At 54.3% G+C, this 57671-nt stretch carries 45 protein-coding genes and 2 riboswitches (2 of these 47 running past the window's edge); of the genes, 33 read left to right on the forward strand and 12 right to left on the reverse strand.

The annotated features are described in order from the left end of the window. The 15 genes from MKX51_RS03230 to MKX51_RS03300 form a co-directional block, all read left to right on the forward strand. On the forward strand, positions 1 to 2122 hold the 3' portion of the coding sequence (locus MKX51_RS03230; protein ID WP_036731349.1) for a tubulin-like doman-containing protein. Its footprint begins 1268 nt before the window's first position; the window shows 2122 of its 3390 coding nt (coding positions 1269-3390); its start codon lies beyond the left edge, outside the window; the stop codon is at positions 2120 to 2122. A gap of 4 nt (positions 2123 to 2126) precedes the next feature. Continuing rightward, positions 2127 to 4553: a transcription initiation factor TFIID gene (locus MKX51_RS03235; protein WP_340991185.1), complete on the forward strand. Its 2427-nt coding sequence runs from the start codon at positions 2127 to 2129 to the stop codon at positions 4551 to 4553. Positions 4554 to 4855: 302 nt separating this feature from the next. After that, a complete protein-coding gene (locus MKX51_RS03240; RefSeq protein ID WP_340991186.1) occupies positions 4856 to 5116 on the forward strand; it encodes a hypothetical protein in 261 nt (86 codons plus the stop codon). Positions 5117 to 5219: 103 nt separating this feature from the next. After that, positions 5220 to 5426 (forward strand): hypothetical protein, encoded by a 207-nt coding sequence (locus MKX51_RS03245; protein WP_340991187.1) that lies wholly within the window; start codon positions 5220 to 5222, stop codon positions 5424 to 5426. Positions 5427 to 5909: 483 nt separating this feature from the next. Then, positions 5910 to 7181, forward strand: coding sequence for a vWA domain-containing protein (locus tag MKX51_RS03250; RefSeq protein ID WP_340991188.1), 1272 nt, complete (start codon positions 5910 to 5912; stop codon positions 7179 to 7181). Positions 7182 to 7208: 27 nt separating this feature from the next. Then, complete coding sequence (locus MKX51_RS03255; protein ID WP_340991189.1) at positions 7209 to 7844, forward strand: beta-mannanase; 636 nt, start codon at positions 7209 to 7211, stop codon at positions 7842 to 7844. A gap of 47 nt (positions 7845 to 7891) precedes the next feature. After that, a complete protein-coding gene (locus MKX51_RS03260) occupies positions 7892 to 9154 on the forward strand; it encodes a hypothetical protein (protein WP_036731360.1) in 1263 nt (420 codons plus the stop codon). Continuing rightward, positions 9151 to 12225 (forward strand): GAP1-N2 domain-containing protein, encoded by a 3075-nt coding sequence (locus MKX51_RS03265; protein ID WP_340991190.1) that lies wholly within the window; start codon positions 9151 to 9153, stop codon positions 12223 to 12225. The genes MKX51_RS03260 and MKX51_RS03265 overlap by 4 nt, the downstream gene beginning before the upstream one ends. 912 nt (positions 12226 to 13137) lie before the next feature. Beyond that, positions 13138 to 13330: riboswitch (cobalamin riboswitch) on the forward strand. Positions 13331 to 13544: 214 nt separating this feature from the next. Beyond that, a complete protein-coding gene (locus MKX51_RS03270) occupies positions 13545 to 15716 on the forward strand; it encodes an S-layer homology domain-containing protein (RefSeq protein ID WP_340991191.1) in 2172 nt (723 codons plus the stop codon). Positions 15717 to 16169: 453 nt separating this feature from the next. Then, positions 16170 to 17039, forward strand: a complete 870-nt coding sequence (locus MKX51_RS03275; RefSeq protein WP_340991192.1) for a DUF4430 domain-containing protein — start codon at positions 16170 to 16172, stop codon at positions 17037 to 17039. Continuing rightward, entirely contained in the window at positions 17036 to 17980 is a 945-nt protein-coding gene (locus tag MKX51_RS03280; protein ID WP_340991193.1) for an energy-coupling factor transporter transmembrane component T, read from the forward strand. Before MKX51_RS03275 ends, MKX51_RS03280 begins: the two co-directional genes overlap by 4 nt. Next, positions 17896 to 19668: an ABC transporter ATP-binding protein gene (locus MKX51_RS03285; RefSeq protein ID WP_340991194.1), complete on the forward strand. Its 1773-nt coding sequence runs from the start codon at positions 17896 to 17898 to the stop codon at positions 19666 to 19668. Before MKX51_RS03280 ends, MKX51_RS03285 begins: the two co-directional genes overlap by 85 nt. Then, complete coding sequence (locus MKX51_RS03290) at positions 19641 to 20327, forward strand: ECF transporter S component (protein ID WP_340943926.1); 687 nt, start codon at positions 19641 to 19643, stop codon at positions 20325 to 20327. The genes MKX51_RS03285 and MKX51_RS03290 overlap by 28 nt, the downstream gene beginning before the upstream one ends. A 149-nt stretch (positions 20328 to 20476) precedes the next feature. Beyond that, positions 20477 to 22186 carry a methyl-accepting chemotaxis protein gene (locus tag MKX51_RS03295; protein WP_340991195.1) on the forward strand — a complete coding sequence of 570 codons (1710 nt, stop codon included), beginning with the start codon at positions 20477 to 20479 and terminating at the stop codon, positions 22184 to 22186. A 121-nt stretch (positions 22187 to 22307) separates the two neighbouring features. Continuing rightward, positions 22308 to 23441: a TolB family protein gene (locus tag MKX51_RS03300; protein ID WP_340991196.1), complete on the forward strand. Its 1134-nt coding sequence runs from the start codon at positions 22308 to 22310 to the stop codon at positions 23439 to 23441. A gap of 97 nt (positions 23442 to 23538) precedes the next feature. Here the strand turns inward: MKX51_RS03300 and qoxD are convergent, their stop codons facing one another. Genes qoxD through qoxA form a run of 4 tightly spaced genes read right to left on the reverse strand, consistent with a single transcriptional unit; the run spans position 23539 to position 27437 of the window. Then, positions 23539 to 23832 (reverse strand): cytochrome aa3 quinol oxidase subunit IV, encoded by a 294-nt coding sequence (qoxD, locus tag MKX51_RS03305; RefSeq protein ID WP_036731442.1) that lies wholly within the window; start codon positions 23830 to 23832, stop codon positions 23539 to 23541. A gap of 1 nt (position 23833) precedes the next feature. Then, the gene (qoxC, locus tag MKX51_RS03310; protein ID WP_036693560.1) at positions 23834 to 24430 is read right to left on the reverse strand and encodes a cytochrome aa3 quinol oxidase subunit III; all 597 of its coding nucleotides are present in this window, start codon (positions 24428 to 24430) and stop codon (positions 23834 to 23836) included. After that, positions 24427 to 26376 carry a cytochrome aa3 quinol oxidase subunit I gene (gene qoxB / locus MKX51_RS03315; protein WP_340943919.1) on the reverse strand — a complete coding sequence of 650 codons (1950 nt, stop codon included), beginning with the start codon at positions 26374 to 26376 and terminating at the stop codon, positions 24427 to 24429. The genes qoxC and qoxB overlap by 4 nt, the downstream gene beginning before the upstream one ends. Positions 26377 to 26420: 44 nt before the next feature. Next, positions 26421 to 27437 (reverse strand): cytochrome aa3 quinol oxidase subunit II, encoded by a 1017-nt coding sequence (qoxA, locus tag MKX51_RS03320; RefSeq protein WP_340943917.1) that lies wholly within the window; start codon positions 27435 to 27437, stop codon positions 26421 to 26423. A 499-nt stretch (positions 27438 to 27936) separates the two neighbouring features. Between qoxA and MKX51_RS03325 the strand changes: the two genes are divergently transcribed. From MKX51_RS03325 to MKX51_RS03345, 5 genes are all read left to right on the forward strand, one after another. Beyond that, a complete protein-coding gene (locus tag MKX51_RS03325; protein ID WP_340991197.1) occupies positions 27937 to 29091 on the forward strand; it encodes a polysaccharide deacetylase family protein in 1155 nt (384 codons plus the stop codon). A 193-nt stretch (positions 29092 to 29284) separates the two neighbouring features. After that, positions 29285 to 29674 (forward strand): GntR family transcriptional regulator, encoded by a 390-nt coding sequence (locus MKX51_RS03330; protein WP_340991198.1) that lies wholly within the window; start codon positions 29285 to 29287, stop codon positions 29672 to 29674. Further along, complete coding sequence (locus tag MKX51_RS03335) at positions 29667 to 30569, forward strand: ABC transporter ATP-binding protein (protein WP_340991199.1); 903 nt, start codon at positions 29667 to 29669, stop codon at positions 30567 to 30569. The genes MKX51_RS03330 and MKX51_RS03335 overlap by 8 nt, the downstream gene beginning before the upstream one ends. Next, positions 30523 to 32550, forward strand: coding sequence for a hypothetical protein (locus tag MKX51_RS03340; RefSeq protein WP_340991200.1), 2028 nt, complete (start codon positions 30523 to 30525; stop codon positions 32548 to 32550). The genes MKX51_RS03335 and MKX51_RS03340 overlap by 47 nt, the downstream gene beginning before the upstream one ends. 136 nt (positions 32551 to 32686) lie before the next feature. Further along, the gene (locus MKX51_RS03345) at positions 32687 to 33208 is read left to right on the forward strand and encodes a mismatch-specific DNA-glycosylase (RefSeq protein WP_340943908.1); all 522 of its coding nucleotides are present in this window, start codon (positions 32687 to 32689) and stop codon (positions 33206 to 33208) included. Positions 33209 to 33880: 672 nt separating this feature from the next. On the opposite strand, the gene MKX51_RS03350 is transcribed toward MKX51_RS03345, so the two are convergent. Continuing rightward, on the reverse strand, positions 33881 to 34840 hold the full coding sequence (locus tag MKX51_RS03350; RefSeq protein WP_445322055.1) for an MraY family glycosyltransferase: 960 nt from the start codon (positions 34838 to 34840) through the stop codon (positions 33881 to 33883). A 94-nt stretch (positions 34841 to 34934) separates the two neighbouring features. Here MKX51_RS03350 and MKX51_RS03355 point away from each other — a divergent pair, with 94 nt between their 5' ends. Together MKX51_RS03355 and MKX51_RS03360 are read left to right on the forward strand one after the other, a co-directional pair. Then, positions 34935 to 35624: a YjjG family noncanonical pyrimidine nucleotidase gene (locus tag MKX51_RS03355; RefSeq protein ID WP_340995484.1), complete on the forward strand. Its 690-nt coding sequence runs from the start codon at positions 34935 to 34937 to the stop codon at positions 35622 to 35624. A 105-nt stretch (positions 35625 to 35729) separates the two neighbouring features. Then, entirely contained in the window at positions 35730 to 36422 is a 693-nt protein-coding gene (locus tag MKX51_RS03360; RefSeq protein WP_340943903.1) for a hypothetical protein, read from the forward strand. A gap of 123 nt (positions 36423 to 36545) precedes the next feature. Here the strand turns inward: MKX51_RS03360 and MKX51_RS03365 are convergent, their stop codons facing one another. Then, positions 36546 to 37529 carry a ring-cleaving dioxygenase gene (locus MKX51_RS03365; RefSeq protein ID WP_340991201.1) on the reverse strand — a complete coding sequence of 328 codons (984 nt, stop codon included), beginning with the start codon at positions 37527 to 37529 and terminating at the stop codon, positions 36546 to 36548. Positions 37530 to 37925: 396 nt separating this feature from the next. Between MKX51_RS03365 and MKX51_RS03370 the strand changes: the two genes are divergently transcribed. The 7 genes from MKX51_RS03370 (at position 37926) to MKX51_RS03400 (ending at position 43377) form a co-directional block, all read left to right on the forward strand. Beyond that, positions 37926 to 38762 carry an AAC(3) family N-acetyltransferase gene (locus MKX51_RS03370; RefSeq protein WP_340991202.1) on the forward strand — a complete coding sequence of 279 codons (837 nt, stop codon included), beginning with the start codon at positions 37926 to 37928 and terminating at the stop codon, positions 38760 to 38762. Positions 38763 to 38849: 87 nt separating this feature from the next. Beyond that, positions 38850 to 39782 carry a manganese-dependent inorganic pyrophosphatase gene (locus MKX51_RS03375; protein WP_340991203.1) on the forward strand — a complete coding sequence of 311 codons (933 nt, stop codon included), beginning with the start codon at positions 38850 to 38852 and terminating at the stop codon, positions 39780 to 39782. 163 nt (positions 39783 to 39945) lie between these two features. Beyond that, positions 39946 to 40521 (forward strand): hypothetical protein, encoded by a 576-nt coding sequence (locus tag MKX51_RS03380; protein ID WP_340991204.1) that lies wholly within the window; start codon positions 39946 to 39948, stop codon positions 40519 to 40521. Between the two features lie 21 nt (positions 40522 to 40542). Further along, positions 40543 to 41244 carry a pirin family protein gene (locus tag MKX51_RS03385; RefSeq protein ID WP_340991205.1) on the forward strand — a complete coding sequence of 234 codons (702 nt, stop codon included), beginning with the start codon at positions 40543 to 40545 and terminating at the stop codon, positions 41242 to 41244. Positions 41245 to 41280: 36 nt separating this feature from the next. After that, positions 41281 to 41610, forward strand: coding sequence for a hypothetical protein (locus tag MKX51_RS03390; protein ID WP_036693580.1), 330 nt, complete (start codon positions 41281 to 41283; stop codon positions 41608 to 41610). A gap of 182 nt (positions 41611 to 41792) precedes the next feature. Continuing rightward, entirely contained in the window at positions 41793 to 42887 is a 1095-nt protein-coding gene (locus MKX51_RS03395) for a Glu/Leu/Phe/Val family dehydrogenase (protein ID WP_340991206.1), read from the forward strand. Positions 42888 to 43032: 145 nt separating this feature from the next. Then, positions 43033 to 43377: a DUF898 family protein gene (locus MKX51_RS03400; RefSeq protein WP_340991207.1), complete on the forward strand. Its 345-nt coding sequence runs from the start codon at positions 43033 to 43035 to the stop codon at positions 43375 to 43377. 400 nt (positions 43378 to 43777) lie between these two features. Here the strand turns inward: MKX51_RS03400 and MKX51_RS03405 are convergent, their stop codons facing one another. The 3 genes from MKX51_RS03405 to MKX51_RS03415 form a co-directional block, all read right to left on the reverse strand. After that, positions 43778 to 44461, reverse strand: a complete 684-nt coding sequence (locus MKX51_RS03405; protein WP_340995487.1) for a peptidylprolyl isomerase — start codon at positions 44459 to 44461, stop codon at positions 43778 to 43780. A gap of 142 nt (positions 44462 to 44603) precedes the next feature. Beyond that, the gene (locus MKX51_RS03410; protein ID WP_340991208.1) at positions 44604 to 45917 is read right to left on the reverse strand and encodes a voltage-gated chloride channel family protein; all 1314 of its coding nucleotides are present in this window, start codon (positions 45915 to 45917) and stop codon (positions 44604 to 44606) included. A gap of 72 nt (positions 45918 to 45989) precedes the next feature. Continuing rightward, positions 45990 to 46051, reverse strand: a riboswitch (Fluoride riboswitch). A gap of 86 nt (positions 46052 to 46137) precedes the next feature. Beyond that, positions 46138 to 46746 (reverse strand): hypothetical protein, encoded by a 609-nt coding sequence (locus MKX51_RS03415; protein ID WP_340991209.1) that lies wholly within the window; start codon positions 46744 to 46746, stop codon positions 46138 to 46140. Between the two features lie 269 nt (positions 46747 to 47015). On the opposite strand from MKX51_RS03415, the gene MKX51_RS03420 reads away from it, so the two are divergent. Further along, positions 47016 to 48911, forward strand: coding sequence for an ATP-binding protein (locus tag MKX51_RS03420; RefSeq protein ID WP_340991210.1), 1896 nt, complete (start codon positions 47016 to 47018; stop codon positions 48909 to 48911). Positions 48912 to 49027: 116 nt separating this feature from the next. Beyond that, positions 49028 to 50938 (forward strand): ATP-binding protein, encoded by a 1911-nt coding sequence (locus MKX51_RS03425; RefSeq protein WP_340995488.1) that lies wholly within the window; start codon positions 49028 to 49030, stop codon positions 50936 to 50938. An 18-nt stretch (positions 50939 to 50956) separates the two neighbouring features. Here the strand turns inward: MKX51_RS03425 and MKX51_RS03430 are convergent, their stop codons facing one another. Next, on the reverse strand, positions 50957 to 51205 hold the full coding sequence (locus MKX51_RS03430) for an NHLP leader peptide family RiPP precursor (protein WP_445321980.1): 249 nt from the start codon (positions 51203 to 51205) through the stop codon (positions 50957 to 50959). Between the two features lie 74 nt (positions 51206 to 51279). Further along, positions 51280 to 52221, reverse strand: coding sequence for a hypothetical protein (locus tag MKX51_RS03435; RefSeq protein ID WP_340991211.1), 942 nt, complete (start codon positions 52219 to 52221; stop codon positions 51280 to 51282). Between the two features lie 388 nt (positions 52222 to 52609). Here MKX51_RS03435 and MKX51_RS03440 point away from each other — a divergent pair, with 388 nt between their 5' ends. Continuing rightward, entirely contained in the window at positions 52610 to 54859 is a 2250-nt protein-coding gene (locus MKX51_RS03440; protein ID WP_340991212.1) for a glycoside hydrolase family 9 protein, read from the forward strand. A 119-nt stretch (positions 54860 to 54978) separates the two neighbouring features. On the opposite strand, the gene MKX51_RS03445 is transcribed toward MKX51_RS03440, so the two are convergent. Then, positions 54979 to 57258, reverse strand: a complete 2280-nt coding sequence (locus tag MKX51_RS03445) for a helix-turn-helix transcriptional regulator (protein ID WP_340991213.1) — start codon at positions 57256 to 57258, stop codon at positions 54979 to 54981. A 312-nt stretch (positions 57259 to 57570) separates the two neighbouring features. Here MKX51_RS03445 and MKX51_RS03450 point away from each other — a divergent pair, with 312 nt between their 5' ends. After that, positions 57571 to 57671 carry the 5' portion of an ABC transporter permease gene (locus tag MKX51_RS03450; protein WP_340944750.1) on the forward strand. It continues 793 nt past the right edge of the window, so the window shows 101 of its 894 coding nt (coding positions 1-101); the start codon lies at positions 57571 to 57573; the stop codon falls past the right edge of the window.

Here is a 57671-nt window from a genome sequence, read left to right on the forward strand (position 1 = left end):
GCTGCCGGGCTATCAGAACAGCGAGCGCCTCAGCCATGCGAATGTCGTCAAGAATCAGGTCGTCAGCATGGATACGGAGCTGGAGCAGAACTTCCTGGCCCGTGCGCGTGAGGAATATATCAAATCCAAGAAGCAGCTTCCGGGTGAGATTGCCGGACGGTTCGGCGAAGAGCTGGAGCGCATTTTCCTGCATCCTGAGCAGGGGCCGTTCTATGTGTCACGGCTGCTCTACACCGAGAAGGGCTTCTGCATCCTGAAGCTGATCCAGTCTTATATTGAAGCGCTGCGCGAGAGTCTCTTGCGCCTGCCGCGTGATATTGAGACCGCACAGGAGAGTGCAGAGGATAAGCTGGGCGATGCGCGGAGCGCTTTTGTGTCCAAGGAGAAGAAGAAGAACGCCTATATTGAAGCCAAAATCAATGAATACTGGCTGCATGCCGATGTGGAGCGCACCGAGCAGATGATCCAGTTCTATGAGGATCTGTATGAGCTGCTGAATGAAGAGAACAGCCGGATCTACGGGGTGTTCACCGAGATACTGACCGCGCTCAGCTCGATCTTCGAGAAGAACGGCGACATTCTGATTAACGGCGAAGAGCAGGCAGACCACAAGGGCAACAAAACCTACTATTGGAACATCGTCAACGTGCCGGATATCTCGGCGACCATCTCCAAAATCATGGACCAGAAGGACGGCGATGATCTGATCCGTGACTTCACACGCGAGATGCTGAAGCATTCCGGGCGCTGGGTAAGGGAGCAGGAGATTGATATTGTCCGCTCCATCTCCGAGTTTCTCAGCGACAAGTTCGGGGATCTGATTACCCGTTCGATGGAGGACTTCCTGGTGATGAAATACGGGCGTGAGGAGCCGCTGGATAAATTCGTGGAGCGGATTATTGCCGGACGTCTGGATGAGGATGCGGTGCCGATTTTCCACCTCAGCAACAGCTCCGGCAGTCTGCACTTTCCGTCCTGGGGCTTCGTCTCTGTGCCGGTGAAGGCGCCGGGGATTCTGAAGGGTGTGCGGAATTATCAGAATAATGCACTCGGCAAATCGCAGTTTACGATCAAGGAGAGCGAGGTCAAGAACCGGATTTTCTGGCTGAATACACGCAACGGGGTGCCGCTGTTCGTATATACGCCGCTGCGGGTGTACGAGGAGAACTACGAGCGGACCATTCTCGACAAGGAAGGCATCGGCCGCCATCTGGTGATGACCGACAAGGACAACTGGACCTATCTGCCTTCGCCGATCCCGGAGAAATCCTGGGGCGATACGTATGCGAATCCGCGGGTCCGTGAGTACAATGCCAGAGTGCGTGCGGATTTCGGCCGGGCGCTGGAGTCCGGTGTGATCATAGAGAAGGGTGTGGACGAGAACACCAGCAGCCGCTTCTCCGTGATCTTCACGAAGCCGCTGGATCTGGGCAAGCTGCTGGGCGCTTATGATCTGCAGCTGGATGCGCCGCGTCCGAATCTGGGTGAAGTGCGCAAGGCCGCTGAGGAGCTCAAAGCACTCCGCACAGGAGGTATTGAACGCGAAGCCGTGAAGGATATCTTCGGCAGCATTAATCTGGAGCTGGCCCAGGAGAACCTGATCCGTTCCCCGCAGCTCATTGCCCGTGTCCGTGAGGAGCTGGCGAAATACGATGCGCTGGCGGCCAAATCTGCGGAGCTGGAAGCGCTGGTGCATCAGCATCTGGATGAGGACAAATGGCTGGACCAGTTCATCGAAGCGCTATACACCGATACGATTACCAAAAAAGGCGCGCTCTATGTCTATGACCGTGACGAGGACGAGGATGCCTGGGAGCCGTTCGCGAATCTGATGAAGGAACGCAGCTATGTGGAGTATGCCGTCTACCGCCATTTCCGTGAGCTGGATGAGAAAAGCCGCAGTCTCCTGCTCCGCAAGGCAGCGCGCCGGGCCGGAGAAATGACCGCCGCTGAAGATGTAACTCCGCTGCTGTATAAGCTGGAAGGGATGTATGTCTCGTTCCTGGAGGCGCGTGATGCACTGGAATATGAGCGGGTAGAGCATGCCAACGGAGATGAAATGTACGGCTTCTACAAGAGCCTGACCGGCAAGCTTGGCAGCATCCGCAGAAAGCTGAAGTAGGCCTATGATCAGAGATCAGGCCTTACAATATGCCGAGCAATACGCTGCCCAGGAGGAAGCACAGCATAATAAGGGGGATGGGCGCAGCAGTATCCATTACCCTGCGCTGTTCCTGTTCCTGGGCGATAAGGTGACCCCGGCCATCGGTCCGGTGCTGGAACGCTGCCAGCGTAAATGGGACAATGCAGGCGGCGTGATGGCACTGCATGCCGGTTCGCATAACGGCAGCGGCAGTACGCAGGAGAAGGAGGGGGTCAAGGGGCGGATCGGCAGCGGAAACAGCAGCGTCCATGAACGCGTGATGCACATGACCCTGCCGGATACGGCAGGGCGAGATCCGCGTACGGTCCGCCGTGAGCTATACCGTGAATTTCATGAGGATAGCCAGTATTTGGCCGGAATGAACCGGACGCTGCGCAGCTTAAGCAACAGCATAGCGGATTACGGACGGCTGTATTCTTCTTTTGACGTCATCCATTTGTCTGTCATTACACGGGTCGATGACCCGCAGAATGTGCTGTTGCCGGAGATCGTGCTGCTGGCCCGCGCAATTCTCAGCCAGTCATTCAAATCGGTACAGATGGATCTGTATGCGCTGATTAACGAACGGGAGCAGGGGGATAACTTCGGCTATTCCAGCTCGGTCGGACTGGCTTGTCTGCGTGAGCTGGACGGGATGCAGGCGGCGGATTATGCCTTAAGCGCTCCGCTGCTGGTGACGGAGGAAGGGCTGTCCATTCCGGTGACGCATGGCCCTGCTCCGCTGTTCGACCTGGTCTATCTGCTCTCCGACAAGAACGAGCGCGGACTGATGTCCGTCCATGGCATGGACGACAATTACGAGATTATCGCCCACATCAGTCTGCTGAAGAACCGGGTCCGGCCTGCGGCCGATCAGGCCTCCGGGCACGGCGGCTACAATAATATGACGTTCAAAAGCGGCATCCGCGGCAGCACAGGCAGACAAGGCTACGCGTCTGCCGGCTTCTCGGCGGTGCGGCGGCCGAACCGCCAGATTGCGCTGGCGGTGCTGTACCATGCGCTGCATTATCTGTCCGGGCGGCTGCGTGCAGGCCATACCCGGAGTCTGAAGGAGCGGCAGGCGATGCTTGGCCTTGGAGCGGATACCCTGCGGGACCGCGCGGCGGAATTGCTGCCGGAGGCATCTGCTCTTGCCGAGATGACCGGGCTGATGAGCCATGGACGCCCGTCCTATTCGCAGCTGCGGATGCTCTCGCTGCGCGAGGCTGAGGAGCTGCTCTTCGGGGAAGGGGCGCAGGCTTACTTCCGCAGTAATTTTGCGGAGGTGTCTGCTCGTAGGGCTGCCGGGATTGATCCGGCCCGGGAGTGGGCCGGAGTGCTGGCTGCCGGGGAAGCAGGAGCCTCCCCGGTCACCTTCTACCAGCTGGCGGAATGGACCAGTGAGAAGACAGGTGAGGGAGGCAGCGTCCTGCAGGCCTTGCGCCAGCATATGGGCGGACTACGTTCCGCCCTGCTCTCCGGTCAGGAGGAGCTGGAGCGGCTCTATGCGGAGAGCGTGGAGCGCCAGCCGTTCCAGCGGGTGCCGCTGCTGGACAAACGGACGGTGCGCAATTTCATTCATTACCTGTTCGAGTCCGTCTACGGCAAGAAGTATGAGCTTCTGCTGCTGGAGAGCGAGCTGGCCCTCTGTCTCCGCTATGACGCTGCACTGGAGCAGCTGCATACAGACAGCAAGACCAAGGTTGCGAAGATGGAAGCGCTGGAGGAGGAGCTGCACAGTGTCGCTCTGGCCAGCATCGGCCGCAGCAAGGAGACGGTAGATCAGAATATTATGGAGTACTACCGCACGGTGACGGATGAGGTCATGAAGGACATCGAGAACCGGCGCGGGGCGGGAATCTTCTTCAGCGAGCGGTTCCTGGGCAGCCTCTCCGGGCTGCTGGTGAACGGAGGCGGTGGGGCTGTGGCCGAGCGGCTGATCGAGCTGTGCCGCCGGGAGCTGCTGACGGCGGGGCCGTTCACGCTCCCGTTCGAGGAGGAGCTGCTGCGGCGCGCCAATGTTGCAGCCGCTTACGAGAACCGGGACATCGTCTCCAAGGAGGAGCTGTTCAAGCAGCTCTACCGCAGTCTGGAGGAGGAGGCGGCAATGAATGTCCGGCTGTTCGAGTATACGCAGGAGCACCGGCATGAGGAGAAGTACTTCTTCGGCGACAGCTCCTCCGAATTCTTGCGTTATGCCTTCAGTGCAGACGAGACCACACGCATCTACCGGCTCGGCTTCGTGCATGAGCAGCGCCGCAGCGGCGTGGAGAAGCTGAACCTGATGGGCGGCTTCCACCTGGAGGACCTGCTCTACTACCGCAACGGTAAGGTCTATTACGAGACTTATGCCGGCAACGGATACCAGCTCCACGGTCTGGAAGAAGAGCAGCTGCCGGAGATGAGATGAGTGGTGATCAGATGTGATTAGTGCTGATGAGCGGAAATGAGATTAGATGAGCGGAGTAGAGATTAGTGGAGTGTTATGACAAACTATTATTTATGGTCAGGCTGCTATAGCCGTTGGATCTATAGTCCACATGAGTTCGGCGGCTGACCATGTGCTGCTGAAAGTAGGCCGGATGGTGGAAAGAGAGGGATAAATCCCTTTAATGCTGCTGAAAGTAGGCTGGATGGCGGAAAGAGAGGGATAAATCCCTTTAATGCTGCTGAAAGTAGGCCGGATGGCGGGAAAGAGAGGGATAAATCCCTTTGGTGCTGCTGAAAGTAGGCCGGATGGAGGAAAGAGAGGGATTAATCCCTTTAATGCTGCTGAAAGTGGACCGGATGGCGGGAAAGAGAGGGATTAATCCCTTTAATGCTGCTGAAAGTGGGCCGGATGGAGGAAAGAGAGGGATAAATCCCTTTAATGCTGCTGAAAGTAGGCCGGATGGAGGAAAGAGAGGGATAAATCCCTTTAATGCTGCTGAAAGTGGACCGGATGGCGGGAAAGAGAGGGATAAATCCCTTTAATGCTGCTGAAAGTGGGCCGGATGGCGGGAAAGAGAGGGATAAATCCCTTTGGTGCTGCTGAAAGTGGACCGGATGGCGGGAAAGAGAGGGATAAATCCCTCTGATGCTGCTGAAAGTGGGCCGGATGGCTGGAAAAAGAGGGATAAATCCCTTTAATGCTGCTGAAAGCGGGCCGGATGGAGGAAAGAGAGGGATAAATCCCTTTGGTGCTGCTGAAAGTGGGCCAGATGGCGGAAAGAGAGGGATAAATCCCTTTAATGCTGCTGAAAGTGGGCCGGATGGCGGGAATGAGAGGGATAAATCCCTTTGATGCTGACGAGTGTCAGTAATAGTGCACCTGATTTCAGCGAACGTGTGCCGAACCACCAAATGAGGAGCATTAGTGCACCTGATTTCACCGAACGTGTGCAAAACCACCAAATGAGGAGCATTAGTGCACCTGATTTCTCACGAACGTGTGCCGAACCACCAAATGAGGAGCATTAGTGCACCTGATTTCACCGAAAGTATGCCGAACTACCAAATGAAGAGCACTAGTGCACCTGATTTCAGCGAACGTGTGCCGAACCACCAAATGAGGAGCACTAATGCACCTGATTACTGGGGGCGGCCGAAAATCCGAGGGTACACCATAATAATGCCCAGGCTCCGGGTCCCGGTCCCGGACCTGGGTGCGGGCCTAACCAAACAGGCTTCGTAGGACAATTCTCATTCATTCCACTGCCGGATGTGCAATAGAATGGAATGGGGAAGCGTGTGATGATCAAGCTTTTCCCGGAAAGGATGAAATGCAATGCAGCGAAAAATCAATCTGCTCCTGCTGCTGTTCAGTCTGCTCGGCGCGGGTGTAGCGTTTGTGCTCGGTGAGCTGCTGCTGGACCGCAGGCCGTATGATTTACCTCAGATGGTGTTGGTCGGCATTTATTTTGCCATTGTGGCCTTATGTGTTGGAATAGGCGCTCTGGTCGCAGAGACGATCTCACCGAGGCTGAACGGACAGTCCTGGAAGCTGCGTTATCTGGGCACCTCGTGGAAAATGTTCCCGCTCATGGTCGTGCTGCTGCTTGGTGTGGGCACGCTGACTGAGTTCGTGTACGAGTTGAACTTCGGCGGCAGCAAGCCGGTGAAGAATGTCGTCATGGTGATCGATGATTCCGGCAGCATGATGCAGAGCGATCCGTCAGACCGGCGTTACGCGGCGGCCAAGAATCTGGTGCAGCAGCTCAAAAAAGACAACAAAGTCGCCGTAGTCACCTTCAGCAATGAGGCTTCCGTCGTCCAGCCGCTGCTCCCGCTCTCCAAAGCGGCGAACCGCGAGAAGGTCATGGAGGTCATCAGCAGCCTGAAGACCACTGAAGGCGGAACGAATATCAGCGGCGCGCTGGCCGAAGCGATGAAGGTGATTCATGAAGACGGCGCGGACCGCGGGGCGATGGTTATTCTGTTATCCGACGGCGTCAGCCAGTTCAATACCGCAACGGAGCTGACAGACTATGTGGCGCGGGGAATTAAAGTAAATACAATCGGGCTGGCTCTGGATGATCCGTCCGGCGCAAGTCTGCTCCAGAATATCGCCAGCGGCACCGGCGGACAGTATTATGATGTGGCCGATGCGAACCGGCTGGGCGATGTATTCCAGCAGATTTATGACCGTCTGGGCGACCGGACACTGCTGACCGAGCGCAGCGACCAGACGGCGGACAGCCCTTATTATGCTGTGGTGCGTGTGCTGGCCTTGATGCTGCTCGGCACGGCGCTGGGTCTGGGCCTTGGCATTGTGTTCGATAACCGCCATCTGGCCCGGAGCTTCAGTATCGGGGGTGCGGTATCGGGACTTGTGGCGGGGCTGATTCTGGAATCCGGCCTGAACGGCGACACGCTCTGGGACCCTATGACCCGGCTGCTGGCGCTGCTCGTTCTGGCGGCTATTCTCACCTTGTTCACATATATCGTGCCTGTAGGGGAAGGGCGCCTGTCGCGCCGGGGAAGAGCTGCCGGAGCTGGTAATGCGCCTGCGGACAGTATTCATTCACCCCGCCGTAACCGCGGCAGTAAAGGGTTCTAAAGCATGCAGGGAAAGGGGCAGGTTGCCATGAAGTACGCCGAGGCAGACGCTGGAGCACCGGTAATTACCGAAGTTGTATCCAGAGTGGAGGACCGGTTCTGTACGCTGCGCTGGCGCTGGCCGGACGGTGTACAGGCGGTATATATTCATAAGGCCTCTGCGGAGGCACCGGACAGTCATGAGCATCCGCCTCCGGGCATGAAGCTCTATACGCGTGAAGAGTACAAAGCGAATAACGGGTACCGGGACCGGCTGGACGAGATCGGGATGGTGGCTTATACCATTTACGTGCGGCTTAGCGGGAATGGGGAGACGCTGCTGGTCCGCCAGCAGGATGGCGGTAACCGGGTGCTTGTCAGCGCGGGCAAAGCGAGGATCTACTACGCGGTCCAGCACAAAAAAGGGTTATTCAGCAAGCTGAAAACCGTGCAGATGACGATTACTGCCGAGGTGCCGGTGCCGAAGGAAGTGCTCTGCTACGTCAAAAAGCGGGATGCGCATCCATCCTCCAAGGAGGACGGTGCAAGGTTCCCGTTCGTCCAGGACTTCGCTCCCGGGCGCAACCAGCTCCCGCCGATTGAGGTCGGCAAGGACGACTTTATCCGTATTTTTTTCACCGATGGGCCTAAATACGGGGCGTATTATGAGCTGGTACCCGAGTGAGCGGGAGCAGCATACCGGGTGCTGACACACCCTGAGGAGGATGAGAGATGTCTTTTTTTAGCCGTTTCATGAAGAAGAATCAGCCTGCAGCGAGGCCGCTGTATTACGATATTGTCTGCCCGTTCTGCTTCACGCGCTTTGAGCCGGAGGAAGTGGTGTTCCGGGCCATGCACAGCCGTGAGGATGATGAGAATTATGCGCTCGGTGAGGATGATCTGCTGAATAAATACCGGGAGCGCTTCGGCCTCGATACGGTGGATGATATGGAGGCGGTTCTGCATCCGGCGGATATCCCGGAGGAGTACCATCATTATACAGACAACGTGTTGACCGGGCTCACCGACCGCTATGGGGTGATGACCCGCAGACGGCTCTGTCCGTCCTGCCATAACGAGCTGCCTGTAACGGCCGGCAAGGTGCCTAGCAATATTATCTCGATTATCGGGGCTTCCCAGGTCGGGAAGTCTGTCTATATGACCTCGCTGATCCATACGCTCCAGCATACAACGGCAGGGCATTTCGACGCAGCCTGTATGCCGCTGAATGCCGAGATCAGCCGCAAATTCCGCACCCTGTATGAGGAGCCGCTGTTCGAGCGGGGGGATCTGCTGGCGTCTACCCAGAAGGAGAAGATGCAGGAGCCGTTTATTTTCCAGTTCGTGTTCAAGGATGAGTCCAAGCCCCCGCTGACGCTGGTGTTCTTCGATGTGGCCGGTGAAGGAATGGTCGATCAGGATTATCTGGGCCTGCACGGCCAGCATATCAAGAACTCCGCAGGGATTCTGTTCATGGTCGATCCGCTGCAGATCCGTTCGGTCCGGGAGAAGATCCGCATTAACTTCGGTGACCGTCCGGGGGAGTGGGTATCGCAGTATGATGAGCCGCGTGATGTGGTGCTGACCATGTTCGGTGATTTCATCGCCTATCAGGAGAAGAGCAAGACCGAGATTCCGACCGCAGTCGTCCTGGCCAAAAGCGATATGCTCCACTCCCTCAAGGATGAGGATGGCGACTATATCAAGTCGAACAGCAATGTGTTCAACAACTATGTGCACCGCAAAACGCTGAACCTGGACGAGTTCCACAACATCGACGGTGAAATCCGGCGCTTCATTGAGAAGGTGGACCGTCCGTTCAAGGATACGATGGATGTGTATTTTGCGAATACCGGGTACTTCGCCGTGTCTGCGCTGGGCAGCAATCCGGTCAATCAGAAGGTGGAAGGCGTAGTCAGCCCGATCCGGGTGGATGAGCCGTTCATCTGGCTGCTGCACAAGCTGAATTATATTGAGGGGAGCGACGGGCCGTGAACAGATTGTCAGGGTCCATGATCACCCAGCAGATGTATACCCGCGAGCGCCGTGGCGTATACCGGTCTACAGAGGGCTTCGATACGGTAGCGAAATCGGAGAGTCTCGACAATAATTTTGTCAAAAAAATTCTGCATCCCTTCTGCCTCTACGATGCCCCGGCTGAGCTTACGGCACGCGGCGAGAAGGATGAGGAGCTGTATCCTGCTGCGCTGCATCTGTTCCATACGGAGAGCAACGAGACAGTGATTGGAGAGAGCCGGTATCTGGCGGCGGATTTCACGGGGCAGCGGAGCGCTTTTTTTGCCCATAATTTCGTGGTGCCGCCTATCCGCTCCGAAGAGATTGTCGAGGGGTACGGGGACTGGCTGCATGCGGGGTTTGCCCGGAGCTATGAAGGGGAGCCTGGCGGGACACTGCCTGAACTGGATTCGATTCCCGTGGCAACCCGTCCGCTGGACGAGCCGTCAGACCCGCGCAGCGTGCTGTCCGGTCTAGGCTTCACAGAAGATCTGTTCAAAGCCCTGCTGCAGGCGGTGATGCTGTCCGTAGCCGGGAAGAAGAAAATCTATGTAGCGCTGGATGTGCCGATCAGTGAGTTGTCGCAGCGTGCGGCCCGGCTGACGGAGGTCATCTTCGCTGCGCTGCCGTATGACTTCCGCCGCAGGCTGGGAGTGATCACGTATGCCAAGGAGCCGCAGAGCCGCAAATATATTCACCTGACCTTCGTGGAGAAGGGCTCTCTGCGTCCGGGTGACCGGAATATCGAGAAGGATTATATCTTCGATCTGGCAGGCGCAAGGTTCCTGAATACCGACTTCGGCGAGTCGCGGCAGATCTATGCCGATTTGGCCTGGAAGACGCTGGTGGAGAAGGGCGCAAGCCTCCGTGATTTCGCTAAATTTGCCGACAGCCTGCTGCTCGGGGAGAGTGCGGACCGCAAGCTGTCGCTGGCGCTCTACAATGAGCTGGCGGTCTTTTATGAAATTGAGCAAGGCAACGAAGCCTTATATACAGATAACAAGAACGCTATACTTGGCGGCCTGCTGTCTTATCTGAAGCCGGAGGGGAAGCTGGACTCGCGGGTACGGCTGAATGATATGTTCCTGGAGCGGTTCGACCGCGAATATGATCTGATCCGCAAGAAGGGGATTCCGTCAACGGAGATCCTGGAACAGTTCAAGGCGTATTACGCGCTGCCGGGCCATAATTACCGGGTGAAGATCGTCGATTACTTCATCAACGGGATGCTGAACTGCCAGTCCGGGGGCCGGGAGGATGTGCTGGCGGCGGCTTACGGGATTATTGAGAGCGATGCGGAGCTTAGTGAGGCGTTCTTCAAAAAAGTGCTGTCCCAATCTCTCTTCCGCAGAGCGCTGTTCGAGCCTTATCTGGAATCCCGGCTGGCGGCCGCTGCCGGAACGGCGGATATCCTCCGCCTCGTGGGCCACTTTGGCCGGAGTCTTCCGGAGGTGCTTCAGCAGGCAGCGGTACGGGATACCTTCAAGGAATATCTGCTGGAGAAGCTGCAGCGGGAATCTGATCCGGTAGCGGCGGTAACGGCTGTTCATGAAGCGGTCCAGCAGGCGGAGAAGCAGCGCCGCAGAGGCGGCGTATACCCGGAGGCCTTGTCCGTTATGGAGGAGCTCGGCACGGTTGCCGACCGCTTCCTGCTGAACCGGCTCTCGCTGGACGAGCTGACGATGGAGCAGCTGCTGGAGATCTCGTTCCTGCGTTACCGGGATACGGCAGACTGGCAGCCGCCGCTCGATGCGATTGCGAAGCGCAAAGCGAATGCGCTGCGTGCAGCCTACCGCTGGTTCGGGGAGGAGTCGCCGGACGAGGAGATTTTTGCCGGACTGACGCCGCGTGAGCTGGACGATGTACAGCTGCTCGGCGCGCGGTGGCTGAAGGAAGCGCGGAGTCTTGAGCCGTTCGACCGGCTGCCGCTGGCCTTCTATCACAGCAGTGAACGTGAAGGCGGGCCGCTGGATTATGATGCGCTGCTGGATCTGGTGGTCCGCAAGGCGGGCAATGACAAGGAGACGGTGTACCGGTTCCTGGATTGGTCGCAGCATAGCTGGCTGTTCGCAAGCTCTGGCAAGAAGCTGTGGCCGAATTACAAGCGGGCCGTGCTGAGATACTTCCTGAAGAGCGACCGCGAGGCATTCAAGAACCGTGAATTCCGCAAAACCCATCTCGACACAGCAACGCCTGCCATGCAGACTGTCTACAATGAAGCCCGCGCCCAGCTGGCTTCGCCGCTGGCGCGGTGGGTCAGCCGCAGCCGATTTCAAATCCTGATCTCAGGGAGCATCCTCGGGATCATTCTGATTGCGGCGGTTATCCTGCTGAGTCAGCTTGGGGGACGCGGCAAGGATACAGCCGCGCCGGTGGCCAGCCCCAGCCCGCTTCCGGCAGTGACCGGAGGGGCCGCTGTAGCGGCCCCGGTCTCTGTCCGGCTTATCGGCGGTGATGCAGGAACCGGCGGGGATAGTGGCGGAGATGCAGGAACTGGTGGGAATAATGGCGGTGATGCAGGGACCGGCGGGAACAGTGGCGGAGATGCGGGAAGCGGAGGAGCAGGCAAGAGCAACAGCAGTAAGCTGGTGTTCAGCTTCACTGATGCGGCGGAATGCTCCGCCTTCAAGCCGGAGCGGATCAAGGTGGAGTCCGCCAGCGGCGTTACGGACTACGAGGTTAAGGCAACGGTTAGCAGTTGCCAGGTTGAAGCAGGCGCCGGAGTAGACGGCGGTGCGAAGAGTGAGGCAGGAGCCGGAGTGGACGGCGGTGCGAAGAGTGAAGCAGGCGCCGGAGTAGACGGCGATGCGGACAGTGAAGCCACCGCCCCTCCAGCGGCGGCGGGGACTCCTCCGTCACGCGTATACGAGGTGACGGTGGAGCTTTCAGCAGGCGCGAAGCTGGCGGCAGGTGATATGATCACCGCCGGAGGCTACTCGCTGAAGCTGGCGGCAGATCCGGGCAGCGCCCCGGAGGCCACAGCCACAGTCGCGCCTAGTGCGGAACCATCTGCTTCCGCAAGCCCGGAAGCAGACACGGATGCAGAATAAAGCAGCGGCAACAAGCTGGCTGTTTACATTTTTTAACTAGTGCGATCGGGTAACATTACCTTCAGAGATAGGTGTACTCTGTACAACTAAAAACAGTGAAAAGAAGGGCAGACCTATCCTAACTGTATTCCATACAACTAAATTTGCCCGAATGGGCGAAAAGCCGGATACAGAAGCATTTTAGGTGCACGAAATACAGCTAAAAGTACATTTGGCGGTAAATCAGACGATTTAGTTGTACAGATTGCATTTAAGCATACAGTGTGCACCTTCGTCGGGGAACGGCAGACCCTCAGCAAGCGAAGGAGTTAAATTAAAGACTGATTAGTTTAAACCTGATGATCGGCTAGCGGCTCATCCTACTTTACCTTAGCGTAGTGCATTTATTAGTGCTCCGGCAGGCTGGAATATGTGAAATGTAGCAGATAGTATGCTGACGTCCGTAAGTAGCTAATCTATCGCACTTTGTACACTAGAATCAGGCATATTGGAGCTTATATGGCGTTCTGTTGTATTCGGTACATTAGATTTTGGAAATTCGGCCCGGCGGAGGGTTCTTTGCCACAATCGATTGTATGAAATGCAGCAGAATGCGTTATCGGCCGCTTTTACACCAATTCTAATGTACATAATACAATCGCCTGCTGCCGCTGTCTCCGCTAGTACCGCCAACGTCTTAATTAACCAGCAGAAGAACGACTCCATAGTCCTGAATAGTACGATGTGCCGGGGTAGCGGGCATGTGCTGTTCAGGATTTTTTGGTGCGGGCTGGCCTTGGGGTGGCTGTGGCTGTAATAGAAATAGCTGGTCTATAGACATACAGGGGAATAGTAGCTATGATTGTTTCAGAATATTAAAAATTTAATAAGCTTTGGGAAAAGGTGCGGATGTCTAAGAGGCCGTACGCTGTTGCCAGCAGATGCTGGCAGGGCTATGTCTAATAGAGGAATCTGCTTAAAAGGGAAGTCCGGTGCAAGTCCGGCGCGGTCCCGCCACTGTAAGTACGGAGCAACTCCTGAGGAGCCACTGTCTGTTAATGGGATGGGAAGGCGGGGGAAGCGGTGAAGTATGAGCCAGGAGACCTGCCTTTTTCGTTGTTGTTTCTATTCTTCGGGGGTAAGAATGTGGAAGCAGATGCTGATATTGGCGAGGGCTGTATATGCTGTATTGTATGTAATGCGGGAGAGCAATCGGCTCCTTCAGCTGCCCTGTATTGTATTCTTCCCCGGCCGCCCTGCACAGGGCGGTCTTTAGGTTGCCGCTCTATTTGCGTAAGGAAGCAGGATTCATCCATTCTATTTCAGGAAAGAGGTTAGTTATGAAGAACCACTCTCTATCATCCAGATTCACACGGCTGGGACTAGCTGTCATTATGCTGTTCGCACTGCTGGGAGCAGCCGTAGCCCCGGCAGGACAAGTTGCTGCTGCACAGGCAGGCGTGACTTCCGCACCCGCGGTATCCGCTCTGCCCGCAAGTGAAGCAGCCAGCGTAACCGCTGCGGTCTATGCTACTGCGGAGTTCATGCTGAAGAACGGAGTCCAGTCGGATTGGCAGGCGATTGGCCTTGCGCAAGCGGGCTACAAGGTTCCAGCCGGCTATCTGAAGGCGCTTGAGGGCAAGGTGGCTGAGGCTAAGGGTGTTTTTGCCAGAGCTACGGACTATGCCCGGATCACGCTGGCTGTTAAGGCACTGGGCGGCGACCCGGCGAATGTGGCAGGCTATAACCTGATCGAGAAGCTGTACCATAACGATAAAATTACGGGCCAGACGCTGAATAATCCGGTCTATGCACTGCTGGCTCTGGATTCCGGCAGCTATACGATCCCGGCCAATGCAAAATGGACGCCGTCGAAGCTGCTGGCAGAGATTCTGGCGAAGCAGAACCCGGACGGCGGCTTCACCCTGACCACGGGTGCGAGTGATCCGGATATGACAGCGATGGTGCTGAACGCACTGGCTGGACACAAGCAGGAAGCGGCAGTGAATGCTGCTGGTCAGCGGGCGGCAGCCTGGCTGGCTAAGGCACAGGATAAGAACGGCGGATATGGCGACAGCAGCGAGAGTGTAGCTCAGGCCATCATCGGTCTGTCTGCCTTCGGCATTGATCCTGCAGGAGCAGATTACACGAAGGGTAACATCAATCTGGTCAGCAAGCTGCTGAGCTTCAGCGCAGAGGGCGGCGGCTTCGCCCACACTGCAGGCGGCAGCTCCAATCCGCTCTCTACAGAGCAGGCGCTGGAGGCTTTGGTAGCGTACAAGCTGTTTGGAACAGGCGGTAAGCTCTTTGACTTTAGCGGCACACCAGTGAAGAATCCTCAGGTAAGTGTCTCCGTTACTGTTGAGGGTCCAAATGGAACCTTGGCTGAAGGCAGCGTATACGCTGGAAATGTGCTTACGGCACTGGACAAGACAGCAGCAGCCAAGCGCCTGGCCCTGGTCAATGAAGCAGGCAATTATGTGACGGGGATCGGCGGCGTGACTGCGGGTACTTTTGGCGGATATGATGGCTGGATGTATGTAGTCGCACGCGGCGGAGTATGGATCTATCCAAGTGTAGGCATGGGCGACTTCGCACTGGAGGAGAATGACCGCATTGTGGTCTACTATGGCGGGGACAACACGCAGGTGGTTGATGCCGTAACCGTGACTCCCGCACAGCCGCAGCCTGGACAAGATCTGAAGGTGCAGGTAACCCAGAAACAATGGGTCTGGAATGAGGCGACCTTCACCTCCGATCCGGTAACCTCACCGGCAGCAGGCGTACAGGTAACCATTGGCGGTAAAACAGCAGTTACAGATGCTGCGGGCGTGGCTGCTATCGCCGGAGGACTGCCAGCGAATAAATATACCCTGACGGTTACGGGATATCTGAAGGATAAAACCCCAGCCATCGTCCGTCATACGGTCCCGGTAACGGTGGCTTCTGCTGCGGCGGACCGTCCGGCTTTTGCCGATGTGAAGTCGATCTCGCCTTGGGCGCTGGAGTCGGTATACACGGCGTATGACCGCAAGCTGATGAACGGTGTGAGTGAGAGCCGTCTGCTGTTTGCACCGAAAAAGAATATTACCCGTGCTGAATTTGCAGCGCTGCTGCTGCGGTTAACCGGGAACGAGCCGTCTGCGGCGTCTTCCGCTGGGGCCTTCAGTGATGTTAAGGCCGGTACATGGTATTATGGAACAGTGAACCGGGCGAAGGAGCTAGGAATCATCAGCGGTGTGACGGCCAAGACGTTTAAGCCGGACGGGCTGGTTACGCGCCAGGATATGGCTGTGATGATGGTTAGAGCTTTTAAGCTGGATTCGGCATCAGCTGGAGCAGGCGCAGGGGCTGGTAAATTCAGCGACGAAGATAAGATTAGCGACTATGCATTGTCCGCTGTCCGTACGGTGACGGGACTTGGATATATGAGCGGCACCGGCGGCGCATTCGAGCCTTCCGCTGTTGTAACCCGTGAGATGGCTGCTGCTGTGGCGGTTAGATTGCCTTAGTTCTTAGTAAGAGCAGGGAGCAGACTGTATTGCAAGCTGGTACTGCACGTTGGAGTTGCACCTGGAGCCGACGATAAGTGGAAAAATGACATCTAATTTGGCCGGATTTGCTGTAGAGCGGGAGCTAGTTGGATAAACGACACTTATTCAGGCTTGAAGCTGCAGAAGGATGAGGTATGGGCAGAATTAGATGCCGGAAATCCAACTAAATTCTTTACAGGTGCGTAATCTGGATTATTAAGAGTAGAAAATCCAACTAACGCACTCATGCCGATGAGCCGATGAGCCGTATAGGGTTGCCGAAGCGCTGAAGGCTCGTTGGTTCGTTAGACGGACGGAGTAGCTTGGAATTCGTTTGGATATGTGTTGAAAAGTAAGCATAAGGTGTATGAAGGAACGGGGAACAGGCTGACTGCCCCCGTTCTTTTCCCTTTTTGTGGAGGTGTGCAGGTAATGTTCAATTTAGTCAAAAGAGGCCGGGGAAGGCTGGCTCCGCTGCTTCTCCTGCTGATGGTATTGCTGCTCCCCGGCTGCTCCTCTGCGCAGCCGGATCAGGCAGGCGGCGTCACGCAGCCGCCCGCCGGTACCCCGGCCGCGCAGACGCCGCGGCCTGGAGACGAAGCGGCTCCGCTGCCGGGAGCCGCTGAGGGCACTGCCGTACCTTCCGCCCCTGCGGAAGGTACGGCAGCTCCGGCGTCGCCAGCCGCAGCGGCGACGCAGCCTTCGGCGGGCGCAAGCGAGCCCGCCAAGCCCCCGGTGTCGCCAGGCGCAGCGGCGACGCAGCCTTCGGCGGGCGCAAGCGAGCCCGCCACGTCCCCGGCGTCGCCAGCCGCAGCGGCGACGCAGCCTTCGGCGGGCGCGAGCGAGCCCGCCAAGCCGGCGGCCACCCCCAAGCCGCCGACCCCCAAGCCCGCGCCAGCGGCCACGGCTAAGCCGCCAGCCGCTACGCGCTCTCCGGCCGCCACGCCCAAGCCGGACAATGTGGTCACCCTCTCCATCACCGGAGATGAGGAGCATGGCGTGATTCTGGCCGCTGCCCAGTATGAGATCAAGAAGGGCGAGAGTGTGCTGGACCTACTGAAGCGGATTACGCGGGAGCAGAAGATCCAGATGGAATATCAGGGCCGCGCAACATTTGCTTACGTGGAAGGTATAGATAATTTGTACGAGAATGATCACGGGTCAGAGAGCGGCTGGATGTACAAGGTCAATGGAGAATTTCCGTCCAAGGCTGCGGGCAGCTGGATCGTGGAGCCCGGGGATACCATCGAGTGGCTGTATACGCTTGATCTAGGCAAAGACCTGGGGGCCAAAGCGCCATGAGCAGCGGCTTTCGTTCCATGCATCCGGTCGTAGCCCTGTTGTATTATGCGGGGCTGCTGCTGTTCGCTTTGCTGGTCTTCCATCCGTTATTTCTGGCTACAGAGATAGCCGGACTGCTGGCGCTGCTGCTGTTGCAGGGACAAGGGCGTCAGCTGTTGCGCAGCTTGCCTTTTATGCTGCTGATGGCAGCTTCCGTGGCCTTGCTGAACCCGCTGTTCTCACATCGGGGGGCGCGCATTCTGTTCTACTGGCTGGATCAGCCTATTACACTGGAAGCTGTACTGTACGGACTGATGATGATGACTATGCTGCTTACTATTTTTATCTGGTTTATATCCTATAATTACACGGTGACTACAGATAAATTCATGTATCTGTTCGCGGCGGCTGCGCCTAGAACGGCGCTGCTGACGCTGATGGCGATCCGGTTCGTGCCGCTGTTCCAGCGGCGGCTGCGCCAGATTACACTGATCCAGCGTCTGCGCGGAATAGATACCGGTACGGGAAGCCTTAAGAAAAGAATGACGGACGGAATGACGCTGCTCAAAGTGCTGCTGACCTGGTCGCTGGAGGAAGCACTCCAGACAGGAGATTCCATGACAGCCCGCGGCTACGGCAGCACCAAACGCAGCACTTACACGATATACAAGGCCGATTTACAGGATAAGCTGGTGATGCTGCTGTTAACCGTTAGCGGTGTGGTTACGCTGCTGTTCTGGGTGCAGGGCTACGGCAAGCTGGAGATCTATCCCCGGATGAGACCAGCGGACTTCGGCTGGCAGGAGGCCGTCATGTACGGAAGCTTCTGCCTGTTCGTGCTGATTCCTGCGGGACTGGAAGGAAAGGAGAAATGGTTATGGAGATCCTCAAAGCACAGCAATTATCCTTCCGATACCCTGAAGAACACAGGGACACGCTCCATGAGCTATCGTTCGTCATAGAAGAGGGTGAATTTGTCGTGCTCTGCGGCCCGTCCGGCAGCGGCAAAACCACCCTGCTGCGCCATCTGAAGCGGGAGCTCGCCCCGGTGGGTTCATCCAGCGGAACCTTGACCTACAAAGGGCAGCCTCTGTCCGGGCTTCCGGCAGCGGTAGCCGCCGGGGAGATCGGGATGGTCTTCCAGAACCCGGATGCACAGATTGTGATGGATACGGTCTGGCATGAGCTGGCCTTCTCCATGGAGAACCTGGGGCTGCCGCCTGCTGTCATGCGGACCCGGCTGGCGGAGATCTGCGGCTTGTTCGGGCTGGAGCCGCTGCTCTACCGTCCGGTACATGAGCTGTCAGGCGGACAAAAGCAGCTCATGAACCTGGCCTCAGTGCTGCTGCTTCAGCCGAAGGTGCTGCTGCTGGATGAGCCAACCTCCCAGCTTGATCCTGTTGCTGCGCGGGAATTCATTATGGCGCTGCAGCGGCTGAACGAGGAAATGGCGGTCACAGTGATCATCAGCGAGCACAGGCTGGAGGAGGTGCTGCCGCTGGCCGATCGGGTGCTGATGCTGGAAGACGGCAAGCTGCTGGCCGATGCCGCCCCCCGCCTGTTCGCCCGGCAGACCGGCAGCGGAGCCTTGACCTCGGCTGGGCGCTACCTGCCAGCCGCCACACGCCTGTACTTGCCGCTCGCACCGGGAGCGGATTCGGCTGCGCCGGAGAATATTCCGCTGACCGTGCGTGAAGGCAGACGCTGGATACATTCTCTGATGACAGGAACGGAGGCTGGCGCTGAACTGGTTAATAACTTGAATAGGGAGGCAGGGATGACTCCCCTCGTTTCCCGCATACAATCTGTTCCAGAGGGGGATACACCTCCACCCCCCGCCGGAGTATCCGTGAAATCCCCGTCAGAGGAACTCCAAGCTGCCTTCGCCAAGACTCTGCTAACCTGCCGCGAAGTGACCTTCCGGTATGAGAAGGAGGGCCGGGAGGTCCTGAGGAAGCTCTCGCTGACGCTTAAGCAGGGGGAGCTCCTGGCCGTCATGGGCGGAAACGGTGCGGGCAAGTCCACTCTGCTGCATGTGCTGAACGGGCTGATGAAGCCGCAGCGCGGCAAGATAGAGCTGGCCAAGGGCATGACTACAGGTCTGCTGACGCAGAATCCGCTGCTCTATTTCAGCTATGATACGGTAGCCGAGGAGCTGCAGCATATGGGCAGCTACGCCGGGTTATCGCCTGAAGCAGCAGCAAGCGAGATTGAGGCTTTGCTGGCGGTATTTCAGCTCCGGGAGGTGCTGCAGAGTCATCCGCATGACCTCAGCGGCGGGCAGCAGCAGCAGACCGCGCTTGCCATGATGCTGCTCATGAAACCGGATATCCTGCTGCTGGATGAGCCGACTAAGGGGCTTGATCCGGCCGCCAAAGACAGGCTGGCCGCCCTGCTTCAGCAATTGCGCGGGCAGGGGATCAGCATTCTCATCGTAACGCATGATGTAGAATTCGCGGCTAAGCATGCTTCGCGCTGCGCACTCCTGTTTGACGGGGGAATTACGGCAGAGGGCACACCGGCTGAGTTCTTCAGCAGCAATTACTTCTATACCACGGCAGTCAACCGGATAGTGCGGGACTGGCTGCCGCAGGCATTGACCATAGAGGATGTGATTCGCGCATGGCCCGCTTCCGCATTCCGCTGCTAATTGCCCTGGGACTCTTCACCGCCGGGCTTGCTCTTACCGCAGCATTCACTGACCGGCATTATGTGCTGCTTAGCGTGGTGCTGCTGCTGGCTGCTCTCCTGCCGCTGTTCATCCGTCTGGAGCGCCGGCCGCGCAAGTCCCGTGAACTCGTGCTGCTGGCTGTGTTGTCCGCTATTGCAGCGGTCAGCCGGATTCCTTTTGCTGCGTTGCCGGGGGTAAAGCCTGTGTCGGCCGTTGTCATCCTCTCCGCTTATGTCTTCGGGGCAGAGGCGGGCTTCGTCATCGGAGCAGTCGCTGCCCTGGTCTCTAATATTTACTTCGGGCAGGGGCCCTGGACGCCATGGCAGATGTTTGCCTGGGGTATGACCGGACTTACAGCCGGGTGGCTGCGCAGGAGCTGGCTGTTGAGCCGGCGGGCCGGGCTGCTGGTTTTTGGCTTCATCTGGGGGTTCCTGTTCGGCTGGATTATGAATATCTGGGTCCTTCTCAGTCTGCCGGATGCCTTAAGCTGGCGGCTGGTTGCCGTTACGTTTGCCGCAAGCTTTTACTTCGATCTGGCCCATGCCTTGTCGAATGTATTCTTCTTAGCGGTGCTGGCCGGAGGCTGGACCAAGGTGCTGCAGAGATTCCGCAAGAAATATGGCTTGCTTCAAGAGTGAATGGAATTATAATTAAGGGATATCGCTCTGTTAAAATGATATTTTTCTCCTTTATTCGACAAATTTCTTAGCAGGGCCATCAACAATTCGATGTTATTCTCCGATAATTAAGGTTACAGCTAGATATCGAGAAGGCGGGATAACAGGAAATGAGACATCTGAAGATTAAGCATAAAATGATTGTACTGATCGCAGTGGTTATCCTGCTGCTGATCGGGATCGGAACAACGGGTATCCTGACGACAACCAGAATGGCTGAGAGGTCTGAAGAGACATACAGGCAGAATCTGCAGCCGATTTATTTCGTAACGGAGATCCGCGGGAATAACCGGGCGATTGAGTCTTTTCTGCTGGAGGATCTGATTACCACGGATGACGCGAAGAAGCAGGAGCTGAAGGCGAGAATTCAGGAGAATATCCAGACGAATAATGAGCTGATGGCCGAACTGAGGAAGATTGAATTCAACAATGACAAGATTGCAGCTTATGTGAACGAATATACCCTGCTGCTGCCGGATTACCGCTCACAGCGTGATAATATTATCCATCTGGCCGATAACGACCTTAACGATGAAGGATATCAGGTGTACACGGGCCGGACCTTTAATGAGCTGCGTGACAAAATGGTCCGGCTGCTTGAAGAGACAGCGACGTTATTCATTCAGGATGCGTCTGCCCATAATACACGGACGGCTGACAGTGCCAAGAGCTCTGTTGCGTTAAGCAGCATTCTGATTGCGCTAGCCTTGCTGCTCAGTATTGTCCTGAGTGTGATCATCACCAGATTGATTACGAGACCGCTGAAGGAATTGCAGGGGCTGATGAAGCGTGCGGAAGAAGGGGATCTGACGGCCTCTGCCGCTTACCGGTCCAAGGATGAGATCGGCCAGATTAATACATCGTTCAATACCATGCTGGACGGGTTGAAAAATATGATGCGCGGCGTCTCGGAGAGCGCCGAGATTCTCTCGGCCTCCTCCCAGCAGATGAGCGCCAGTGCCGACCAGACCGCGCACGCCTCACAGATGATTGCTGAGACCTCAGGCGAGATCGCAGCCGGATTCGATGTGCAGGCGGAGAGCATTACCCTGACTACGCAGTCTGTGCGGACGATGTCCTATGAGATTGCCGAAGCCCGGTATAGCGGACAAGAAATGACCCGCCTGATGGAGCAGGCTGCCTCCTCCACGGAACGCGGTGTAGACGCAGTAGAGCAGATTCTGGCCCAGATGCGGGAGATTGACTCCAGTGTCTCGGCGAGCCGCCAGATTGTCGGCAACCTGGGCAGCCTGTCCGAAGAGATTAACACCATTATTACAACCATTAATGAGATTGCGACCCAGACCAATCTGTTGTCCCTGAATGCTTCCATCGAAGCCGCCCGGGCGGGCGAGCATGGCCGTGGCTTCGCTGTAGTTGCCGGTGAGATCCGCAAGCTGGCGGAAGCTACCGGAACAAGCTCGCTGCAGATTACAGAGATCATTAACCATATCCGTCAGCAGACCGCAAGTGCCGTAGAATCGATGGAGCAGGGCTCCGGGATTGTCTCTCACGGTGTAGCGCAGAGTGAGGTGGTATCCGAAGCCTTTACGGCGATCCAGACCTCCATTCAGGCTGCCAGTGAGCAGACAGAGCAGATTACAGAGGTCATCGGCCATGTCGCGCAGGAATCGGAGGAAGTGGCCAAATCCATGTCGACGGTGAATGAAATCTCGCGCAAAGGCGCCGCAGACGTTCAGGGCACCAGCGAAGCAAGCCTGGAGCAGCTGACTGCGATGGGAGAGATGTCCTCCTCTGCGCAGTATCTGGCTACCCTGGCCGAGGACCTGCAGAAGCATCTGGCCCGGTTCCGGCTGTAACGGTATAATAGACATCAGCCCGGCCCGATTCGGCCGAGGAACCCTGGAGATTCCCGGGCATCTTCGGCGGAGCCGGGCTTTTGAACGTATTAGTATTAACCCCAAGGAGGCGGTCTCTATAATGAACACCCGAACATGGAAGCTGGTGATAGTTCCAGCCTTGTTAATGACACTTGCAGCATGTAGCTCGAATCAGGCCAGTGCTCCGGCGGTTAGCCCCAGTCCACAGCCAACAGCGGCTCCTGTAGAAGCTTCTGCCCAGCCTACGGAAGGGCCAAAGGTTACACCGGCACCTGCTGAAGCTGCTGGGGTAACGGTAGGGGAAAGTAAACAGTATGAGAAAATAGCAATTTCCGACTGGAAGGACGATAGAACCGTTGTCGTGTCCAAGCAGAACGATAAGCTGGGGCCGATCAGCTCGGGAGAGCTGAAGGGTTCCTATCCGCAGAGCCTGTATTTCTTCCATCTGGATACCGGCGAATACGAATTGATTACAGAGAAGGCGAACATGATGCTGGGGGATGCCAAGCTGTCCGCCGATCAGTTGTTTCTGCTCTATAGTGAATTCTCCCTGGGTGATCCAGTCTACAATGTAATGGACCTGGGGTCCAAGAAGACGTTCACCATTAAGGGCGATACCATTGCCGGAGCAATGGGGGCCGATTGGGCGGATAAGGATACAGTAGTGGGTCCTGCATACAGCGGCGGTGCTTACACAGCGACGGCTACCTCAATGAAGATCGCCCCGGTGGAGGGACTAGGCGGGGAAGGTCTGATTGTTGTAAGACAAATCAAGGATAAGATCTATTACACCAGTAATTCGAAGGACTCCCTGCATAGCTTGGACCTGAATACTAAGGCGAAGGCTGACTTGAATATTCCCGGTACCAGCAGCGTAATCCCTTCACCTGACGAAGAACAAATGCTGATCCTGCAATATAAGGAGACGACCCAGTCGCTGCTGCTCAGCGGCACAGACGGTAAGAATCCGCGGACCCTGGTGGAAGGCACCGAGCTTGGGGCCGTCTCCTGGTCCCCGGATCAGCGGCTGATTGCCTATAGTGTAGCTCTTGAGGAGAATGGTACAACGAATCATGCCTTATATGTCTACGATCTGACTTCTGACAAGTCCGTCCAGATTGCGGAGAGCAATGGAACGATGACCACCTCATGGAGCCCCTCGGGCAAGCAGCTTGCGTATACGGAGCGGGATGACAGCGGGAGCAGCAGCAGTATAGTTCAGTTGAAGTATTAATCAAAAAAAGCGGTCCGTACCGGTAAATCTACCGGATACGGACCGCTTTTTTTATAGATTGCTAGAAGGAGCATAACGCTCCTTTGCTTCTTACATACTAAGCATACCAGCCCCATACGAAGATGAACAGGGTGCCGAAGATGGTGACCAGAGCCACGAACATGGCGTATGCGATGTTGATATACAGTTCTTTTTTGGAATCGGCCGATTCTCCGATGTGCATGAACACAAACAGCTGCAAGGAGGCCTGGATCAGCGCTGTAACCAGCAGCACCACCATATTGGCACTGGAGGACAGGTCTCCGTAAATTACAATCAGTGCAGCGGCAGAGAGGACCAGAGAGGCTACATAACCCATCACATGCTTAATTGGGAATAGTTGCTTCATCATGTCACATCAGTCCTTTCAGGTAGACGAAGCTGAAGATAAAGATCCAGACCACGTCTAAGAAGTGCCAGAACAAGGAGAAGATGAACGTTTTGTTGGCGGTAGCGGGCGTAATGCCGCGCTTCCACAGCTGAATCATAATGCCAATTCCCCACAGCAGACCGAAGCTGACGTGAAGACCATGCGTTCCCAGCAGTATGAACAGACTGGAGAGGAAGCCGCTGGTCTGTAGGGTAGCTCCTTCATGTACATAAGTGAAGAACTCGTCGATTTCGATACCGACAAAAGCCAGACCCATCACCAGCGTAATCGCCATGAAGACCATCATGGCTTTCTTGTAGCCATGCCGCATGGCATGGACAGCCAGACCGATGGTGAAGGAGCTCGACAGCAGGAGGAAGGTCTCCATCAGCACCGGGCCGATCTCGAACAGCTCGCTGCCGCTCGGTCCGCTGGCATAGCGGTTAACCATTACGAAATATACAGTGAACAGCGTAGCGAAGAGAGGGATCTCGGCTCCGAGAAAGACCCAGAAGCCGAAGATCTTGTTACTGTTCTCTTCCGTTGAATATTCGAGCGGCTTGGACGCATCTATTTTCATACAGTCTCACCCCGCATCAGTTTCTTTTCTGTAGCTGCAATCTCTTCTACAGGAATGTAGTAGCCCTGGTCCTTATCGAAGGACATGAAGGCCAGTACGACCAGAATTCCAATCCCTGAGACGATCGCCGGAATCCACATGCTGAAGACCAGGAAGAAGCCTAGGAAGAAGAAGACTACACCCAATATGAACGGTTTGCCGGTATTGCTTGGCATATGAATCTTGGTGTATTTAGTGTCTGTATACAATGGAATATTCTCATGCTTCGCAGACCATAGAGCATCGCGCGTCTCAACCTTAGGCACAACCGCAAAGTTGTAGAGCGGGATCGGGCTGTGTGTCGCCCATTCGAGCGTCCGGCCATCCCAAGGGTCGTTGGTCGTATCTCTCGGCATGTAGCGTGTACTCCAGTAGATATTGTAGACCAGGATCACGAAGCCGATGGCGAGCCCGACAGCCCCGACGAAGCTCAGCATATTGAGCGGACCGAAGCCTGATTCCTCAGAGTACGTATACATACGCCGCGTCATTCCCATGAGACCCAGGAAGAACAGCGGGAAGAAGGTTACGTTAAAGGAAATGATGATCCACCAGAAGGCATGCTTGCCCAGCCGTTCGTTCAGGCGGAAGCCGAACACTTTAGGGAACCAATAGTGGAACCCGGCGATGACGGCAAATACGGCACCCGGAATCAGCACGTAGTGGAAATGCGCCACCAGGAACATCGTATTGTGATACTGGTAATCGGCGCTGGCCATTGCCAGCATGACGCCCGTTACCCCGCCGATCGTAAAGATCGGGATAAAGGCGAGCGTATAGAGCATCGGTGTCGTGAAGGTAATCCTGCCCTTTCGCAGGGTGAATAGCCAGTTGAATATTTTGACCCCGGTTGGGACCGCTATGGCCATCGTTGTAATAGAGAAGAAGCTGTTGACCATGGCCCCTTGACCCATCGTATAGAAATGGTGCGCCCATACAAGGAAGGACAGGAGCGAGATGATCAGCATACTGAATACCATGGAGGTATAGCCGTACAGGTTCTTCTTCGAGAAGGTGGCGATAATCTCACTGTATATCCCGAAGGCCGGCAGTATAACGATATAGACCTCCGGATGTCCCCAGACCCAGAACAGGTTGGCCCAGAGCATATCCATCCCGCCGTTGGCCATCGTGAAGAACTGGGAGCCGAAGAGGCGGTCGAACATCATCATCGCCAGCGCTACGGTAAGAACCGGGAAGGCGAAGACAATGATAACGTTGGTGATGAGTACGGACCAGGTGAACATCGGCATCTTCATCAGCGTCATGCCTGGTGCGCGCATTTTGAGAATCGTTACGATAAAGTTAACCCCGGTGATCAGCGTACCAATACCGGATATTTGCAGGGCCAGAGAGTAGTAGTTGTTCCCTACGGTCGGGCTGAATTCAAGACTCGCCAGCGGGAAGTAGGCTGACCAGCCCGCATCCGGCGAGCCGCCGATGACGAAGGAAATGTTCAGCAGCATGGCGCCCATGAAGAAGAGCCAGAAGCTGACGGCGTTCAGCCGCGGGAAGGCAACGTCCCGTGCGCCGATCTGCAGCGGAATGATTACGTTCATCAGACCGATGATAAAAGGCATGGCCATGAAGAGAATCATGATCAGACCATGGGTGGTGAAGACCTCATTGTAATGCTGCGCATCGAGGAATTTCATTTCCGGCGCAGCCGTCTGCAGACGCATCATCATCGCATCTACACCGCCGCGGAACAGCATCAGCAGCGCCGCGAGGATGTACATGATCCCGATTTTTTTGTGGTCAACCGTGGTCAGCCATTCGCGCCACAGATAGCCCCATTTCTTGAAATAGGTAAGCCCTACGAGAATCCCGATGGTTGCCAGTGCAATACTGATCATGGCCCCGTATATCAAGGGTTCGCCGTGAACCTTAAATTTGTCCAAATCCATTAGGGTAGCTCCTTTCAGTGTGTTGCATTAAGCTCTTCAGAGAGCTAGTGTCCTTCATGTGTGCTTTCATCCACAGGGGAGCTTGGCAGCGGCTGATCGACTTCCGGATCAGGCTTGCTGTCGAATTCCGTTCCGCTGGACGGCTCGGGAGACGGATGAATTTCCTTGTTATCCTGATGCTCCGGATTGCCGTTGTCCATATCCATCTCTTTGCCGCCGCCGCTCATATGATCTCCGTGATTTCCCGGAGGAGGGCTGAACTCCAGATGGGTGGAGGAATACGTTTTGCGTCCGAGGTAATCCGTGGCCAGCAGGCCTTTGAATTCTTCCTCAGTCAGCTTAGGTGCGGTTTCCTTCACTTCCTTCACCCAGTCCTCGTAACCCTTGTTACTAAGTACAAGCGCTTCGAATTCCATGTGGGCGAAGCCTTTACCGCTGAAGTTAGCATTCTTTCCGATATAAGAGCCTTCCGTATCAGCGGAGAGATGAAGCGTTGTCAGCATGTCGCTCATGGCGTACTTTTGACCGGCAAGCTGTGGAATCCAGAGACTGGTAATGGTGCCGAACGAGTACATTCTGAATTCTACCGCACGATGCACCGGCATATTCACGTAGTTCACCGTCTCGATCCCTTCCTCAGGGTAGCTGAAATGCCATTTCCAGTTGGAAGAGGAAGCATAGATGACCAGCGGAGTCTGATCTTGATAGTCCGCAGCCACATTCTCCACTTCGTTAGTCGTCTTGACGGTAACAACGGACAAGAAGGCTACGATAATGATCGGGATAATGATCCAGATGGCCTCAAGTACCACATTGCCTTCTTCATGTTTAGGAATGTAGCCCTCATTACTCTTCTTCGCACGATATTTTACCAGTACAAAGATATACAGAATGTAGACAACAGCCAGAACCCCGAGCATAACAAGAATAGAGAGCACAATGGTGTCAGATAACGTCCTTGCAGACGGCCCCTTCGGGTTCAGAACAGCGATTGAGCTGCATCCCGGCAGGAGAAGGATCAGGCTTAGAAACAAAGCGTATAACGGTCCCTTTTTTTTCATATAGAACTCCTTCCTTCAATACTACTTTTCATTCGCCGTTCATTAACGGGAGTACATTGATCTGTATCTATAGTAAGAACTACTTACCCATAATGCAAAATACATATTTTGTATAAATATATAAAATAGACCTTAAAAATGGCGAACAAGTTAAATATGTGTGATCAAATTGTTACAACTCCCTAAGGGTATGATAAAGATCACTGTAGTGGCGCACTTTAGCTAATTTTAAGGTTGTTCAATTTTTGTTCAAAATTCCGATATTGTTATTAATTTTGTCACAATTATTCTGTGCCAAAAACCGCTGTTTTAACCGTGCAACGCCTGCTGTGACAGCATTCGACGAGAATTGCGTGCTTTCTGAAAATAATGGCGAACCCTCATTTATGATTGCATAAGAGTAACAATTTCTTAGCTTGCGGTTACAATCTCTCAAATTACGTTGAAAGTATATATGATAAAGTGATAGACAAATATACATAGATTGGAGACTGCTGCTGTGCGCATCAAGAAAATTCTGCTTTTATTCATGTCTTTATTCCTAATTATGGGGCTTGTGCAGGTCCCGGCTGACGCTAAAGGTGATAGCACTATTCTTAAACTCGGAGTCAACGATAAATTAAGCAAGGTTGAAGCTGTATCCGTAAAAGGCACCTATTATGTACCGCTGCGCGCGCTTGCGGATGAGCTGAAATGGACCCTTACCGGACTGACGGACAGGATTCACGTAGCCGGCGGGACAGGTTCGCTGACCCTGCTGAGCAAGGACGGAGGTGCGGTGCTGAAGGATGGGACTGCCGTGCCTATGAGCACTTTCGTACAGGACGGCAAACTCATGGCTCCGCTGAAGCTCAGCGGGTACCTCGGGTATAGCATTTCCTATGCGGGAGATAAATATTTACTTCGTGTGAAGGACGGCTCGGCGCAGCTTACCGATGCAGCCTTCACCGATAAATATGCTGCAGAGCTGAAGCCTAAGGCTCCAGTGGCTCCGGTAACTCCAGTCACTCCGGTTCAGCCCACGGAGCCGGGCAAGCCTGGCCGGACCGTCTATCTGACCTTTGACGACGGCCCGTCAGCCACGACTGGCGACCTGCTGGACATCCTGCGTAAATATGACGTACAGGCAACCTTCTTCATGCTGGGGAACAATATGAATCAGCACCCCGCTCAAGTGAAGCGGACTGCGAAGGAAGGCCATGGCTTAGCGCTGCATGGCGTGACCCATCGCCAGGAGAAGTTCTATGCTTCCCCGGCAGCGGCGCTTGCCGAGATGTCAGGTGCCAATGCGACGCTGAAGAAGCTGACGGGAACCAGCACCACCTTGATCCGTACGCCTTACGGAAGTAAGCCCTATTTCACCAAGTCCTTCAGGGATAAAGTCCTGACGCAGGGCTATCATCTCTGGGACTGGAACGTGGATTCCTATGACTGGAAATACAAACAGAACAGCGACAGAATCTATAACACCGTGATGGATCAGGTGAACAAGCTGAAGGCGTCCAAGACCAATCCGGTGATTCTGATGCATGACCAGAAGGCTACACTCAAGGTGCTGCCGCGTATTCTGGAGAAGCTGAAGAAGGAAGGCTATACCTTCAAGCTCATTACGAAGGATATGGAGCCGCTCAATTTCTGGAAGGATAAACGCTGATTACTGCTTATAGCAACAGCAAAGAGCAAGCCCGGGAGACAATCTGTTCCTGCAGGCTTGCTCTTTTTTTGCGCCGAAACTAGACAAAGTAAAAGTTAATGATTGACATCAACCTTCAACTGTATTAATAATAGTAGTACAGTTAATACACTATGATACAGCAGCCGGAGTATCAGATGAAAGGAGGACTGTCATGTTCGAGTTGGATGTACGCAGCCGCAAGCCGATCTATGAGCAGCTGACCGACAAGGTGAAGGAGATGATTATGCATGGTATTCTGCGGGCGGATGAACAGCTGCCTTCGGTGCGGGCGTTATCCTCGCAGCTTACCGTGAATCCCAATACGATACAGAAGGCCTATAGGGAACTGGAGCGTGAGGGGTATATCTATTCACTGCAGGGCAAGGGCAACTTCGTAGCCGAGTTGCAGCAGGGCCAGAGTGAGAGCAAACGGGCAGAGCTGAAGGAGGAGTTGCTGCGGCTGATGGCAGAAGCAGTCTACCTTGGGTTCACGGAGACAGAGATCAGTTCCTTGTACCGCCAGGTGCTGGATATGAGAAGAGAGGAGAGCAGCCATGATTGAGATACGCGGTGTGAGCAAGATTTTTCAGGAGGAAAAGGCTGTGAACGGCCTTTCGCTGACGGTACCCAAAGGGGCCATCTACGGATTGCTGGGATCGAACGGAGCAGGCAAAACCACGCTTCTTAAGATGCTTGCAGGCATCTATCGCCCGGATACAGGAAGTGTCAAGGTAGGCGGGCAGCCCGTCTATGAATCACCTGAGGTGAAGCGCAGTCTGTTCTTCATGCCGGACAGCCCGTATTTCTTCCCGCAGGCCACAATGAAGAGTATGGCGGAATTCTACCGCTCAATCTATACACAGTGGAGCCAAAAAAGGTATGAGGAGCTGGTTACAGTGTTCCGGCTCGATCCCCGGCGCAGGCTCAGCCGCTTCTCCAAGGGGATGCAGCGGCAGGCCGCCTTCCTGCTGGCGCTTAGCTGCAAGCCGGATGCGCTGATTATGGACGAGCCGATCGACGGCCTGGACCCGGTGATGCGCCGCCAGATCAAGAATCTGCTGTTCCAGGAAGTCGCTGAACGCGAGCTTACCGTGCTGATCTCCTCGCATAATCTGCGGGAGATTGAGGATCTGTGCGACCATGTCGGCATTATGCATGAGGGAAGGATGCTTGTGGAGAAGGATCTGGATGATCTGAAGGCCGACACGCACAAGATTCAGGTCGCTTTCCGTGACGTACGTCATGCGGCGGCGCTGGAATCCAAGCTGCAGATCCTCCATCAGGAGCAGCGGGGAAGCGTCAGCCTATACATTGTAAAAGGGGAGCGGGAACGCATCAGCCAAGCTTTTCATGTCTATGACCCGTATGTGTATGACCAGCTTCCGCTGACGCTGGAGGAAATCTTTATCTATGAAATGGGGGATGCCGGTTATGACGCGCAGCCGATTATTCTGTAACAGCAGCATTATCCGCCAGAACCTGCACCAGTATGGCTGGATCGGAATTTTGTATACACTGGCACTCTTATTCATACTCCCGCTGCAACTGTTCATTAACGGCGACCGGCTTAAGGAGCCTATCGTAATAGACGGACTGTTCAACCTTGGCATGGACATTGCGGCAATCCTGATTCCTTTTCCGATTATTGCCGGATTGTTCCTCTCACGTTATATACAGTCCCGGAGGTCCTCCGACCTGATGCACAGCCTTCCGCTGCGCCGCTCGCATCTGCTGGCTTCCCATGCGCTAAGCGGTCTGCTCCTCCTGCTCCCGCCGGTGTGGATTACGGCTGTGGTTATCGCTCTGGTCCGCCCCTTGAAGGGCAATATGTACATCTTCCATGGAGCGGAGATTTGGGTATGGTGCCTGACCGTCAGTGTGCTGACGCTGTTCCTGTATGCGTTCACCCTCTTTGTTGGCATTTGCACAGGGCAGAGTATTCTACAGGGAATTGTAGTCTTTATTCTTCTGATGCTTCCGTCTGTACTTCTGGAGATCATCAATATGCATTTCAACAGATTTCTTTACGGATACGCGGATTGGTTCGGCCTGTCAGCTGTGGAGAAGAACGTATGGTCTCCGCCCCTGCGTATAACCAATCTGACGACAGATCCTTTAAGTGGAGCAGAGATATGGAGTTATGCGTTTCTGTCTGCTGTGTTCCTGGCGTTGTCCTTCCTGCTGTACCGTAAGCGTCAGAGTGAACAAGCCGGACACGCCATGGCTTTTACCTATTTCAATCCGTTGTTCAAAGCCGGAGTGATGCTCTGCACTATGCTGGTGGCCAGCAGCTACTTCGGCAGCATCAGCCGGCAGCCCGGCTGGATCATCGGCTGGGTCTTGGCCGGAGGGCTGATCGGATATATCACAGTGGAGATGGTGCTGCGCAAAACCTGGCAGATCCTAACCCGTAGACTGCCGCTTGAATTCGCGCTGTACAGCGTGCTGCTGGGCCTGCTTATCTACATTCCTATCTCCGGCCTGACGGGTTATGAGAGCCGGGTTCCGCAGGCTGATAAGGTTGCCGGGGTATTTGCCGGAGACAACTACCAGGCACTAATGCGAAGCCTGGAAGGCGAGACTGCCCCGGAGGCATGGAAGGAGGAGCTGTACTCCACTGACCCGAAATACATTGAAGCGGTAACTGAACTCCATCGTGCCGTGGTATCTGCAAAGCCTGATCAGAGAAAAGAACTGTGGAGTGAGTATCGTCAGACCCGGCATTTTATGCTGGTGTACCAACTGGAGAACGGACGGAAGCTTACGCGCAGTTACGTGATTCCGGTAGCGGGCTACGAACCGGAGCTGAAAGCGGTGATGGAGGATGCTTCATACAAGCGGGATCGTTATCTCCTCACCCGGATGAACGGGAATCTGGAGAGCTTCAGGCTGAATTACAGGAACAAGACCCTCAGTATTTCTGACCCGCAGGATGTAGAGGCGTTCACCGGAATTCTAAAGCGTGAGATCCTTAACAAATCCTTTGCGGATGAAATCTCTGATCAACGGGAGAAGGCAAGCATTCAATTAATCTATAAGCCGAAATCACCCGAGAGCGCCCTCTCCTATTCGTACAACTGGAACCGTTCCTACAAGGAAATGACCGCCTGGCTGGAGCAGAAGGGGTATGCGGATAAGCTGAAGATAACAGCGGAGGATGTTAAATCGGTTGAACTGTTCAAGGATATCCATCATAACGCAATCCCTCCAAGAGAGCTTTATAATGCCGAGGTCCGCCTGCAGCTTGCGCGCAGCGAACAGCGGACGGTGAAGATTACCGACAAGACGCTCATTGATGATATTCTGCTGCACCAGCGTAAATTTACCCGCCAAGAGGGTAGAACCGTAGTGCTGATCGAATACAAGAAGGGCAATGAAGAATTCAGTTCATTGGAAGAACAAGACATGGCCCCGGCGCTTAAGGCGCTTCTTCCCTAATTCACTGCACAGCCCCTGCCCATGGGATGATTCTCCGGGCGGGGGCTGTTGCCTGTTATTATGATCTATGCGTTATGGGTTATAGTAAGGTAAGGCTGCTGCGAACAGAGTGCAGCCTCTGCAAGGAGGGGATGGAATGGAAGAAGTGCCGGATCATCTGGATCACGGACTCCAGATTGTTTTCATCGGGTTCAACCCCAGCATCCGCTCCGGGGAGCTGGGGCATCATTATGCCAATCCGCGCAATAATTTCTGGCGCATCCTGCATAAGTCCGGGCTGACGCCGCGGTTATACGAGGCTTCCGAGGACGGGGAACTGCTGAAGCTGGGGTACGGGTTCACCAACATCGTCGCCCGCCCCACCGTAGGCGCTGAAGATATCACCCGGGAGGAGTACGCCAAGGGCCGCGAGCTTCTGCGGGCCAAGCTGGAGGAATACCGCCCGGAGATTGCCTGCTTTGTCGGCAAGGGCGTATATACAGAGTTCAGCCGCAGAACTACAGCCGCCTGGGGCTTCCAGGAAGGTATTGCTCCCGTGGTGGACGGAGTCCGCGAGTTCGTCGCCCCGTCATCCAGCGGTCTGGTCCGCATGCCGATGCCGGAGATCATCGGAATCTACTCGCAGCTGCGTGACTTCACGGAGGAGCAGGAGCCTTAAGGCCGGAGAAACGCGTCATATGGTTGCGTGGAATCGATGTATGCGAAAAACCGAATACAATCGGTACAGATGGGGATGCGCGGGCCTGATGTATGCGGAAAACAGCATACATTTGCTGGCGCGCAGGCGTGTGTCCCGAATGTATGCGGAAAACAGCATACATTGTGCTGGTGCGCAGGCGTGTGTCCCGAATGTATGCGAAAAACAGCATACATTTGCTGGCGCGCAGGCGTGTGGCCTGAATGTATGCGAAAAACAGCATACATTTGCTGGTGCGCAGGCGTGTGTCCCGAATGTATGCGAAAAACCTAACGCATGAGCTGACGCGAGGGCGAAAGGGTGTGTAGTATCGGGTTTGTGGTTTTAAATCGCATCCCGCTTAAACAGCGGAGAGGACGGAACGAATGCGGAAAAGCGATAGCGGTCGCCTTTGTCTCCGGATTTTTACCGATTAGGGAAATAAATAAAATCTGGAGACAACAGCGATTGTAGCAACGTTCCGTTCGCGGAGCGTCCACCCGAGCGCCCGCGTTGATCCTGCTCAAAAGTAAAAGGTTCTCCCATGTAATCAGGCGGCGCCCACGCTGATCCTGCTCGAAAAATTAAAAAGACTGCCCCCATCAGCCATTTCATGACTTTTGGGAACAGCCCTTTTAATAAATAGCAGCCTGCCTACGTCTGGATCAGCAGCAGGATGATGGACGACAGGGAGAGGCAAACGCTGGCCAGATAGAGCACGCCGACCACCTGTCTCTGGTTCAGACCAGCCTTGAGCAGACGGTAATGAACCTGACTGGCGTCCGCCTGATAGATGGCTTGTCCCTTCAGGAAGCGTCTGATGACGACAAAAATATTGTCGAAGATCGGTACGCCCAGCGCGAGAATCGGAATGAACAGCGACAACACCGTGGCCTGCTTGAAGGCGCCGTCCAGCGCAATCACCGCCAGAATGAAGCCGAGGAAGGTGGCGCCGGCATCGCCCATGAAGATTTTGGCCGGAGCCTTGTTGAAGCGCAAGTACGCCAGCGTAACCCCGATCAGCGAAATTGCCATGTAGGCAGAAGTAGATTGGCCCATCGTGAGTGCGACGACGAACAGGGTAACTGCCGAGATCGCTGTAAGTCCGCCGGCCAGACCGTCCATGCCGTCGGAGAAATTAATGACCGTAGTAACGCCGAAGATCCAGATGATCGTCAGCAGGAACTGCAAAATGAACGGCAGTGAGATATAATCACCTGAGAACGGATTAATGAAGCCGGTAAACGCATTGCCCGAAAAGAACACCAGAACCGCGGCGGCAATCTGTACGATGAATTTGGGCAGGGCCGGGAAATCCTTGCCTTTGGTTTTGTACCAGTCATCGATGGTTCCTATAGTCAGCAGAAGCACACCGCCAATGAACAGGGCGAGCGTCTCCAGGGTGAATTCACGTGCGAAGAGCAGATATGTAATGAAAAAACCTACGAATATAGCGTAGCTTGCCGTTAGCGGGATAGGCTCCCTATGGATTTTGCGTTCAACATCTTCCCTCGGCCTGTCCACGAAATCCAGCCGGAAAGCCAGCCTGCCCAGAGGAGGAATCAGCAGATAAACGATAAAAAATGACACGAGAAAAGCTAAACCGTATAAAATGACAATCACCCCGTTGATTTTTTTAAGGCCTATCCCAAATTATATCGCAGAAGGATGTATGTTGTCGAACTACATAAGCGAGATGGAGGAAATGATGAAATACGAATGTATCTTATTTGATGCCGATGATACGCTGTTCGATTATGGAATGGCAGAGAGTCATGCCTTGATCCATGCCTTCGCCCACTTCGGGCTGCCGACGGGCGCGCAGGAGTATGCCGCCAGCTACCAGGAAATTAACCATGGACTGTGGAAGGAGCTTGAACAAGGTCAGATTACCGCTGCCGCCCTGCGGGTGGAACGGTTCAACCGGCTGTTCGCCGCCCATCAGCTCAGCCTGAAGCCGGATGAATTCAGTGAAGCATATTTGCGTTTTCTGGGGGAAGGCACCTTCCTGATTCAAGGGGCGGTAGAAATCTGCGGAGAGCTGGCGGGATGCAGGCTGGCTGTTATCACTAATGGCTTCAAGCATGTACAGCAGTCGAGGATCAAGGGTTCTCCGCTAAGCGAGGTGTTCGAGGAGATTATCATCTCAGAGGAGGCCGGTTACCAGAAGCCGGAGACGGGGATTTTTGATTATGCTTTTGCTAAGCTTAAGCTGTCCGATAGACGCAAGGTGCTGATCGTCGGGGACTCCCTGACCTCGGATATCCGGGGCGGGAACAATTACGGCATCGATACATGCTGGTTCAATCCGCTGGGCAAGCCCGGTGATCCTGAGATCCTTCCTACCTATGAAATCCGCAGTCTGGACGAGCTGGTGGAGATTGTGAACCGCGCGTAAGCGGAATAAACGGCGGCAGGCAGGTTGAAAGTTTCGCTTCCGTGTTAAATATATAGGGATGCAAAGTTTCTACTTTTTTAACAACAACATACGGGAGAGGATATTATGAGAAAAAAATGGCTGATTGCCGCGGTGGTCACCGGCATGACGGTAACAGGCTCGGCAGGGGTGTATGCGGGCACCAAGCTGCAGCAGATTAAGGCTTATCTGAACCATAGCCTGGGTATTGTGGTGGATGGTAATCCTTTTTGGATGAAAGACGGCAACGGCAAAACCCTGACACCGATCACCTACGAAGGTCTCACCTACCTGCCGGTCCAATCGATCGCCACGGTGCTGAAGGTGCCTATCAATTATGACTCGGTCAACTATAAAGTGAGAATTGGCGCCGGCAGCGCGGATATTCCTGCACCGACTCCTGCTCCGGGAACCTCTACCGGCGGGGGGAATACAACTCCTGCTCCAGTAGTGGAGGGAACGGCCAGACCGGTTAATCTGCCTAAGGATTTTCCGATTCCCCAAGACGCCCTGATTGCGATCACGCTGGATACGGATGCTAACGGCCAGAAGAAGGTGGCGTTCACGTATTCCACGCAGGAGACACTGGAGATCATGGGCTTCGTGTACAGTGAATATGCACGGATTAAAAATCTGGATAATGCCTCGGAGTCGGTATCAGCCAGCAATGTCAAAATTACGGGCAGACTCGGCGGGACAAGCCCTGTATCCATTACAGGCAAAGCTTCCACGGCCCGGCCGGGCTTCAACCTCTTCACGATCACCTGGTCGGAGAGCTGATCTGAGCCGGTAAGCCTAAGCTGTTATGCAGGCTTGGCCAACTCAAAAGAAACTCCGGCTTGTAAGTCAGCCGGAGTTTCTTTATGTGCAATTCGCCAAGGCTAATTCAACAAGGTAATATGATCAGACTTGCGGGCGGGTATCCAGCGGCTTCAGGTGGGCCTCAATCTGTTCGCGCTTTGCTTCCAGGAACGGAGGAAGGGCCAGCGCCTCGCCCAGATGCTCAACCTCTTCATCCGTCGCGAATCCCGGTCCGTCCGTTGCCAGCTCGAACAGAATACCATTCGGCTCCCGGAAATACAGGGAGCGGAAGTAGAAGCGGTCCACAAAACCCGAGTTCGGGAGCTGTACGCTGCGGATGCGTTCAATCCACTGCTTCAGCTCCTCTTCGTTATCGACGCGGAAGGCTACATGATGCACGCCGCCCCGTCCCAGGCGCTCCTGCGGAAGATCGCTGCGTTCCTCCAGATGGATCTCCGTACCAGAGCCGCCTTCGCCAGTCTCGAACACGATAATATCCGGCTGGCCCGCGACTGGAGAAGGATAACTGCCTGCACGGCGGAAGCCGAGCAGGTCCTCCAGAATCAGGGCCGTATGCTCAGCAGTCTCGACGGTCAGATGTGCCGGTCCCAGCCCGACTATGGCATACTCGGCAGGTACCGGGCTCTTGGCCCAGGGCTTACCGCCGGGCATGCCCACGTTATGCTCATCTGAGACGAGAATGAGGCGCTGGCCCTCATGGTCGGTGAAGGCCAGTGTCTTGCGGCCGCCGCGTTCGGTGATTTCTTCATGCTCTACGCCGAGCACCGTGAAGCGCTGGGTCCAGAAGAGCAGGGCATCATCCCCGGGAACGCGCAGGGAGAGTGCGGAGATGCTGTTGTTGCCATCACGGTTACGCCCGGCGTTAGGTAGCTCGAAGAAGGTAAGCTCCGTGCCGGGATTCCCGGTCTCATCCCCGTAGAACAGGTGATAGACAGAGACGTCATCCTGGTTGACGGTCTTCTTGATCAAGCGGAGCCCCAGCACTTCTGTATAGAATTTATAGTTTTCCGGCGCTTTGGCGGTAATGGCAGATACATGGTGAAGTCCTTTTAGTGTTAAACTCATGGGAATACCTCCTGAAGTTTAGGTTGTTATATAAGACACACTTAAGAGTTGAACTCGAAGCTAGGTCGTCACTGCGGTGAACATTTGGACTTCCGGCCGCTGTTGTATTAGGATTTCCTGATTAGAACCGCTCTTCGCGGTAGAAATCCAAATACAAAGGCGGTCGCTAACGCTCCTCCAGTTCCAAATTTCCCCTCCGCTTCTTTTTGCTTTTTGTTAATTTCTTTAGTGTTTCTTATATAACTTGGGTTGTTATATAAAAGCTGCAAATTACTTATTAATATTAAGTTACTATAATTTTAATAGTAAATGAGTAATTTTGCAAGATGTATTTCAGGGTGTATTGCAAGATGCATTTCAAGCTGGTATTTATTATTCAGGAAAGCGGGGTTAATCATGCACACCAGATCAAGTCTGATGAAGCAGCTGGAGAGGATGGGAATCGATCCGCAGGGGACACTGCTGGTCCATTCCTCGCTCAAAAGCATCGGTGAAGTAGAAGGGGGAGCGGATACCGTACTGGATGTTCTCTCAGAATATATGAAGGAGGGGCTGCTGGTTCTGCCCACCCATACCTGGTCTTATATCGACGGGCAGAATCCGCGCTTCTCTGTGCTGGAGTCTCCCGCCTGCGTAGGAATTCTGCCGGAGCTGTTCCGGAAGCGGCCGGGCGTGATCCGTTCCTGGCATCCCACACATTCGGTGGCGGCGCTGGGCAGGGAGGCGGCGGTGTTCACAGCCGGAGATGAGCGCTGGGATACACCCTGTGCACGCGGGTCGGTCTATGGCAAGCTGCTGGACCGGGGAGCGGAGATTATGCTGCTCGGTGTGGATCTGCGGAGGAATACGTTCATTCACGGCATTGAAGAGTGGGTGGATATTCCCGGCCGGATGACGGACGGGCCTGAGGCGCTCTATACCGTGACGCCGGAAGGAGAGGAGATTGCGGTGCTTTCGCGCAGACACTGCGGACTGTCCTGGTCGGAGCATTTCTGGAAGGTGGAGACTGTGCTGGAGGACGGCGGGGCGCTGCGCCGGAGCAGCTTCGGCGATGCAGCGGTTATGCTCTGCGGCACGGTGGAGACTACGCGTATCCTGAGTGATATGCTCAGGGAGAACCCGGATCTGTTCTCGGATAACGAGCCGCTCTTCGGGGAGAATGCGCCTGAGGCGCTGCCGAAGACGAAACGGGGTCAACCTGTACAGGCAGTGCAGGAGCATACCAAGCGTTAACCCAGGCCGGATATTTACGGGTCTCTGGCAGGTTTCTATCAATGTATGGTATATTATTCTCACAAAAACATAGTAAGGAGATTGGAAATGACAAAAACTTTGATCTTTGGTCACAAAAACCCGGATACAGATACGATCTGCTCGGCCATTGCTTATGCGGCACTGAAGAAGGAACTGGGCTGGGATGCTGAGCCGGTCCGGCTTGGAGACATCAGCGGAGAGACTCAGTTCGCCCTCGACCACTTCGGGATAGAAGCGCCGCGTCTGGTGGAGAACGTTGCTGCAGAAGCTGAACAAGTGATTCTGGTTGACCATAATGAACGCCAGCAAAGTGCGAATGATATCGATCAGGTCCGTGTGGTTGAGGTTATTGATCATCACCGGATTGCGAACTTCGAGACCGCCTATCCGCTGTATTACCGGGCTGAGCCAGTCGGCTGTACGGCTACCATTCTGAACAAGCTGTACAAAGAGAATGGCGTGGCCATTCCTAAGAACATCGCCGGTCTGATGCTGTCCGCTATCATTTCCGATTCCTTGCTGTTCAAATCGCCGACCTGCACGGAGCAGGATGTGGCTGCTGCGCGTGAACTGGCGGTCATTGCCGGAGTGGATGCCGAGAGCTATGGCCTGGACATGCTCAAAGCCGGTGCCGACCTGAGCGATAAGAGTATTGCCCAGCTGATCTCTCTGGATGCCAAGGAATTCAAAATGGGTGAATATAAGGTGGAGATTGCCCAGGTTAACGCTGTGGACGTGAATGATGTCCTGTCCAAACAGCCGGAGCTGGAAGCGGCGCTTACCGCGATTATTGACGACAAGGGACTGGATCTGTTCCTGTTCGTGGTTACCGATATCCTGAACAACGATTCCGTGGGTCTTGCCCTAGGCCGCGTAGCCGGCGCTGTGGAGCAGGCTTACAATGTGAAGCTGGATGATAACAAGGCTGTGCTGAAGGGTGTAGTGTCCCGTAAATCACAGATTGTACCGGTTCTTACCGAGACGATCGCCAAGCTGTAAATGCTGCTTCCGGGTGCACCCGGAGCAAGAAGGTTGTCCCGTGACCGGCTGTGCCTTTTCCTCAGGAAAAACGTACAGCCGGTTTTATTTTACAATTCACAGCAACTCCTTGCCGCCTGAAGGGTATAAACAGCATAGGACATTATAGAGGGGGACGGGAATAATGGGGAAGATGCGCAAGCTGGCGATTTCAACAATGTGCCTGATGATGGTCTCGGGGGGAGGCCTGCTGTATGCTGCTGCCGGCAAAACAGATCTCTCATTCTATGTGAATAATATGCTGCTTAAGCAGCCTGCACTATCCTCGGATGGCGGGGTCTATGTGCCTGTGGAGCAGCTTTCGGAGAATATGCAGGCGATTGTATCCGTGGACGAGTCAGCAGGGACGGTCAAGCTCTACAAGCCTAATGTGAACACGGTGCTGCTGGATGAGCAGGGCAAGATTTTCGGCAAAGTCAGAATGGACACCAGCAATACCTTCTCTGCCCTGGTGCAGGTGGATGATCTCAAAACAGATATCTCCGATCTGAAAATCACCATTACAGACCCGGCAGGCAAGACGGATATTGTGGATAACCAGCCAATTACAGAGAAGAAGGACAGCTTCTGGTTCAAATCGGCAGCGTATAATTATAAGGTTACCGACAAGGGGAGCTATATGATCCAGGTGTATTTCAAGGATGCTGCGTCCAAGAAATGGTTCATCGTTTCTGAACTGCAGATATCGACCACTTCATAATAACCACAGGAGGCGGTTCCATTGATTACAATCTATCCAGCTGCGTCTGCGCACCAGTTCGATCACGGCTGGCTGAAGGGCAGTCATGTCTTCTCCTTCGGGGATTTCTACGATCCGGACAACACGGCCTTTGGGCCGATGCGTGTCTGTAACGATGATACGATCGCTCCGGGAAAAGGCTTCGGCGCCCATCCGCACAGTGACATGGAGATTGTCTCGATTGTGCTGTCCGGCGTGCTTCGTCATGAGGACAACCTCGGTAATGTCGCGCAGACGTCCTTCGGCGGCATCCAGCGGATGTCGGCCGGGACCGGCGCGATTCATACGGAGCATAACCCTTCGGACAGTGAGCCGGTCCGCCTGCTTCAGCTGTGGTTCATGCCCCGGAACCGGGGGACAGCTCCCTCCTATGCAACCGGACGCTTCGATCCGGCCAAGCTTGAAGGACGCTTGCTTCCGGTAGTAGCGGCTGAAGCGTCGGAGGAGATTGTTGGTATAGCCCAGGATATGACGATTTATCTGGGGAAGGCCGAGGCGGGAGGGCAACTGAATTTCCGGCAGGAGCCGGGGCGGCGCAGCTTTGTATATCTGGTAGAAGGGCAGCTTACCCTGAACGGGAATGATGTGCTGAAGCCGGGCGATTCGGCAAGAATCGAGGACACAGCGCAGCTGGAGCTGAAGGCGGATGAGCATATACTGGTCATGGTGATTGATCTGCCGTAATGAGCGGCGGGATTCAGACATGAAGGAGGAGCGCGAATGGCAGAACAGGAAAGAGTGCTGGTGAAGCATTCCGTAACCGGGCGCATGCTTGTGAACAGCATGGAGGGAGCCGGGTACACCTTCGATGAGCAGGGCGGGCTGACCTTGATCACCCTGACGAATGTGGCGGCAGATAAGGGCGCTGCGGTGGTGGAGCTGAAGGCGGAGCTTAATGTCTTCCGCTTCGAGGAGCCTGCGGACGGGCCGGTCATCAAGCATTGGTACTACGTTGGAGATCAGCCTGTAACCTATGATGCGGACTCCGGGCGCTTAACGATAGCCGTGCAATCCGAAATCGAGTACCGGCCAGATCAATACTGGGCCTGATCCCTTCGCAGACTCCACCCCATGTGCTTACAATAGGCGTGAGGTTCGGGGTCTGCTGCTTTGTGCGCATTTATGAAAAAAGATGAAAATGGGACAAATGAACTTGACAATACATTCCAGAACGACTAGCTTTGTTATGAAACGTAACATGTACATAAGAATAGACAGGAGAAATGAAGCGGATGGAATTGTTTGCGGCGATGGAGCGGGAGGATTACGAGGAAGTACTGTTTTGTCAGGATAAGGCATCAGGGCTTAAGGCGATTATTGCGATTCACGACACCACGCTGGGACCGGCGCTGGGCGGAACGAGAATGTGGACTTATGCAACGGAGGAGGAGGCGCTTGTTGACGCTCTTCGTCTGGCTAAAGGCATGACGTATAAGAATGCGGTGGCCGGACTTAATCTGGGCGGCGGCAAGACGGTCATTATCGGCGATCCGCACACAGACAAGAACGAAGCGATGTTCCGCGCCTTCGGCAGATACATACAGGGCTTGAACGGCCGTTACATTACAGCAGAGGATGTAGGCACTACGGAAGAGGATATGGATATCATCCACCAGGAGACCGACTTCGTTACCGGAATATCGGCTTCCTACGGCTCGTCCGGCAACCCCTCACCGGCTACAGCCTTCGGGGTATATCAAGGCATGAAGGCCGCAGCGAAGGCTGCCTTCGGCAGTGATTCCCTGGCTGGCAGAACCGTCGCCGTGCAGGGGGTTGGCAATGTCTCCTTTACACTATGCAAGTATCTGCATGAAGAAGGCGCACGCCTGCTGGTTGCAGACATTCATAGAGAGGCAGTGAACCGGGCCGTGGAGGCTTACGGGGCAACCGCCGTAGACCCGGGCGAAATTATTGGAGCAGATTGTGATATCTATGCACCATGTGCGCTCGGTGCCACCATTAATGATGAGTCTCTGCCGCAGCTTAGAGCCAAGGTGATTGCAGGGGCTGCCAATAATCAGCTCAAGGAGCCGCGTCACGGGGATGCGCTGCACCAGATGGGGATTGTCTACGCACCGGACTATGTAATTAACGCCGGGGGCGTTATTAATATTGCCGATGAATTGAACGGTTACCACAAGGAGCGGGCGTACAAGCAGATCGCCCGAATCTATGACAGCATCACCCGTGTGCTGGAGATCTCCCGCCTGAAGGGGATTCCGGCTTATGCGGCTGCGGATCAGCTTGCAGAAGAACGGATATCCCTGCTGCGCAACAGCCGCAGCACCTTCCTGCGGAACGGGCAGCACGCCCTTAGCCGGAGATAAGCCCCCAGACGGGGCGGCTAATTTCGACTTTATTCTGCTTTTTATCCATTTCCCGTTAGAATTGTGAGAAATGTAGCAGTGCTCATCATGGATAATAAGGAAAATAGAACCAGGAATAATTTGCATGAATGAAAGGCGGAGGCCCATGGGAGCACTGCATATGAATCCGGCAGCGATGAATTATGGAAGCAGGGAATCTTATTTTGACGGGAAGCTTATTGAGTACATTGGCTGGTGTCTGGTAGGCTGGCTGGTTACGGTCTGTACCTTCGGCATCTGCTATCCCTGGTCAGTAGTCATGCTCTACCGCTGGAAGGTCGAGCATACCGTGGTGGAGGGGCAGCGCCTGCGGTTCGACGGTACAGCCGTAAGTCTGTTCGGACAATGGATCAAATGGTTCCTGCTGACGCTGATTACGCTCGGAATCTACGGCTTCTGGGTGGTCATTAAGCTGGAGCAGTGGAGAACGAAGCACACCCACTTCCAATAAGAAGCTGCATGCTTCAAGTATACTTAAGATGCGAAGAAGAGCCATTCTCCGGTTATGGGGGATGGCTCTTCTGTGTGGATTTTGGAGCAAGACTAGTTGAGCATCAGACCTATAGAAGTTAATGCAGTTCAACCAAGCAGTGCTTTATGGCGTGTAGTTCCAAGTAGACATTCAGGGATAGTTGCAGAATGTACACTTAAAAACAGCGAAAAAGAAGGCTTGCCTCTAGCTGTAATCTGTACAACTAAATCTGCCCCAACGGGTGGAAACTCGGGAAAGTGGGGATTTTAAGTGTACGAAATACAGCTAAACGTATACTGGGGAGCAAACCAGACGTTTTAGTTGTACAAAATACAATTAAGCCTGCTTTACTAGTCTGTGCAACCCGCTTGCAGGCTGCTTATTGTACTTTTTGCGGCTCGGGATACGTAACCCCAAGGGTATCAACGGTGACCTTCTTCATGACCGGCGGCTGATCCGGACGGTCATTCTTGCCACGCGGCAGACTGACGATGGCCTGGACCGCATCCAGTCCTTCGGTAACCTTACCGAAGGCGGCGTAATCGCCGTCCAGGCTTGGATAAGCAGCGGCCATAATGAAGAACTGGGAGCCAGCAGAGTTCATATCGTGCTGTCCTCTCGCCATGGACAGCACACCTTCTGTATGCAACAGATTATTGGTGAAGCCGTTGTTATTGAATTCTCCGGCAATGCTGTAGTCCGGTCCGCCCATTCCTGTGCCATCCGGGTCCCCGCCCTGGATCATGAAGCCCGGAATGACCCGGTGGAAGATGGTTCCGTCATAGAAGCCCTTCTGAATCAATGAAATGAAGCTGTTGACCGTATTGGGGGCAACCTCGGGATACAGCTCGGCCTTAATCACAGCGCCGTTATCCATCTCGATCGTAACCACCGGATGGCTGGCTGTTGCTGAAGGCACGCCTTCTGTAGCAGCGGCGCTCTCCTGCGGTGCTGCTGTAGCCTCACTGCCTGTTCCGTTACTGCTGTTACCATTACCGGCGGCATTATTATTCACTGGCTTATTGCCGCAGCCCGCCAGAAGGACGAGCATCAGGCACATCATCGCAAGCAGGATGACGGGTTTTCTTGTGATAGACTTCACTTCAGTATCTCTCCTTTTGAATAATCTGGTGCATTCACCTCTGTATCATACCTTCTTTGTCCTGCTTCTGGCAAAGCCTGCTTCCGCGCCCTGCCGGATTCCGCTACTTTGGTGCGGGCTGCTCTTTGGCGGAAGCGAGCGTTGTTCCTTCGGGAACCGGCAGTAAGGCGCTTTTGGAGATGCCGATGAGCTGGGAGCTGTAGATTCCGCTGTGCCCGGAGAACAGATAGCTGATGATGCAGGCGATGAACATATAGACCGCTCCGCCGGAGCCGAACAGCTCGATGCCCATAATGAAGCAGGCAAGCGGTGTGTTGGTTGCTCCGCAGAAGACAGCGATGAAGCCAAGCGAAGCCAGAAAAGGCCCATATAGATGAAGCACTCCGGCCAGGCTGCTACCCAGAGAAGCTCCGATCGCGAACAGCGGCGTCACTTCGCCGCCCTGGAAGCCGGTCCCCAGGGTGAAGGCGGTGAAGATCAGCTTCCACAGAAAGGCGAAGGGCGATACGCCGTCTTCGAAGGAGCTGTTGATCAGCGGAAGGCCCAGCCCCAGATAGTCCCGGGAACCGGCTATGTAGACCAGGGCAATAATGATCAGCCCGCCGGCGGCGCTTTTGAGCATAGGATTACGGATTATAGCGGTGAAGGTCCGCTTCAGATAATGGGTAAGCTCACTGAACAGCAGGCTGCACAGGCCGAAGAGGATGGAGGCGAATATAACCTTGACCAGCACCAGCGCATCCATAGCGGGGAAGACATCCACCTGATAGTGGATATGGTGAACGCCCCACAAGCGGGAGGCTACCAGATCACCGGTGAAGCTGGCGGCAAAACAGGGCAGCAGCGCCTTATGGCTGATCAGCCCGATGGCGATGACCTCCAGGCCGAATACCGTTCCGGCCAGCGGAGTGCCGAAGATGGAGCCGAAGCCGCCGCTGATGCCGCACATCAGCAGGATTCGGCGGTCCAGCGGACCGATTCTGAGCCAGCGTCCGAGTGCGTCGGCCAGACTGCCGCCCATCTGCACGGCCGTGCCTTCGCGTCCGGCCGAGCCGCCGAAGAGATGGGTAATCAGCGTCCCGCCAAGAACCAGCGGGGCCATGCGCAGCGGAATCGCTTCATTGCCCTGGCGGATCTGCTCCAGGATCAGATTGTTACCCTTCAGGCTGCTCTTGCCGTAACGCATATACATTCCGCTGACGAGCGCGCCTCCTGCCGGAAGCAGGAAGAGCAGCCAGGCATGCTCCAGCCTTACCTGGGTGACCGCATTCAGACTGGCCAGGAACAAGGCCGAGGCGCTTCCTGCCAGCAGCCCGACCATTCCCCCCAGGATCACCCATTTGACGAATGTACTCCAGAGCGCAAGCTGGCTCTGGCGCGCTGCAAGTGCTGCCCACTGGTCATACTTCCTCTTCACTATGGCTAACGCCCCCCGACCCGAAATCAATACTACCCTGAAATCAAAACAGACTCCTACCAGCGCAGTTAACCACTGGTAGGAGTCATTAGCCCCGAAGGGCGGTTATGGCGAACTCCATCGCCGCAATTGAATGAAACTATCGTATGCCGATTGTCTCCAAAAGTCAATATGAACCTGGACCTTGGGTGAACGCTCCGGCAGGACCGCTTAGCCGTGTCTACTCGTCACCGTTCGAGCCGTTCAGCACATCGGTTCCGGGCATAGCATCAGGGTCCGGGGAGGCCGGGTCAATGCTGCTGCCGGGAACCAGCTCATCCGCATCCGGGACATCCTCCAACGGAGCGGCTTCCTCCGCTTCTCCTGCCACCTCGTCCTCCGTATCCGCATAATCAATGACACTGCCGGTTAAGCCAGCCGCCCCGGCCGTGTATATAGCATCTGACTCCAGCAGCTCATCCCGCTGCGGACCCGGGGTGACAGAGGAAGGGGCAGGGCGGTCTGCGCGCGGTCCAAGCCCGGCGTCCGGTACATTCAGCCCGATATCGGCCGCTAGAATAGGGTCGCTCACTAGCTCCGGATCAGAGCCGTCATCCACTACACCGTCGAAATCGATTGGCGTGAAATGAGCAGGGTCATGACTGGCCAGTGCGGATTCCAGCGGGCGTCTCCCGGCGTCTGCGGTATCCTCACTGGGGCTTTGTTTAGTAATCGTGCCAAGCGGACGCAATTCTTCCAGCGGGATATCCTGCTCAGGGGAGATACCGCCCATTTTGGTATAGCGCTCATATGCAAAGTCGGCTTCCGTCTTATTGAATTCGTTACCCATCGTCAATCAGCTCCCTTTTCCCTTGTTGTAAGTCTTCTTCATCTTATAGTACAACTATACCCGTTTACACGGCGGCGAATCTGCCCGGCATCCAGGCTGCCCATCTGATTAATATATTCATTTCGCCGTCAGAATAACCGGAATAGATGAATTAACCGAGCCGGTTCGAGGTTATTTGCAGTCTGATGGCAGGTATTGTGCAAACGTTGTCGAAAATAAGAATCATATGGACTATATAAATACAACTAAGGATTCACTGAGGTGCCACAATGAAGTTAGCATCAACCAGAACAGCCGCAGTCTTTATTATGCTGCTGCTTGTCATAACCATCATTCCGGCGGGGATCGCCATAGAATGGGATGCACATACCGAAGCGGAAATTCCGGCCTGGGAGCTGAAGTGGGAAACGGCCGGGAATAGCGGCATAGAAGCTGTAATGGCAGGGCCAGCCGCCGGATGGACATGGGTGCGGGCGGGGGAGGCCAGGCCCCTTTCGCCACCTGGTACCGCTTCCGCCTGGATGCGGATCACCTTGCCCCCTGCGGGAGCAACTCCCGCTATTCTGATCAATAGAGTATTTGGCGACAACCTGAAAGCATATATAGACAACCGGCTAATCTACGATTCCAGCGGGGATGTGGAATATAGCGGCAACAAGGTGCTGATTCCATTACCGGCACAAGATAGTGCGAAGCCGCTCTATCTATGGAATGCGGGCAGCGGGGAGTTTGGAATCGAGGGGGACATAAGGGTCGGCAGCTATAATCAGCTGCTGTCCTTTTATGTGAAGCAGGATCTGGTGGACGTTGTACTCGGAGCCGCCATGATCTTCATGGCCGGAGCGTTATTGATCTGTCTGCTGTTCCTTAAGCCGGAATTCTTCCACAGCGGTTTCTTTCTGGCGCTTGTCATCCTGTCCTTTGGAGTGCTGCTGCTTACATACTCCCCGTTTCTGACGCTGATTCTAAGCCGGGGGGACCGTCTGAGGCAGATCAGCTTCGATTTGGCCCTGTTTACCATTATGCCGGCGTTCACGCTTTATTTTGAGCAGTTATTCGGACCGGGCAAGCGGAGACTCACTACCCGAGTGCGTAAATTTCAGCTGGGCTACTCCCTGTTCTGTACCGCAGCGCTTATTCTGAATGCCGCAGTATCCTTCCGGCTGGACGCGCTGTATTCGGTTCTGACTATTAACGCAACCGGTGTACTAATGATTGCCCAGTTTATCTATCTGCTGTATCTGGCGCTTTCTTATGCCCGCAGAGGCAATTCAGATGCCATTCTGTTCACTGGGGGCTTCTCTGTATTTGCCGTGGTTTCCGTGGCGGAGCTGCTGCATTACTTCATCTCGGCGGAGAGATATCATCTGTACTGGTGGAAATGGGGCATGATGGTGTTCATTCTTTCCCTGATAGCTATTCTGGGGAGAAGGTTTGCAGGAAGCCATGAGAAGGCGCTGGAATACGCCAGGGAGCTGGAGAAATTCAATAATGAGCTGCAGCGTTCGGAGAAAATGGAGATTATCAGCGAGCTTGCCGCCTCTGTAGCCCATGAGGTGCGTAATCCGCTCCAGGTCACACGCGGGTTCCTGCAGATTCTGGGGGAACGCTCCGGCAATAAGGAGAAGGAATATCTGCAGATGGCTGTGGGGGAGCTGGACCGGGCCTCGGTGATCATTACTGATTTCCTGACCTTTGCGAAGCCGGGCGTGGATATCGTAGATGTATTCGAAGTCTCGGGGGAGCTGAAGCATGTGTCGGGAATCCTGATGCCGCTGGCTAATCTGCAGGGCGGTTCGATAGAGCTGCGTCTGCAGCAGGAGCTTCAAGTGACGGGCAGTCCGGCCAAATTCAAGCAGGCGTTCATTAATCTGATCAAGAACAGCATTGAATCACTGCAAGAGGAGGGGCAGATTGTCGTAACGGCCTGGAGGACAGGCAGCTCTGTAATCATCAGCGTGAAGGATAACGGCGAAGGAATGAAGGTCAGTGAGCTGGCCCGGCTGGGAGAGCCGTATTACTCCAATAAGACCAAGGGCACGGGGCTTGGCCTCATGGTCACTTTCCGTATTATTGAAGCGATGAACGGCACGATTAAGTTTAACAGCCGCAAGGGCGAAGGGACCGAGGTACTTATTGAATTGCCGGCCTCCAGCATAAATTAGGAATTTTTTTTGTTTATTCCGTTTTTTTGAAGGGATGGGCATAGCATGGGGCGAAATATTAACACTAACAGAACTTTTCTTCTAAAACTTTCCTCTGAGGTGCTTGCATGTCTTTGATGGTCAAAAGTTTACATACAGCGTTAGTATTGTTTCTGCTTTGCTTAACCTGCGGAAGCCTCCTGGTATCCGCGCAAAGTGCTTCCCCCGCCGGTGAGATCAGACATTGGCAGATGAAGTGGCAGGAGGGGACGGAGGATGGCGGACTCCGGGCTCCGGTAACGGAAGACCAGGGGTGGATCGATGTGGAGGCGAAGGCCGAGATGCCGCGCAAGCCTTCCGGGGTATCCTCCGCCTGGACCAAGATCACTTTGCCCTCCTATCATTACGTGTCCCCCTCCGTCTATATTCAGACGATCTATGCGCTACATGTGAAGGTGTATGTGGAGGACCGGCTGGTTTTTGAAGGGGACCGCGGCTTTATTATGGATAATTATTCCTTGCTTGTGCCCCTGGACATGCGGGATAACGGAAAGACGCTCTATATCTGGACGCAGACGCTCCAGGACCGGATTGGAATCAAAGAGCAGGTGATGCTCGGTGAGCACAGTATTCTAATCAAGGACTATATCAAGAACGGACTCATAGATGTGATTCTGGGCGGCGCTTTTATCTTCGTGGCGGCGGTGCTGTTTGTGTGCGCATTTTTCCTGAACAAGGAGTATTTCCCTGTGGCGGCTTCGCTGTCTATTGTTATCGCCTCTACCGGTGTGCTGTCTGTAACCTACTCTCCCTTCACGTATACCTTCTACAGCTATTTGGGCGGGCTCAGCGTATTTTTGTTCGATGTGGCGCTGTTGTCCCTGTTACCCGCACTGACCTTCCTGTTCGAGAAAATATTCGGCGCGGGCAAATACGGCATCATCCGCAGGTTCCGCAAATTCCAGATGGCCTATTCCTTATTCTGCTGTGTCCTCCTCATTATAAATGCACTCTCCGGGGGCCGGTATCTGCAATTCTACTACTTCATCTCCACCAACATTGTCGGCATTATTATGATTCTTCAATTCATTCTGCTGATCGGCTGCGTCATCGTGTTCTCCCTGAAGCGCAATAAGGATGCGATCATCTTCGCCTGCGGCTTCGGTACGGCTGCCCTTACCGGGGTGTTGGAGCTGTTGTGGTATTATTTCAAACGCGGAAATTATGATCTCTTCTACTGGAAATGGGCGCTGGTTGTGTTCATTCTCTCGCTGATTGTGATTCTGGGACGGCGGCTGGCGCAGAACCACAGCCAAGTGGTGAAATATTCGCAGGAGCTGGAGCTGTTCAACAACGAACTGCAGCGTTCGGAGAAAATGGAGATTATCAGCGAGCTGGCAGCGTCGGTAGCCCATGAGGTGCGTAATCCGCTCCAGGTGACCCGGGGGTTCCTCCAGCTGCTCAGCGAGAAGTCGAGCGGGGACGAGCAGAAATACCTGTCCATGGCGCTCAGTGAGCTGGACCGGGCGGCGAGTATTATCACCGATTTTCTGACCTTTGCCAAGCCGGAATTTGAACAGGTCTCCCTGCTCTATGTGAATGAAGAGTTCATGCATATCCAGAGCATCCTGCTGCCTTTATGCCATTTGAACGGGGGCAAAATGATTCTGGAGGTGAAAGACGGCCTGCGGGTCAAAGGGAATTCCTCGAAGTTCAAGCAAGCGATGATTAATATCATCAAGAACAGCATTGAATCCCTGGGGGAGGAAGGCACGATTCATCTGCTGGCCTACAGCCGGGGCGATAAGGTACATATTCATATTAAGGATAACGGGGCAGGTATGGAACCGGCTGTGCTTAGCCGTCTGGGCGAGCCGTATTTCTCCTCCAATAAAACGAAGGGCACGGGGCTCGGGCTGATGGTTACCTTCCGTATTATTGAAGCGATGGAGGGCGAAATTCGTTTTATGAGCAAAAAAGGAGTTGGAACCGAGTCCATCACCATTCTGCCGCGTGCAGAAGGGCCGGACGATTCCAACTCCCGGTAATAGGTTGACTTGAATATGCTACCAGGTTCCCATTGGGGTGATACGTGTCTTCATTACATCGGAAGAAGGGCTTGGGGGAATGACCAGGTAGAATTCATTAGAGCCTTCCTCTACGGTCTTCAGTGTAATGTTGTCAGGAAGGTTGATGCCCAGCACTTCCTGGAGCGCTGCCTTCGGATCTGCAAGCAGTCTTTGTTTGAAAGCCGGATCTTCCCACGCCTTCTGAATCACCTGGTTCTTAAGAACTCCTACTGACAATACAATCACCCTTTCGAAATGGTTATAATTGCCTTTTTAGTATAGCATAGGCCATTCTATAATTCTATTGCTATTTGCATAAATTATGAGAGATTCGAGTGCGAAGATAGCCAGTAATCCAGCCCCCCGCCCAGCAGCAATTGCTTCTGCGCTTCAATGGCTGCGGCGATCTGCTGCAGGTTCTGCACGAGCACGAGATGGAAGGACACCAGCAAGGGCAGCTGTAGGCTGGCCTCCTCCAGGATGAGTTGGTTGGCTTGGGCCGTTGCAGCATATCCGGTAAGTCCGCCTGCTACATAGAGGAAGTCCTTCACTGCTGATTCGGTCAGTGGTTCTTCTGCGGCTATCCCGGTACTGGAGCGTACCATTGACAGCAGGCAGTTATAGCTGCTGTCCTCCAGATCCTGTTCCCAATCCTCGTAGTCATCAAGCAGCTGCAGGGTCAACAGCACAGTGTGAATCATCTCTTCGGCCTCGGGAATGGAGGAGGACTGGCCGGAGAGCAGCAGCGCAGCCGTGCTGCTGAGCTTAAGCGGGCTGGCCTTATGGGAGATACGGATGCGGTCATTCAGGAAGTAATCGCTGCCGGCTTCCCCGCTTACGCTGTCTGCCCACTCGCTGATGTAACGGCTGAAGCAGGGCCAGAAGGGAGAGTCCGCCGGGAACAGCGGAAGGTAGGTAGCCAGAAACTCGACATAGAGCAGATTGGCAAGCGGCAGCGTTTGCGCAGCCGAGGCCTCCGGGCTGTCCATCAGATCATCCTGGAGGAAGAAGTAGAGCATGAGGAAGATGTTACCTGCGGACATCCTGCGGGCCAGTTCGGGGTTCAGGCTGCACGGGTCCTGGAGCCAGAAGGGCAGCAGGTAACAGATGTAATTCTTGTGGCTGTCCGGGTGGAACACGTTGAACTGATTGAGATACGACAGGCCGCGGGCATTAAGCGGCTCTGGAAACGCAGAGATCACCCTGCGGCTCTCCTCAAAGACCACACGGAGCTCGTCCTCATAAGCATGAAGCCAATCCATAGGCTTATCTCCTGTCATTTATGTATTTTATTTAAAATATTAGGTAAAAAGTGGTTATGTGACCTGATTATAATCCTACGTCCGTCCTATTTCAATCAAAATTTGGAAAGTAGGACTATATTCCTTGGAAGCATCGGACACTGACCATATACACTTTGCCATGTATGTATTCATTTTCTTCGCTATCCGTAAAAAAGACGATATAAATAACATATGAGGATTTAATTCCCATGATAGGACTGGTTATAATGCAGGTACACCGCTCCAAGGCGCAGCGGTTTACAGCCTGACATTTAAATGACTTCATGGAGGTGATTGGTTGAGGCAGGCGGCTTCATATAAATTACAGCACCTTGCACGTGAAAAATGAAAGGGCGTGTACAAAGATATGAATTCACCGGATTCGGTTCAAGCTAGTGTAAGCGGCATATTTATAAGGGTTAACCAGGTTGGATACAGTCCGGCTGCGGCTAAAATAGCCATCGTATTATCAAGCACGGACTTGAGCGGAGTTAGATATGATGTGTTCAATTCAAACAACACCTCGGTATTGAACGGAACCATTACCACAGCCAGTAAAGGGAGCTGGGGTGACGCGGGTGGTGCAAATTGTGCTTATTCCTATGCTATAGATTTCAGTGCACTAACTACTGCCGGAAGCGGATATTATATAAAAATCAACGCCTATAAGTCCCCGGTCTTCGCTATAAGCAATTCCGTTTACAGCAGTCTGGCCGATCTGTCCATGCAGTTCTTCAAAGTGCAGCGGTGTGGGAATACCAGTCCGCAGGATCATGGCGTATGCCATATGACGGGAACGAACTCATCCATTGACGGAAAGCCGGATGGTGCTTTCGGCACCAAGGACTTTACCGGGGGCTGGCATGATGCCTCGGATTATATCAAATTTCTGAGCACCATCGGACATGTTACGGATGTGATGCTAACGACTTATATCCACCATCCGGAAGCTTTTCCTGCTCCCGGAGGCGCGGCCGGAGCATTGATGGAAGCGAAGGTAGGTCTTGATTTCATTCTCAAGCTGTGGGACAACACCAACCAGATTCTGTATATGGAAGTAGCCGACGGCCTGGACCATGATGTCGAGAATGATGATCTGGATTCCCGCAGCAAAACCTGGCCGCAAAATGACAATACGATCTATGGCGCGGCGCGTCCGGTGCATCCATGCCCTGCCGGTACAGGCGCAAACCTGGCCGGAAAAGCTGCAGCTGCCTTAGCGCTAGGAGCTAAAATATGGGGAGATGCTGCCGGACCGGTCTATAATGCTGCATTAGCTGCCGGCTATTTGACTGCAGCCCAGCAGATCTACACCTGGGGTAAGACAAGGACGGGAATTGCCGGGGATGCGGACGGATTCTACGTGGATACGGACTATAAAGACGATATGGCCTGGGCGGCTGCCGAGCTCTACCGGGCCACAGGTACCGCCGTCTATTTAACAGAAGCGAAATCGTTCTGTGACAGTGCGGGAGAATGGTACAACAAAAGTAACACAAGCCTCAACTGGTCCAGAGCCTATCATTGGGCAAACTATGAGGTCGCCTCCCTTGATCCGGCTTATAAGAATACTGCCGCAGGCCGGATGAATAATCATCTGAACCTGAAAAAGAATTATGCTGACGGGCAATTCTGGAATACCAGCAGTGAACCCAAATGGGGTACGTATGAAGCCATGAGCAATAATGCGGTAGAAGCGATGATGTATCAGGAATTAACCGGAAATACCACATATGCGGTTCTGGCCCAGCAGCAGATTGATTTCATGCTGGGAAGGAATCCGTGGGGCGTGAGTAAGTTAAATGGTGCGGGTACAAGCTGGTTTAAAAATCCCCGCCACCGTGTAACCACATTGAACCGTGTGAATAACCCGAATTACCAGCTCCGCGGAGCCTGGAGTGAGGGGTTTGAGACCAGCAGCCAGTACGCTGTAGACCAGCAGGACCCGCTGCTTGCCGGGCAGGAAGATCCGGGGATCGTGCAGTTCAATGACAACCGGATGATCTGGCATGATAACCGCAGAGATTATGCTACCAATGAGGTTACCATATCAGGCAATGCAGCGGGTATGGCGATGGTCGCCTTCATGGGAGGAGGCGCATCCTCAGGTGCACCAACCGACTATATTACAAATGGAGATGCCTATGTAAGAGACGGCACCTATGCGGCAACCAACTATGGAACAGCAGCAACAGTCGATGTAAAGGGAGATGCGGATGAGGGCTATAACCGGAAAGGGTTTGTAAGATTCGATCTTACCGGGCGTACTGGATCACCCGTTGCTTCTGCTCTACTGAAGATATACTGTAATGCCGTATCTGCGTCAACGCCTGTGAAGGTATACGGACTTACCGGCAGTGATGAATGGATAGAGTCGGGAACAGGAGGCATCACCTGGAACAATCAGCCGGGCAGTACAGGTGCAGTGCTGGTTGGAACAATTAATGTATCTACAGCCGGCTGGTACACTATCGATGCAGCGGGTTTTGTGAATAGCCAGCTCGGCGGCGATAAGAAAGTGACCTTCAAGCTGCAGGTTGAGAACAATAACGGTGCAACGATAAGCTTCAACAGCAAAGAAAACACAGCCAATAAACCGGTTCTGACTGTGAGTTAGGCAGGTGATTAAATAGGAACCACAGAGAAACCAGACTGGAACGGAAGGCTGCTGAGCTTAGATCAGCAGCCTTTTCTTTGCGTGCGTATGGACCATCGAGGCAGAAGAAGCGGACCGCCTCAAGGCCCGTCTTCCGCAGCGGGCAGTCCTCCGCTGGCATGGCTTTTGCGGTATTCGCCGGGCGTAAGGCCGGAGGCGCGTTTGAACATACGGATGAAGGAATTGACATTCAGGTAGCCGACCTGGAGTGCGATCTCCTGAATGCGCAGGTCGAGGTTCATCAGCAGCTCCTTGGCATGGCTGATCCGCAGGTTGTTCAGATAGTCGCTGAAATTGATGCCTTGCTTCTCCTTGAAGAAGGTAGACAGATAGCCCGGACTCAGATTCAGCTTGTCTGCAACAAGATTCAGATTGATATTCTCTCCGTAGTGCTTATCCAGATAGTCCAGCATAAAAGCAAGTACGGGGTCCTTGGTCTCGGATTTCGCCCGCATGGCGGCAAGGATCGGCCGGACCATTGCGTGAAGCCATTCCTTATATTGCCCGGTGGAATAGAAGCTCTCGAAGTTCTCCTTAAGAGCCGGCTGAATCAGTACAGCCTCCTCCAACCCCAGCTTCATTACCGTCTTGCCCGCCTGCTCCAACGCTCCCGCGGCAAAGGCCCGGAAATCTTCGGCCGCAGCGTCCTTCTGGTTCAACTGCTCCAGCTGTCTGGCCAGCCATCCCAGCACCGCTTCCTCATTGCCTGACAGCAGGAGGCCCGATAGCTCCTCCCCATGGGTTACCTTGACATGAAAGGAACGGGCCGATGAAGCGCGCGGCTCTACGATAATCTGGGTTTCTTCGTTCAGCCTGCGTTCTTTAAGCAGTAAGGAGAGAATCCCGTAAGCACCGGTAATCGGAGTCTCCCCGGAGTAGACCGGACTTACCGCGATGGTCAAATAAAAGGCGGGCTCCACCTCCAGCAGCTCCTTCAGAGTTTGGAGTGTCTGAAGAATAGCGCTCTGCGGTCCGCATTGGAACAGCAGCAGCAGGAGCTGGTTCTGCTCCGGCTGCACAGCCACTATATCCCCTTCGCTGCCCAGGAACAGGTGCTGGATCAGCTGCCACAGCATCAGGGTATCCTTCTCCGGGCTCTGGGACGGCTGCTTGAAGCTGAGCTTGAACAGCACGGCTGCATACGGCCGGTCTTCCGCTTGGGCATCCTCCAGCTCCAGCAGATTGGGGTTCAGGGGGATGTTCTTAATTTTATGGGAGTAGGCGTACTGGCGCACCAGCGAATTTTTATGCTCCAGATCGGTCTGAATGAATTGGTTGGTCTCCAGAATACGGCTCATGCGGTCCCCGATGATAGCGAATTCCTTCACGCTGCTTAGCTTACCCGCGCCTGTACCCGACTTGCGCTCCAGTGCTGCAATCAGCCGCTGCAGCGGCCGGTTAAGACGGTAACTGAAGAACAGCGAAAACAGAATACTGGTGAGCACGGCGGCAGTCAGCAGGGCGGCCAGCAGCAGCTGCATCTGGCGCATCCCGGAAGTAACTGCAGCGGCTGGTGTAACCTGGACATAAGTGAATCCGGTCTGCCCGCCTTTTTGATAGAAATAATATTGGTCTCCGACCTGCTCATGGTAGCTGATGCTCCCGGAGATGTCGCTTAATACCGGCCGGTCTGCCGAGGTGGAGAACAGCATGACGCCGTCTGCATCCAGAATATAGAACGGACTTGCGCTCCCATCCCCGTAAGCCGTGTGCAATTCGCGTGCATTCAGCATGACAATGCCATAGACCTCCTTATTGGGAAGAACCTGGGTGACCAGCGGCAGCAGCGACCCGAGCGGACGCGAGGAATTCATCGTACTCTCTCTAAAATTAGCTGCAGGCAGGACCCTCATGTACTGATTGCCCATCGTCTGCCGGCTCCAATAATCCGGCGGATACTCCTTGCTGGCATAATATTTGGAGAACATATCGTTCATACTGCTGGTGCCGTCCTTTTCAAAAACATAATCCGCTTCTTTGAAATAGAGAATGAAGTTCTCAATATGCAGGAACGGGTTGGAGTAGACGTTCGCCAGATCCGATTTGACCTCACGGACCACATCATAACGCCTGTTCTCGCGGACCTGGCTCAAGAGGCCCAGGTTGGCCGTCCATGTACGCGATCGGTTAAGGGTTAGAATGATGTTCTGTGTCAGCCGGAAATGATTCTCGTAGCTCAGGGCGGTCTGCTTGAGACCCAGCTCATTCTGGCGGACCATCTCCTGATAGACCTTCTTGCTCAGATATAGATGAGAGACAAGATTGAAAGAAGCCAGCAGCAGGATAACGCTGAGAAAGCTCAGCATTAGCTTCACGAACAAGGCGTTGAAAGCAAATTTAAAGTCTGTTCTTCTGCGCATGATGGTCCCCCTTGCTATGGACATTCTTTTTATACCATCATAGCTCCCGAAAGCTCACACGGACAATATGCACTTTCTTCTTTTTATACGCCGATTCTTAGAAAATCGCTAATCGGGCGATATGTATTATAACATGCTGATAGCGCTATCACGGATTTTATCCCTATAATTCAACCATAACTCCCGGCTTGAAAGGGGAAATAAGCTAACATCACTACAGTACTTAGGGGGATGCGTATGGGGCAAGCAAATGCACTGCCGGAGACAACCGCCGGGAGAAACCGGGAACGGCCGCAGCTGAGGGAACGGGTGATGAAGACCTGGAGAAGAAACAAATTATTATGGCTGCTGTTTCTTCCCTGTCTGCTGTATTATTTGATTTTCAAGTATCTGCCGATGTTCGGGCTGGTGAT

It is taken from the genome of Paenibacillus sp. FSL M7-0420, assembly GCF_038002345.1.
Lineage (GTDB): Bacteria > Bacillota > Bacilli > Paenibacillales > Paenibacillaceae > Paenibacillus_AQ.

What these genes read in the sequence shown, in the direction of transcription:
- MKX51_RS03235 (WP_340991185.1), top strand. Translation starts at nt 2,127, where the DNA reads ATGATCAGAGATCAGGCCTTACAATATGCCGAGCAATACGCTGCCCAG.
- MKX51_RS03245 (WP_340991187.1), top strand. Translation starts at nt 5,220, where the DNA reads ATGCTGCTGAAAGTGGGCCGGATGGCTGGAAAAAGAGGGATAAATCCC.
- MKX51_RS03250 (WP_340991188.1), top strand. Translation starts at nt 5,910, where the DNA reads ATGCAGCGAAAAATCAATCTGCTCCTGCTGCTGTTCAGTCTGCTCGGC.
- MKX51_RS03255 (WP_340991189.1), top strand. Translation starts at nt 7,209, where the DNA reads ATGAAGTACGCCGAGGCAGACGCTGGAGCACCGGTAATTACCGAAGTT.
- MKX51_RS03260 (WP_036731360.1), top strand. Translation starts at nt 7,892, where the DNA reads ATGTCTTTTTTTAGCCGTTTCATGAAGAAGAATCAGCCTGCAGCGAGG.
- MKX51_RS03270 (WP_340991191.1), top strand. Translation starts at nt 13,545, where the DNA reads ATGAAGAACCACTCTCTATCATCCAGATTCACACGGCTGGGACTAGCT.
- MKX51_RS03275 (WP_340991192.1), top strand. Translation starts at nt 16,170, where the DNA reads ATGTTCAATTTAGTCAAAAGAGGCCGGGGAAGGCTGGCTCCGCTGCTT.
- MKX51_RS03280 (WP_340991193.1), top strand. Translation starts at nt 17,036, where the DNA reads ATGAGCAGCGGCTTTCGTTCCATGCATCCGGTCGTAGCCCTGTTGTAT.
- MKX51_RS03285 (WP_340991194.1), top strand. Translation starts at nt 17,896, where the DNA reads ATGGAGATCCTCAAAGCACAGCAATTATCCTTCCGATACCCTGAAGAA.
- MKX51_RS03290 (WP_340943926.1), top strand. Translation starts at nt 19,641, where the DNA reads ATGGCCCGCTTCCGCATTCCGCTGCTAATTGCCCTGGGACTCTTCACC.
- MKX51_RS03295 (WP_340991195.1), top strand. Translation starts at nt 20,477, where the DNA reads ATGAGACATCTGAAGATTAAGCATAAAATGATTGTACTGATCGCAGTG.
- MKX51_RS03300 (WP_340991196.1), top strand. Translation starts at nt 22,308, where the DNA reads ATGAACACCCGAACATGGAAGCTGGTGATAGTTCCAGCCTTGTTAATG.
- qoxD (WP_036731442.1), bottom strand. Translation starts at nt 23,832, where the DNA reads ATGATGAAGCAACTATTCCCAATTAAGCATGTGATGGGTTATGTAGCC.
- qoxC (WP_036693560.1), bottom strand. Translation starts at nt 24,430, where the DNA reads ATGAAAATAGATGCGTCCAAGCCGCTCGAATATTCAACGGAAGAGAAC.
- qoxB (WP_340943919.1), bottom strand. Translation starts at nt 26,376, where the DNA reads ATGGATTTGGACAAATTTAAGGTTCACGGCGAACCCTTGATATACGGG.
- qoxA (WP_340943917.1), bottom strand. Translation starts at nt 27,437, where the DNA reads ATGAAAAAAAAGGGACCGTTATACGCTTTGTTTCTAAGCCTGATCCTT.
- MKX51_RS03330 (WP_340991198.1), top strand. Translation starts at nt 29,285, where the DNA reads ATGTTCGAGTTGGATGTACGCAGCCGCAAGCCGATCTATGAGCAGCTG.
- MKX51_RS03335 (WP_340991199.1), top strand. Translation starts at nt 29,667, where the DNA reads ATGATTGAGATACGCGGTGTGAGCAAGATTTTTCAGGAGGAAAAGGCT.
- MKX51_RS03340 (WP_340991200.1), top strand. Translation starts at nt 30,523, where the DNA reads ATGAAATGGGGGATGCCGGTTATGACGCGCAGCCGATTATTCTGTAAC.
- MKX51_RS03345 (WP_340943908.1), top strand. Translation starts at nt 32,687, where the DNA reads ATGGAAGAAGTGCCGGATCATCTGGATCACGGACTCCAGATTGTTTTC.
- MKX51_RS03355 (WP_340995484.1), top strand. Translation starts at nt 34,935, where the DNA reads ATGAAATACGAATGTATCTTATTTGATGCCGATGATACGCTGTTCGAT.
- MKX51_RS03360 (WP_340943903.1), top strand. Translation starts at nt 35,730, where the DNA reads ATGAGAAAAAAATGGCTGATTGCCGCGGTGGTCACCGGCATGACGGTA.
- MKX51_RS03365 (WP_340991201.1), bottom strand. Translation starts at nt 37,529, where the DNA reads ATGAGTTTAACACTAAAAGGACTTCACCATGTATCTGCCATTACCGCC.
- MKX51_RS03370 (WP_340991202.1), top strand. Translation starts at nt 37,926, where the DNA reads ATGCACACCAGATCAAGTCTGATGAAGCAGCTGGAGAGGATGGGAATC.
- MKX51_RS03375 (WP_340991203.1), top strand. Translation starts at nt 38,850, where the DNA reads ATGACAAAAACTTTGATCTTTGGTCACAAAAACCCGGATACAGATACG.
- MKX51_RS03380 (WP_340991204.1), top strand. Translation starts at nt 39,946, where the DNA reads ATGGGGAAGATGCGCAAGCTGGCGATTTCAACAATGTGCCTGATGATG.
- MKX51_RS03390 (WP_036693580.1), top strand. Translation starts at nt 41,281, where the DNA reads ATGGCAGAACAGGAAAGAGTGCTGGTGAAGCATTCCGTAACCGGGCGC.
- MKX51_RS03395 (WP_340991206.1), top strand. Translation starts at nt 41,793, where the DNA reads ATGGAATTGTTTGCGGCGATGGAGCGGGAGGATTACGAGGAAGTACTG.
- MKX51_RS03400 (WP_340991207.1), top strand. Translation starts at nt 43,033, where the DNA reads ATGGGAGCACTGCATATGAATCCGGCAGCGATGAATTATGGAAGCAGG.
- MKX51_RS03405 (WP_340995487.1), bottom strand. Translation starts at nt 44,461, where the DNA reads ATGATGTGCCTGATGCTCGTCCTTCTGGCGGGCTGCGGCAATAAGCCA.
- MKX51_RS03415 (WP_340991209.1), bottom strand. Translation starts at nt 46,746, where the DNA reads ATGGGTAACGAATTCAATAAGACGGAAGCCGACTTTGCATATGAGCGC.
- MKX51_RS03420 (WP_340991210.1), top strand. Translation starts at nt 47,016, where the DNA reads ATGAAGTTAGCATCAACCAGAACAGCCGCAGTCTTTATTATGCTGCTG.
- MKX51_RS03425 (WP_340995488.1), top strand. Translation starts at nt 49,028, where the DNA reads ATGGTCAAAAGTTTACATACAGCGTTAGTATTGTTTCTGCTTTGCTTA.
- MKX51_RS03435 (WP_340991211.1), bottom strand. Translation starts at nt 52,221, where the DNA reads ATGGATTGGCTTCATGCTTATGAGGACGAGCTCCGTGTGGTCTTTGAG.
- MKX51_RS03440 (WP_340991212.1), top strand. Translation starts at nt 52,610, where the DNA reads ATGAATTCACCGGATTCGGTTCAAGCTAGTGTAAGCGGCATATTTATA.
- MKX51_RS03445 (WP_340991213.1), bottom strand. Translation starts at nt 57,258, where the DNA reads ATGCGCAGAAGAACAGACTTTAAATTTGCTTTCAACGCCTTGTTCGTG.